General features: G+C 59.4%; 54 protein-coding genes (2 of these 54 running past the window's edge). 39 read left to right on the top strand and 15 right to left on the bottom strand.

The genetic code is table 11. The features are described from left to right. The 17 genes from D1222_RS11075 to D1222_RS11155 form a co-directional block, all read left to right on the top strand. Positions 1–110 carry the 3' end of a lipoprotein-releasing ABC transporter permease subunit gene (locus D1222_RS11075; RefSeq protein WP_119454322.1) on the top strand. The gene continues 1,159 nt to the left of window position 1, outside the view, so 110 of the gene's 1,269 nt are visible here — the last part of the coding sequence; its start codon lies beyond the left edge, outside the window; the stop codon is at positions 108–110. After that, on the top strand, positions 110–799 hold the full coding sequence (locus tag D1222_RS11080) for an ABC transporter ATP-binding protein (protein ID WP_119454323.1): 690 nt from the start codon (positions 110–112) through the stop codon (positions 797–799). Before D1222_RS11075 ends, D1222_RS11080 begins: the two co-directional genes overlap by 1 nt. Positions 800–854: 55 nt before the next feature. Further along, a complete protein-coding gene (gene dnaE, locus D1222_RS11085) occupies positions 855–4,274 on the top strand; it encodes a DNA polymerase III subunit alpha (RefSeq protein WP_119454324.1) in 3,420 nt (1,139 codons plus the stop codon). Between the two features lie 139 nt (positions 4,275–4,413). After that, positions 4,414–5,244 carry a 30S ribosomal protein S2 gene (gene rpsB / locus D1222_RS11090; RefSeq protein ID WP_119454325.1) on the top strand — a complete coding sequence of 277 codons (831 nt, stop codon included), beginning with the start codon at positions 4,414–4,416 and terminating at the stop codon, positions 5,242–5,244. Between the two features lie 32 nt (positions 5,245–5,276). After that, positions 5,277–6,191 carry a translation elongation factor Ts gene (gene tsf, locus D1222_RS11095; protein WP_119454326.1) on the top strand — a complete coding sequence of 305 codons (915 nt, stop codon included), beginning with the start codon at positions 5,277–5,279 and terminating at the stop codon, positions 6,189–6,191. 89 nt (positions 6,192–6,280) lie between these two features. Then, positions 6,281–7,018: a UMP kinase gene (gene pyrH / locus D1222_RS11100; RefSeq protein ID WP_119454327.1), complete on the top strand. Its 738-nt coding sequence runs from the start codon at positions 6,281–6,283 to the stop codon at positions 7,016–7,018. 18 nt (positions 7,019–7,036) lie between these two features. Further along, the gene (frr, locus tag D1222_RS11105; RefSeq protein WP_119454328.1) at positions 7,037–7,591 is read left to right on the top strand and encodes a ribosome recycling factor; all 555 of its coding nucleotides are present in this window, start codon (positions 7,037–7,039) and stop codon (positions 7,589–7,591) included. Then, positions 7,588–8,349, top strand: a complete 762-nt coding sequence (locus tag D1222_RS11110; protein ID WP_119454329.1) for an isoprenyl transferase — start codon at positions 7,588–7,590, stop codon at positions 8,347–8,349. The genes frr and D1222_RS11110 overlap by 4 nt, the downstream gene beginning before the upstream one ends. Further along, positions 8,350–9,177, top strand: a complete 828-nt coding sequence (locus D1222_RS11115) for a phosphatidate cytidylyltransferase (protein ID WP_119454330.1) — start codon at positions 8,350–8,352, stop codon at positions 9,175–9,177. Beyond that, a complete protein-coding gene (gene dxr, locus D1222_RS11120; RefSeq protein ID WP_119454331.1) occupies positions 9,177–10,376 on the top strand; it encodes a 1-deoxy-D-xylulose-5-phosphate reductoisomerase in 1,200 nt (399 codons plus the stop codon). Before D1222_RS11115 ends, dxr begins: the two co-directional genes overlap by 1 nt. Positions 10,377–10,378: 2 nt before the next feature. Then, positions 10,379–11,554 carry a M50 family metallopeptidase gene (locus tag D1222_RS11125; RefSeq protein WP_119454332.1) on the top strand — a complete coding sequence of 392 codons (1,176 nt, stop codon included), beginning with the start codon at positions 10,379–10,381 and terminating at the stop codon, positions 11,552–11,554. Between the two features lie 34 nt (positions 11,555–11,588). After that, on the top strand, positions 11,589–14,153 hold the full coding sequence (gene bamA / locus D1222_RS11130) for an outer membrane protein assembly factor BamA (RefSeq protein ID WP_119454333.1): 2,565 nt from the start codon (positions 11,589–11,591) through the stop codon (positions 14,151–14,153). A 19-nt stretch (positions 14,154–14,172) separates the two neighbouring features. Next, positions 14,173–14,799 (top strand): OmpH family outer membrane protein, encoded by a 627-nt coding sequence (locus D1222_RS11135; protein WP_119454334.1) that lies wholly within the window; start codon positions 14,173–14,175, stop codon positions 14,797–14,799. 9 nt (positions 14,800–14,808) lie between these two features. Further along, positions 14,809–15,825, top strand: a complete 1,017-nt coding sequence (gene lpxD / locus D1222_RS11140; protein ID WP_119454335.1) for a UDP-3-O-(3-hydroxymyristoyl)glucosamine N-acyltransferase — start codon at positions 14,809–14,811, stop codon at positions 15,823–15,825. Further along, positions 15,822–16,613, top strand: a complete 792-nt coding sequence (gene lpxA, locus D1222_RS11145) for an acyl-ACP--UDP-N-acetylglucosamine O-acyltransferase (protein ID WP_119454336.1) — start codon at positions 15,822–15,824, stop codon at positions 16,611–16,613. The genes lpxD and lpxA overlap by 4 nt, the downstream gene beginning before the upstream one ends. A gap of 10 nt (positions 16,614–16,623) precedes the next feature. After that, the gene (locus D1222_RS11150; RefSeq protein WP_119454337.1) at positions 16,624–17,463 is read left to right on the top strand and encodes an LpxI family protein; all 840 of its coding nucleotides are present in this window, start codon (positions 16,624–16,626) and stop codon (positions 17,461–17,463) included. Positions 17,464–17,469: 6 nt separating this feature from the next. Then, positions 17,470–18,615: a lipid-A-disaccharide synthase gene (locus D1222_RS11155; protein WP_119454338.1), complete on the top strand. Its 1,146-nt coding sequence runs from the start codon at positions 17,470–17,472 to the stop codon at positions 18,613–18,615. Here D1222_RS11155 and gltA read toward each other — a convergent pair. Further along, positions 18,612–19,919, bottom strand: coding sequence for a citrate synthase (gene gltA, locus D1222_RS11160; RefSeq protein WP_119454339.1), 1,308 nt, complete (start codon positions 19,917–19,919; stop codon positions 18,612–18,614). The genes D1222_RS11155 and gltA overlap by 4 nt on opposite strands. 24 nt (positions 19,920–19,943) lie before the next feature. Beyond that, a complete protein-coding gene (gltX, locus tag D1222_RS11165) occupies positions 19,944–21,428 on the bottom strand; it encodes a glutamate--tRNA ligase (RefSeq protein ID WP_119454340.1) in 1,485 nt (494 codons plus the stop codon). Here gltX and D1222_RS15665 point away from each other — a divergent pair. Continuing rightward, a complete protein-coding gene (locus D1222_RS15665; RefSeq protein ID WP_325049233.1) occupies positions 21,381–23,567 on the top strand; it encodes a ComEC/Rec2 family competence protein in 2,187 nt (728 codons plus the stop codon). The two genes, gltX and D1222_RS15665, sit on opposite strands and share 48 nt — an antisense overlap. On the opposite strand, the gene lexA is transcribed toward D1222_RS15665, so the two are convergent. The 7 genes from lexA to D1222_RS11205 all read right to left on the bottom strand — a co-directional run bounded on the left by lexA (position 23,564) and on the right by D1222_RS11205 (position 30,891). Then, entirely contained in the window at positions 23,564–24,247 is a 684-nt protein-coding gene (gene lexA, locus D1222_RS11175) for a transcriptional repressor LexA (RefSeq protein ID WP_119454341.1), read from the bottom strand. The genes D1222_RS15665 and lexA overlap by 4 nt on opposite strands. 64 nt (positions 24,248–24,311) lie before the next feature. Further along, the gene (gene trpC / locus D1222_RS11180; RefSeq protein ID WP_119454342.1) at positions 24,312–25,112 is read right to left on the bottom strand and encodes an indole-3-glycerol phosphate synthase TrpC; all 801 of its coding nucleotides are present in this window, start codon (positions 25,110–25,112) and stop codon (positions 24,312–24,314) included. Further along, positions 25,112–26,137 carry an anthranilate phosphoribosyltransferase gene (trpD, locus tag D1222_RS11185; RefSeq protein ID WP_119454343.1) on the bottom strand — a complete coding sequence of 342 codons (1,026 nt, stop codon included), beginning with the start codon at positions 26,135–26,137 and terminating at the stop codon, positions 25,112–25,114. The genes trpC and trpD overlap by 1 nt, the downstream gene beginning before the upstream one ends. A gap of 72 nt (positions 26,138–26,209) precedes the next feature. Continuing rightward, on the bottom strand, positions 26,210–26,971 hold the full coding sequence (locus D1222_RS11190) for an alpha/beta fold hydrolase (RefSeq protein ID WP_119454344.1): 762 nt from the start codon (positions 26,969–26,971) through the stop codon (positions 26,210–26,212). Positions 26,972–26,996: 25 nt separating this feature from the next. Next, positions 26,997–27,566 (bottom strand): anthranilate synthase component II, encoded by a 570-nt coding sequence (locus D1222_RS11195; protein WP_119454345.1) that lies wholly within the window; start codon positions 27,564–27,566, stop codon positions 26,997–26,999. Further along, entirely contained in the window at positions 27,563–28,993 is a 1,431-nt protein-coding gene (trpE, locus tag D1222_RS11200; RefSeq protein ID WP_119454346.1) for an anthranilate synthase component I, read from the bottom strand. Before trpE ends, D1222_RS11195 begins: the two co-directional genes overlap by 4 nt. After that, positions 28,990–30,891, bottom strand: a complete 1,902-nt coding sequence (locus D1222_RS11205) for a peptidylprolyl isomerase (RefSeq protein ID WP_119454347.1) — start codon at positions 30,889–30,891, stop codon at positions 28,990–28,992. Before D1222_RS11205 ends, trpE begins: the two co-directional genes overlap by 4 nt. A gap of 87 nt (positions 30,892–30,978) precedes the next feature. Here D1222_RS11205 and tpiA point away from each other — a divergent pair, with 87 nt between their 5' ends. The 15 genes from tpiA to D1222_RS11280 all read left to right on the top strand — a co-directional run bounded on the left by tpiA (position 30,979) and on the right by D1222_RS11280 (position 44,761). Beyond that, positions 30,979–31,734, top strand: a complete 756-nt coding sequence (tpiA, locus tag D1222_RS11210) for a triose-phosphate isomerase (protein ID WP_119454348.1) — start codon at positions 30,979–30,981, stop codon at positions 31,732–31,734. Between the two features lie 67 nt (positions 31,735–31,801). Continuing rightward, positions 31,802–32,305, top strand: coding sequence for a preprotein translocase subunit SecG (secG, locus tag D1222_RS11215; RefSeq protein ID WP_119454349.1), 504 nt, complete (start codon positions 31,802–31,804; stop codon positions 32,303–32,305). 59 nt (positions 32,306–32,364) lie between these two features. Beyond that, positions 32,365–33,999, top strand: coding sequence for a CTP synthase (locus tag D1222_RS11220; RefSeq protein ID WP_119454350.1), 1,635 nt, complete (start codon positions 32,365–32,367; stop codon positions 33,997–33,999). Positions 34,000–34,085: 86 nt separating this feature from the next. Further along, the gene (rpmF, locus tag D1222_RS11225; RefSeq protein ID WP_119454351.1) at positions 34,086–34,265 is read left to right on the top strand and encodes a 50S ribosomal protein L32; all 180 of its coding nucleotides are present in this window, start codon (positions 34,086–34,088) and stop codon (positions 34,263–34,265) included. 112 nt (positions 34,266–34,377) lie between these two features. Continuing rightward, positions 34,378–35,652, top strand: a complete 1,275-nt coding sequence (gene eno / locus D1222_RS11230) for a phosphopyruvate hydratase (RefSeq protein WP_119454352.1) — start codon at positions 34,378–34,380, stop codon at positions 35,650–35,652. A 79-nt stretch (positions 35,653–35,731) separates the two neighbouring features. After that, positions 35,732–36,031, top strand: coding sequence for an FtsB family cell division protein (locus tag D1222_RS11235; RefSeq protein ID WP_119454353.1), 300 nt, complete (start codon positions 35,732–35,734; stop codon positions 36,029–36,031). A 69-nt stretch (positions 36,032–36,100) separates the two neighbouring features. Further along, positions 36,101–37,120 carry a pyruvate dehydrogenase (acetyl-transferring) E1 component subunit alpha gene (pdhA, locus tag D1222_RS11240; protein WP_119454354.1) on the top strand — a complete coding sequence of 340 codons (1,020 nt, stop codon included), beginning with the start codon at positions 36,101–36,103 and terminating at the stop codon, positions 37,118–37,120. Beyond that, entirely contained in the window at positions 37,120–38,550 is a 1,431-nt protein-coding gene (locus tag D1222_RS11245) for a pyruvate dehydrogenase complex E1 component subunit beta (RefSeq protein WP_119454355.1), read from the top strand. Before pdhA ends, D1222_RS11245 begins: the two co-directional genes overlap by 1 nt. Next, positions 38,540–38,863 (top strand): DUF5076 domain-containing protein, encoded by a 324-nt coding sequence (locus D1222_RS11250; RefSeq protein ID WP_119454356.1) that lies wholly within the window; start codon positions 38,540–38,542, stop codon positions 38,861–38,863. The genes D1222_RS11245 and D1222_RS11250 overlap by 11 nt, the downstream gene beginning before the upstream one ends. After that, on the top strand, positions 38,863–40,308 hold the full coding sequence (locus tag D1222_RS11255) for a pyruvate dehydrogenase complex dihydrolipoamide acetyltransferase (protein WP_119454357.1): 1,446 nt from the start codon (positions 38,863–38,865) through the stop codon (positions 40,306–40,308). Before D1222_RS11250 ends, D1222_RS11255 begins: the two co-directional genes overlap by 1 nt. Before the next feature lie 15 nt (positions 40,309–40,323). Next, on the top strand, positions 40,324–41,733 hold the full coding sequence (lpdA, locus tag D1222_RS11260) for a dihydrolipoyl dehydrogenase (RefSeq protein ID WP_119454358.1): 1,410 nt from the start codon (positions 40,324–40,326) through the stop codon (positions 41,731–41,733). 59 nt (positions 41,734–41,792) lie between these two features. Beyond that, positions 41,793–42,539 (top strand): ligase-associated DNA damage response endonuclease PdeM, encoded by a 747-nt coding sequence (gene pdeM, locus D1222_RS11265; RefSeq protein WP_233348705.1) that lies wholly within the window; start codon positions 41,793–41,795, stop codon positions 42,537–42,539. 46 nt (positions 42,540–42,585) lie between these two features. Beyond that, positions 42,586–43,422, top strand: a complete 837-nt coding sequence (locus D1222_RS11270; RefSeq protein WP_119454359.1) for a mechanosensitive ion channel family protein — start codon at positions 42,586–42,588, stop codon at positions 43,420–43,422. A gap of 27 nt (positions 43,423–43,449) precedes the next feature. Next, positions 43,450–43,815, top strand: coding sequence for a hypothetical protein (locus tag D1222_RS11275; protein ID WP_119454360.1), 366 nt, complete (start codon positions 43,450–43,452; stop codon positions 43,813–43,815). Between the two features lie 43 nt (positions 43,816–43,858). Next, positions 43,859–44,761 carry an SDR family oxidoreductase gene (locus tag D1222_RS11280; protein WP_119454361.1) on the top strand — a complete coding sequence of 301 codons (903 nt, stop codon included), beginning with the start codon at positions 43,859–43,861 and terminating at the stop codon, positions 44,759–44,761. On the opposite strand, the gene D1222_RS11285 is transcribed toward D1222_RS11280, so the two are convergent. From D1222_RS11285 to D1222_RS11300, 4 genes are all read right to left on the bottom strand, one after another. Further along, the gene (locus D1222_RS11285) at positions 44,758–45,753 is read right to left on the bottom strand and encodes an alpha-L-glutamate ligase-like protein (protein WP_119454362.1); all 996 of its coding nucleotides are present in this window, start codon (positions 45,751–45,753) and stop codon (positions 44,758–44,760) included. The genes D1222_RS11280 and D1222_RS11285 overlap by 4 nt on opposite strands. Next, complete coding sequence (locus D1222_RS11290; RefSeq protein WP_119454363.1) at positions 45,750–47,321, bottom strand: UUP1 family membrane protein; 1,572 nt, start codon at positions 47,319–47,321, stop codon at positions 45,750–45,752. The genes D1222_RS11285 and D1222_RS11290 overlap by 4 nt, the downstream gene beginning before the upstream one ends. Before the next feature lie 39 nt (positions 47,322–47,360). Then, positions 47,361–47,873 carry an ATP-dependent zinc protease family protein gene (locus tag D1222_RS11295; protein WP_119454364.1) on the bottom strand — a complete coding sequence of 171 codons (513 nt, stop codon included), beginning with the start codon at positions 47,871–47,873 and terminating at the stop codon, positions 47,361–47,363. Positions 47,874–47,960: 87 nt separating this feature from the next. Then, a complete protein-coding gene (locus tag D1222_RS11300) occupies positions 47,961–49,547 on the bottom strand; it encodes an AMP-binding protein (protein ID WP_233348709.1) in 1,587 nt (528 codons plus the stop codon). A 131-nt stretch (positions 49,548–49,678) separates the two neighbouring features. On the opposite strand from D1222_RS11300, the gene lipA reads away from it, so the two are divergent. Both lipA and D1222_RS11310 read left to right on the top strand, forming a co-directional pair. Then, positions 49,679–50,626 (top strand): lipoyl synthase, encoded by a 948-nt coding sequence (gene lipA / locus D1222_RS11305; protein ID WP_119454365.1) that lies wholly within the window; start codon positions 49,679–49,681, stop codon positions 50,624–50,626. A gap of 9 nt (positions 50,627–50,635) precedes the next feature. After that, positions 50,636–51,094: a type II toxin-antitoxin system RatA family toxin gene (locus D1222_RS11310; RefSeq protein ID WP_119454366.1), complete on the top strand. Its 459-nt coding sequence runs from the start codon at positions 50,636–50,638 to the stop codon at positions 51,092–51,094. A 10-nt stretch (positions 51,095–51,104) separates the two neighbouring features. On the opposite strand, the gene D1222_RS11315 is transcribed toward D1222_RS11310, so the two are convergent. Both D1222_RS11315 and D1222_RS11320 read right to left on the bottom strand, forming a co-directional pair. Continuing rightward, a complete protein-coding gene (locus tag D1222_RS11315; protein WP_119454367.1) occupies positions 51,105–51,596 on the bottom strand; it encodes a CinA family protein in 492 nt (163 codons plus the stop codon). Positions 51,597–51,605: 9 nt separating this feature from the next. Further along, positions 51,606–52,751: a bifunctional 2-C-methyl-D-erythritol 4-phosphate cytidylyltransferase/2-C-methyl-D-erythritol 2,4-cyclodiphosphate synthase gene (locus D1222_RS11320; RefSeq protein ID WP_119454368.1), complete on the bottom strand. Its 1,146-nt coding sequence runs from the start codon at positions 52,749–52,751 to the stop codon at positions 51,606–51,608. A gap of 160 nt (positions 52,752–52,911) precedes the next feature. On the opposite strand from D1222_RS11320, the gene D1222_RS11325 reads away from it, so the two are divergent. The 4 genes from D1222_RS11325 to D1222_RS11340 all read left to right on the top strand — a co-directional run. Then, positions 52,912–53,862, top strand: coding sequence for a tRNA dihydrouridine synthase (locus D1222_RS11325; protein ID WP_233348711.1), 951 nt, complete (start codon positions 52,912–52,914; stop codon positions 53,860–53,862). Next, positions 53,859–54,911, top strand: coding sequence for a two-component system sensor histidine kinase NtrB (locus tag D1222_RS11330; RefSeq protein ID WP_119454370.1), 1,053 nt, complete (start codon positions 53,859–53,861; stop codon positions 54,909–54,911). Before D1222_RS11325 ends, D1222_RS11330 begins: the two co-directional genes overlap by 4 nt. Next, positions 54,908–56,275 (top strand): sigma 54-interacting transcriptional regulator, encoded by a 1,368-nt coding sequence (locus tag D1222_RS11335; RefSeq protein ID WP_119454371.1) that lies wholly within the window; start codon positions 54,908–54,910, stop codon positions 56,273–56,275. Before D1222_RS11330 ends, D1222_RS11335 begins: the two co-directional genes overlap by 4 nt. A gap of 119 nt (positions 56,276–56,394) precedes the next feature. After that, positions 56,395–57,671, top strand: the 5' portion of a protein-coding gene (locus tag D1222_RS11340; protein ID WP_119454372.1) for a sensor histidine kinase NtrY-like. Its footprint extends 874 nt past the window's final position; 1,277 of the gene's 2,151 nt are visible here — the first part of the coding sequence; the start codon lies at positions 56,395–56,397; its stop codon lies off the right edge, out of view.

Raw genomic sequence — 57,671 nt, forward strand, 5'->3', positions numbered from 1 at the left:
AGGCTGTATTCACGACGCTGTGGGCGATGAGCATGTCGATCCTTGTGGCGATCTGGCCGGCCTGGAGCGCGGCACGTCTCGATCCTGTTGATGCGTTGAGGTTCGAGTGATGAGCGCTGCACCTGTTCTTGAACTTCGCGGCATCGTTCGCGAATACCGCTCTGGCCCAACCGTCCTTCAGGTCCTGGATCATGCCGACCTGACGCTGAACCGCGGTGAGCTGGTCGGTCTTGTCGGTCCTTCGGGGTCTGGCAAGTCGACGCTGTTGCATACGGCTGGCCTTCTGGAGCGCGCCGAGGGCGGCGAAGTCCTGCTGGATGGTGAAGGTGTTCTGAACCTGTCGGACGCTGTTCGCACGCGCCTTCGCCGCGAGAAGCTCGGTTTCGTCTACCAGTTTCACCATTTGCTGCCGGAGTTCAACGCGCTCGATAATGTCGCGATGCCGCTCATGGTGAATGGCGTAAAGCGGAGCCTTGCGCGCGAAAAGGCCCGCGAGCTTCTGGCCGAGATGGGCCTCTCAGAGCGGGTTGATCACCAGCCAGGTGCGTTGTCAGGCGGTGAGCAGCAGCGCGTCGCGATTGCCCGCGCCCTGGTAAATGACCCCAAGCTGGTCATCGCCGATGAGCCGACCGGCAATCTCGACCCGGCAACGACCGAGCGTGTCTTTGCCAGCCTGATCAAGATTGCGCGTATGGAGGGGGCTGCGGTCCTCGTCGCCACCCACAATATGGCGCTCAACCAGCATATGGACCGGGTGCTGACGCTGAAGGCAGGAAAACTCACAGCCTTTGCAGGCTGAGCCCTTCGACTCACTGGCATTACGGGGCATAATCCTCGCCTGAGAGGAGCCCGCCTTGTCCGAGCCGCTTTTTATCCATCTTGCCGTGCGTACCAGCTTCTCGCTTCTCGAGAGCATGATTACGCCAAAGGATCTTAAAGCGTGGGCCGTTGGCAATGGGGTGCCGGCCGTTGCGGTGACCGACAGGAATAATCTGTTTGGCGCTCTGGAGATTTCCGAAACGCTATCTGGCGCTGGCGTTCAGCCGATCATGGCGTGCTGCTTCGATGTAACGGATGGCGGACATCAGGAATGGCTGACGCAGGTGTCTGTCTATGCCCAGAACGAGATTGGCTACAAACGTCTCATGGAGCTGTCATCCTATGCCTATCTTGAGGCGGCGGATGGTGTGCCGCGCCTCAAGAGAGAGCATCTGTTTGAGAAGACAGACGGCCTGATCCTTCTGTCCGGCGGGATGCGGGGCGAGGCCGCGCAGTACATCCTGAAGAACAAGCAAGCTGATGCCGAGGCGACCCTGTCCAGCTTTGCGCAGGCTTATCCGGGGCGCTGCTATGTCGAGCTGACGCGGCATGGCCTGCCGGAAGAGGCAGACAGTGAGCCGGGCTTGCTGGAAGCGGCCTACAAGCTCGGCCTGCCAGTGGTCGCCACCCATGATGCGCGGTTCCTGAATCCGAAGCATGCCCACGCCCATGACGCGATGATGTGTATCGCGAATGGCGAATATCTTGGTCAGGACGATCGCAAGCGGGTCTCGCCGGACCAGTACCTGAAAGCACCTGCCGACATGATTGAGCTTTTTGCCGATCTGCCGGAAGCGGTCGCCTCGACGGTGGAGATTGCGAAACGCTGCGCGGTGCGTGCGCGCACGCATGAGCCGATCCTGCCGAACTTTGGCGACGGCACACGCTCCGAGTTTGAAGAGTTGCGCGTTCAGGCAGAGGAGGGGCTGGAGCAGCGCCTTGCAGAAGCGCCGCAGCTCTACGCGCCGAAAGAGACCTATATCGAGCGGCTCAATTATGAGCTTGGCATCATCAAGAAGATGGGCTTTCCGGGCTACTTCCTGATCGTTGCCGACTTCATCAAATGGGCCAAGGAACAGGGGATCCCTGTCGGCCCGGGCCGTGGTTCTGGTGCGGGCTCCGTTGTGGCCTGGGTGCTGACGATTACGGATCTCGATCCGCTTCGCTTTGATCTTCTGTTCGAACGCTTCCTGAACCCGGAACGCGTGTCGATGCCTGACTTCGACGTCGACTTCTGTCAGGAGCGGCGCGGTGAGGTCATCCGTTATGTGCGTGATAAGTATGGCGCCGACAGTGTGGCCGCGATCATCACCTTCGGTACACTGCAGGCAAAGGCTGTCGTGCGGGATGTCGGCCGCGTCATGCAGATGCCCTACGGCCAGGTCGACAGGCTGGCAAAGCTCATTCCGTTCAATCCTGCCAATCCACCGAAGCTGCAGGATGCCATCGACGATGAGCCGAAATTCGATGACGAAGTCGCGCAGGATCCACGCGTCGGAGAGTTGCTGAAAACAGCGCTGGCGCTAGAGGGTCTGTATCGCAATGCCGGCACGCACGCTGCTGGCGTTGTTATCGGCGATCGTCCGCTTACGGAGCTTGTGCCGCTTTATAATGATCCGCGTTCTGATCTTCCGGCTACGCAGTTTAATATGAAGTGGGCTGAGGCGGGCGGCCTCGTCAAGTTCGACTTCCTTGGCCTGAAGACCCTGACGGTTATCGACCGCGCGCTGAAATTCATCCGGCGCGATGGCCGCGATGTCGGACCTGAATGGGATACGCTGGATGACAAGGACACTTACGAGCTGATGGCCAGCGGCCAGACGCTGGGCGTGTTCCAGCTTGAAGGCCAGGGCATGCGGGACACGCTGCGCAAGGTGCGCCCGCACAACCTTGAAGATGTTATCGCGATCATCTCGCTTTATCGTCCAGGTCCGATGGACAACATCCCGGTCTATGTGGCGGGCAAGGAAGACCCGAAGAACGTTCACTACCAGCACCCTGATCTCGAGCCGATCCTTGAAGCGACCTATGGCGTGCCTGTCTATCAGGAACAGGTCATGCGTATGGCGCAGGAGATTGCGGGCTACTCGCTTGGCGAAGCTGACCTTCTGCGCCGCGCCATGGGTAAGAAGAAGGTCGAGGAAATGGTGGCGCAGCGCGCGCGCTTCCTCGACGGTGCGCAAAAGCTCAAAGGTATCGAAGCGCCGCTCGCCAACGAAATCTTCGACACGATGGAGAAGTTCGCGGGCTACGGTTTCAACAAGTCGCACGCCGCTGCTTATGCGCTTATCGGTTACCAGACGGCCTATCTGAAGCGCCACTTCCCGGTCGAATTCCTTGCCGCCTCGATGAGCCTCGACCTGCAGAACACCGACAAGCTAGCCGCCTTCGTGCAGGAGTGCCGGCGGCTCGAGATCGAGATCATCCAGCCGGACGTGAACCGGTCAACGGCTGACTTTGACGTTGAGAATGGCGCGCTCGTCTATGCGCTGGGCGCGCTGAAAGGCGTTGGCCTTGAGGCCATGCGCCAGCTGGAAGCCGAGCGTGCGGTGCGCGGTCCCTTCCAGTCGCTGCATGACTTTGCAGAACGCGTTGATCCGAAATCCGTGAACAAGAAGTGCTTCGAGCAGCTGTCGCGTGCAGGTGGCTTCGACTCGATTGAGCCGAACCGGGCGACCTGTCTTGCATCGGCGCACCTGCTTTCCGCCATGGCGGTTTCAGCGGCTGAGGACCGGGCTGGCGGGCAGGGCGGCCTGTTCGGTGATGCAGAGCCTGCCGTGAAGGCGACTTTGCAGGAAGTGTCCTCCTGGAATGGCCAGCAGATCCTCGACGAGGAATTGGCCGCTGTCGGCTTTTATCTCAGCGGCCATCCGCTCGACGATGTGCTCGACAGTCTCGAGGAAGGACGCATCACGCTGTCCAACGAGATTGCCGATGTTGCCGTGGATGGGCGACCGCTTGAGCTGATTGGCGTCGTGCGCCGCCGGGTCGAAAAGCCGGCCCGTAATGGTGGCAAGTTCGCCTTCCTGACACTGTCTGACCCGACCGGTGAGGTCGAGCTGATGGTCATGCCGGAAGTGCTCGATAATTTCCGTGATCTCATGTCACCGGCCAGCAGCATTTGCGTCATGGTGAATGTTCGGCGGCAGGAGGAGGAAATCCGCCTCTCGGTGAAGCATGTGAAGCCGATTGAGAAAGCGCGGATCGGTAAGAAAGCAAAGGCGCTCGTCGTGCGCCTGTCGCGCGGGGCAAACTTTGATGAGCTGGCGGCCGTGGCCGAGCGGCTCATCAATGCGCCGGGCGCGGACCGGGGCGAAATCTTCCTTGAGCTACCGCTTGTTGATGGCCGGATCGTCTCCATGAAGCTTCCGGCCGTCTATGCGACGGGGCTTGAGGCGTTGCGCGCGCTCAAGATGGCGTCCGGCGTCTCACGCGTGGACACGCTCGCGGCCTGACAAAGCCCGGTTGCAATTGGGCCCGTTTTACGTATATGGCAGCGCTCTAAACCCCCGATGCGCGGATCATCCGGTGTCGAGCTCAGTGGTTTGAGCCCGATAGTGTCCGTGCCGGTCAACCGGAAGAGGAAGAAAGATCATGGCTCTGCCTGAATTCACGATGCGTCAGCTGCTCGAAGCTGGTGTTCACTTCGGCCACCAAACCCACCGCTGGAACCCAAAGATGAAGCCCTTCATCTATGGCGATCGCGCGGGTATCCACATCATGGACCTGTCCAAGACCGTGCCACTGCTTCACCAGGCGCTGGTCCAGGTTCGCGACACGGTTGCAAAGGGCGGCCGCGTTCTTTTCGTCGGCACCAAGCGCCAGGCTGCGCAGCCGATTGCAGAAGCTGCAGAGCGTTCTGCCCAGTACTTCATGAACCATCGTTGGCTCGGCGGCACGCTGACCAACTGGTCAACCGTTTCCAAGTCGATCAAGCGTCTTCGCGAACTCGACGAAGTTCTCTCTGATCGTGACGCCTCTGGCCTCACCAAGAAAGAGCTCCTCGTTGTTGAGCGTGAGCGCGACAAGCTGCAGCGCGCCCTTGGCGGTATTGCAAATATGGGCGGCCTGCCGAGCCTCATGTTCGTTATCGACACGAACAAGGAGCAGATCGCCATCAAGGAAGCCAAGAAGCTTGGCATCCCGGTTATCGCCGTGATCGATACCAATTGCGACCCGGACGATGTCGACTTCCCGTTCCCGGGCAATGACGACGCCGCCCGCTCGATCTCGCTCTACTGCAACCTGATTGCAGACGCGGTTCTCGATGGTCTGGCTGAATCGTCGGCTGGCCTCGGTATCGACCTTGGCGAGTCCGAAGACATCGACGCGATGGCCGAAAGCGACGTTGCCGCCGCTGATGCTGCTGCCAGCGAAGCTGCTGAAGCAGACGCAGGCGAAGAAGAAGCCAAGGCTGACAGCTAAAACCTGAAACTCAATCTGGAAGGATCATAGAGATGGCACAGATCACCGCCGCTCTGGTCAAGGACCTGCGTGACCGCACGGGCGCAGGCATGATGGATGCGAAAAAAGCGCTCGTCGAAAATGATGGTGACACGGAAGCCGCTGTTGACTGGCTGCGTGCGAAAGGCCTCTCCAAGGCCGCCAAGAAGGCTGGCCGCGCTGCGGCTGACGGCCTAGTTGCTGCGCTGCTGTCATCTGACGGCACGTCCGGCACGCTGGTCGAGCTGAACGCTGAGACCGACTTCGTTGCCCGCAACGAGAAGTTCCAGTCCGCGCTCGCAGGCATCGCCAAGACCGCGCTCGAAACCGACGGTTCGCTTGAAGCAGTCCAGAACGCACCAGCGCCAAAAGGCGATGGTACGGTCAATGACATGATCACCGGCCTCGTTGCGACGATCGGTGAAAACATGACGCTTCGCCGCGTTGCGAAAATGACCGCTGAGGGCGGCCAGGTCGCTGCTTACGTTCACAGCCCGGAAGCTGAGAACATGGGCAAGATCGGCGTGCTCGTGGCTGTCGAAGGTAGCGACAATGCGAAGCTGGCTGAAGCTGCCCGCAAGGTTGCGATGCACGTTGCTGCAACGAACCCGGCATCGGCGACGACGGCTGACCTCGACCCTGAGCTGGTTGAGCGTGAGCGTCAGATCCTGACCGATCAGGCCCGCGAAAGCGGCAAGCCTGACAATGTCATCGAGAAGATGATCGAAGGCCGCCTCAACAAGTTCTACAAGGAAGTTGTCCTTGTCGAGCAGCCATTCGTGATGAACCCGGACCAGACGGTCGCCGCGTTTCTTGAAGAGCAGGGCGCAACGCTGAAGGGCTTTGTGCGCTTCGGTCTGGGCGAAGGTGTCGAGAAGGAAGAAGACGATTTCGCTGCTGAAGTCGCTTCCATGACCTCCGGCTCCTAAGACCTGCAAAACTCATCTTAAAGTCTCCCGGCTGCCCATGACAGGCAGCCGGGAATCCTTTACGAGCTAAGCGGCCTTGGGAGACAGTCATGACAACAGAGACCGACCATAGCAGCGAGCTCGTCTATAAGCGTGTTCTCCTGAAGCTTTCGGGAGAGGCCCTGATGGGGCCATCGGAATTCGGCATCCATATGCCGACCTGCCTACAATTCGCCGAAGAAATCTCTGGTGCGATCCGCCAGACGAATGTCGAGCTGTGCCTGGTTATCGGTGGCGGTAATATCTTCCGCGGCCTTGCCGGTGCTGCCAATGGCATGGATCGCTCTCAAGCTGATTCGATGGGCATGCTTGCCACGGTGATGAACGCGCTGGCGATGCAGAGCGCGCTTGAGCAGATCGGCACGCCGACCCGGGTTCAGTCCGCGATCCCGATGGACACAGTCTGTGAGCCCTATATCCGCCGCCGCGCTATCCGCCACATGGAGAAGAAGCGCGTTGTTATCTTCGCCGCGGGCACGGGCAATCCATACTTCACCACCGACACGGGTGCGGCCCTTCGAGCTGCCGAGATGAATTGCGAAGCCATGTTCAAGGGCACGCAGGTCGACGGTGTCTATTCGGCCGACCCGAAAAAGCATGCTGACGCCGAGCGCTATGAGAAGCTCGGCTATCAGGAAGTCCTCGCGCGTGATCTTCGCGTCATGGACGCTTCCGCCGTCAGCCTGATGCGCGATACAAGCATTCCAATCGTCGTGTTTTCACTCCACAAGAAGGGCGCGTTGCTAGACGTTCTGCGTGGGGTCGGAACATCGACGCTCATCTCTTAATGTGCGAGAACAAGTGCCATGAGTATAAACAAAAAAGATCTTGAGCGCCGCATGGAAGGCGCCGTCGCTTCGCTCCAGTCGGACCTTGCTGGTCTTCGTACGGGGCGCGCATCGCCGAACCTGCTCGATACGGTGAACGTGCCAGCTTATGGCTCGACTGTTCCTCTGAACCAGGTTGGCTCTGTCTCTGTGCTCGATGCACGTACGCTTTCGGTCAACATCTGGGACAAGTCCGTGGTTGGCGCCGCTGACAAGGCGATCCGCGAATCAGGTCTTGGCCTGAACCCGGTGACCGATGGCACGACGCTTCGTATCCCGATCCCTGTCCTCAACGAGGAACGCCGCGCTGAGCTGTCCAAGATTGCCGGCAAATATGCTGAGCAGGCTCGTGTTGCGGTGCGCAATGTGCGCCGCGATGGCATGGACCAGCTGAAAAAGGGCGAGAAGGACAATGAGATCAGCAAGGACGAGGCTCACGGCCTCTCCGATGACGTCCAGAAGCTCACCGACACTTACATTGCCCGCATCGATGAGATCGTGAAGGCAAAAGAAGCGGAGATCATGCAGGTTTGAGTGCGCAGCCGGCTTCTAACGGGGTTCCCGAATTTGCCGATCCATCCAGTCTGCCCTCCCATGTCGGAATTATCATGGACGGGAACGGTCGATGGGCGACCCGGAATGGCCTGCCGCGTTCAATCGGACATGAGCGCGGCGTCGATGCGCTGCGCGAAACGGTCAGGGCAGCCCAGAAGCTCGGCCTGTCCTATCTGACGGTCTATTCCTTCTCGACCGAGAACTGGCGCCGGCCCGTTGCTGAAGTCACGGCTCTGTTTGCGCTTCTACGTCACTTCATCAAGAAGGACCTGAAGCGCCTGAAGAGCGAGAACGTGAAGATAAGCGTTTTCGGAACGCGGGCCGGGCTTCCTGAGGATATCTGTTCGTTGCTGGATATGGCTGTCGAGGAGACGGCAGGGAATACGCGCTTCAATCTTGGCATCGCTTTCAACTATGGCGGCCGTGAAGAGATTGCGCGCGCAGCAAAGCAGGTCGCAGAGAAAGTCGCGGCTGGCGAGCTGAGCATTGAAGCGTTCACGGAAGACGCTATTTCCCAGCATCTCGACACAAAGGCGTTTCCCGACCCGGACATGATCATCCGGACGGGCGAAGAGCATCGTCTGAGCAATTTCCTTACCTGGCAGGGCGCCTATGCAGAGCTTGTCTTCATGGATGTCCTTTGGCCTGAATTTGGCGAAGCCCAGCTAAGAGAAGCACTCGAAAAGTTCGGCGCGCGAGAGCGCCGGTTTGGTGGTCTGGGCAAGGAGGCGCGCTAGATGGTTGCGTCGAGGCCGGGTAGCCACAAGTCAAAAGAGCTGGCGCTACGACTGCTGTCTGCGCTCGTCCTCATACCATTCGCACTCTTTGTTGTTGCCACGGGCGGGCTGGTGCTTGCGATTGCCTGCGCGATCTTTGCCGCCATAATGGGGTACGAATGGGCGCGGATGACAGCGTCGCCAATCATGCCAGCCACCGCTGTCCTCGCAGCCGCCTGTGTGTTCGCCGCTTACTTCGGAGACTGGAGCGTTTCGTTCATCGCGCTTCTGGTCTCTGCAGGTCTGATTTTCCTTATTCACCCGTCACGCATAAACGACCGCGCAGTGGCCGCCTTCGGTGTGTTCTATAGCGCCGGCCTACCGCTCGGGCTGTTCTTTCTGCGTGAGGGGACCTGGTATGGGCAGGCAGCTGCGCTGATCCTCATGGGGACAGTTTGGGCGTCGGATACTGGTGCTTATTTTGCGGGCCGCGGCTTTGGGGGCCCGCCGCTGGCGCCAAAGGACTCCCCATCGAAAACCTGGAGCGGCGCCATCGGGGCCATGATCTGCAGCGGCCTTTGCGGCCTTATTGCCGCGGGGCTTCTGGATGCGTCGCGCGTTTCCTGGCTGTTTGCAGGTTTCGCGATCTCGATCGTTGCTCAATGGGGCGACCTGTTCGAATCGTCGCTGAAGCGGCGCTATGGCGTCAAGGATACGAGTGGCTTCCTGCCTGGCCATGGCGGCGTCATGGACCGGGTGGATGGCCTGGGCATGGCCGCTGTTTTCTGCGCTGGGACGATGGCGCTCGTTGCCCCGCTACATGGATTGCTTGGATTGCAGGCCAGCTGATGGCCAGAAAGCTCAGCATACTCGGATCTACGGGTTCCATCGGGCAATCGACCTTGTCGGTCGTTGCCCACGCGAATGCAGTTGGTGACGAGCCTGCTTTTGAGATCGAAACGCTGACCGCTCACACAAATGTTGAGCTGCTTGCGGCGCAGGCCGTTAAGTTTGGCGCGCGTACTGTTGTTATCGGCGAAGAGCGTTTTCATGGCGCCCTGAAGTCGCGTCTGGCTGGAAGCGGGATTGAGGTTCTGGCAGGCGCATCGGCCATCGAGGACGCCGCGCGTACCCCTGTGGACCGGGTCGTCGCTTCCATCGTTGGTATCGCGGGTCTCGCCTCCACCCATGCCGCGCTTGAGGCAGGCAACGATATCGCGCTGGCAAACAAGGAAAGCATGGTCTGTGCGGGGCCGCTTCTGAAGAAGGTCGCAGCGAAGACAGGGGCGCTCATCGTTCCGACTGATTCTGAGCACAATGCGATGTTCCAGGTCATGGAGCGCGCCGAGGATGTCGAGCGCCTTATCCTGACGGCGTCGGGTGGGCCGTTCCTGCGCACGCCGCTTGAGCAGCTCGCGAAGGTAACGCCTGAGGAAGCATGTGCCCACCCGCGGTGGTCGATGGGGCGGAAGATCTCTGTCGACAGCGCGAGTTTCATGAACAAGGCGCTGGAGCTGATCGAGGCAAGCTATCTGTTCGACGTGCCTGAATCGCGCATCGATGTGCTCGTCCATCCACAATCGATCATCCATTCGCTCGTCAGCTATATCGATGGCTCATTCCTTGCACAGCTGGGTTCACCAGACATGCAGACGCCAATCGCCCACGCTCTATCATGGCCAGAAGGCCGTGTGCCGACCGCTGTAGAGCGGCTGGATCTCGCGTCTATTGCCCGCCTTGAATTTGAGAATGTCGACGACAGGCGTTTTCCTTCAATCAGGCTCGCGCGCGCAGCTCTCAACGAATCAGATGCGGCTGTGATCGTGCTCAACGCGTCCAATGAGGAGGCCGTGGAGGCCTTTCTGACCGGACGGTGCAAGTTTACGGATATCAACCGGGTTAATGAGGAAGCGGTAACGCAGCTGAGCCGTCGTTTCACTCATAATGACGACTGTCTAAGCCTTGAGGAAATCGGTTATATAGATGCCGAAGCGCGAACGCTGGCGCAAGAACTCGTCATGTCGAGCATGGCCCGCGCGAAGGATTGATTATGTTTGATGGATTTCTAAGCCAGGGCCCGATCTTCATTGTCTGCCTCGTCTTCATGCTGGGCATTGTGGTCGTTATTCATGAGCTCGGCCACTATCTCGCGGGTCGTTACTTTGGCGCTGGCGTTGAGTCTTTTTCGGTCGGTTTCGGAAAGCCAATTTTTGAGAAGAGTGACAAACGCGGCACGAGATGGCGTGTGAACTGGATCCCGCTCGGCGGCTTTGTGAAATTCGTAGGCGAGAGCCAGCTTCCGGGCGATGTTGGCAAGATAGAGCAGGGGCCTGTGGGCAAGCCATTCCATGAGATTGGTGTGTGGCCGCGCACGGCGATTGCTGCTGCAGGGCCGGCGGCAAACTTTGTTCTCGCCGCGCTGATCTTCGCCGTGTTCTTCTATTTCAACGGTGCCTATCAGGCCCGCGTTGGGGTCACGAGCGTTCTGGAAGATGGCGCCGCAGCCGAGGCCGGTATTGAGACGGGAGATATCTTTGTTTCGATGGGAGGCGAGGCTGTCGACAATGCCGGCGACCTGCAGACGATCGTCTCCATGTCGAGCAACAAGGAGTTACTCACTATCGTTGAGCGCGATGGTGAAGAAATCGAGCTGACTGTTACGCCGCAGCGTCAGATGCGTGAGAATGCGGTCGGACAGGTTCAGGCGCTGGGCACCATTGGGATCACGCTTCAGGAGCTGCGCGATACTGCGGAGCGCATCGACTATAACCCGGTGGAGGCGCTGGCCATGGGCGGCGTTCAGACCTGGGATACGGTTGCCAAGACTACGGACATGATTGGCCGGATGATCACTGGCAAGGAAGCGTTGAGCTCTCTCAGCGGTCCCGTCGCCATCGGTGATATCAGCCGCCGCGTCGTAAACCGGACCATGGCGAACAATGAAATCCCGCTTGCGACCCGTATCAACGCTCTATTCTGGAGCATGATGACCATCTGCGCGGCGGTGTCTGTAGGAATTGGATTCTTTAATTTACTTCCTCTTCCTGTGCTTGACGGTGGCCACATCGTGTTCAATTGCTATGAAGCGTTTGCGGGCAAGCCATTGCCAGCAAGGATACAGGAGGGGGCCCTGATGGCCGGTATGTTCCTGCTTCTGGGGATGTTTGTTTTCATCACCTGGGGCGATGTACTGGAAACAGGGCTGTTCAACAGCGCTCGGGGCTGATAGCCGAATTGCGTTGTAAATTGAGAGAGACGCCATGCGATCAGTCTTCGTTGCTTCCATGTTTAGCGTTGCCGCGATGCTCGGCACGTCGACAGCCGTCGGTGCCCTGCTATCTGCGAAGGCCCAGTCGCCCCAGACGGCAGAGCGCATCCGCACCATTCAGGTGGAAGGCAATGAGCGTATCGAAGACCGTACGATCCAGTCCTACCTGCTCGTCGAGCCGGGCGACCCATTCGATGCCGAGCGTATCGATCTCTCTCTGAAAACGCTGTTCGCGACGGGTCTTTTTGCTGACGCCTCGTTCGAGAAGTCGGGTGCTGATCTGATCGTTCGCGTGGTCGAGAACCCGATCATCAATCGCGTGATCTTTGAGGGCAACAGCTCCATCGATGATGAGAAGATGCGTGAAGAGATCCAGGTCGCGCCGCGCGGTATCTTCACCGCAGCGCGCGTGCAGGCAGACGTTCAGCGTATTCTTGAGCTTTACCGCCAGTCCGGTCGCTTTGCTGCAACCGTCGAGCCGCAATACAAGCCGCTTGAGCAGAACCGCGTGGATCTCGTCTTCGTAGTGAATGAAGGCCCTGTTACGGGCGTTCGCTCCATCAACTTCATCGGCAACGAAGAGTATGCGGACCGGCGTCTTCGCAGCGAGATCGCTACGCGCCAGTCGCGCTGGTGGCGTTTCTTCAGCTCGAACGACAATTACGACCCGGGCCGCCTTGAGTATGACCGCGAGCTCCTGCGTCAGTTCTATCAGAACAATGGTTATTACGACTTCCGCGTCGTTTCGGCCGTGGCTGACCTGACGCCTGACCAGGAAGACTTCTACATCACCTATACGGTCGATGAGGGCGTTCAGTACAACTTCGGCACGGTCAATGTGTCGACCCAGCTCGACAAGCTGAATAGCGACGCGCTGCGCAATGCGCTCTCGATTCAGGAAGGCGATCTCTTCCGCGGCAACCGGATCGAGGACGCGATCGACACGCTGACCTATGCGGCTGGTATCGCTGGCTACGCATTCGTCGACATTACGCCAGACCTTCGCCCGAACCCGGAGACGAACACGGTCGATGTCACCTTTGCGATTGATGAGGGCCCGCGCGTCTATATCGAGCGGATCAACATTGTCGGGAATACCCGTACGCTTGACCGGGTTGTTCGCCGTGAGCTGCGCGTCTCCGAAGGCGACGCCTTCAACCGCGTCCTGCTCGACCGCTCGCGTAACCGCGTGCGCGCACTCGGCTACTTCAAGGAAGTGACGATCACGGAAAATCCGGGGTCTGAGCCAGACCGTACGGTTGTCGATGTCACGGTGGAAGAACAGCCAACGGGTGAGCTTTCCTTCGCCGCTGGTTACTCTTCTGTCGACGCCTTCCTCTTCGATGTGAGTGTCTCGGAGCGCAACCTTCGTGGCCGCGGCCAGACCGCTGTCGCCCGTATTTCGGCGTCGCAGCGCCAGCAATATGTCGACCTCCGCTTCCGGGAGCCTCGCTTCCTTGACCGCAATCTCGCGGCCGGTATCGACATCTTCTCGTCGCGTTCCGACTTCTCGAATATCGGCTTTGGTGGCTTCACCTCGGACACGATTGGTGCAGGTGTGAACCTTGGCTTCCCGCTGACAGAGAACACCAATCTTGGCCTGCGCTATCGCCTCCAGCAGGATGAACTCGATATCAATCTCGGCAACGTCGTGATTGATGGGAATGGCGACCTGGTCATCATCACCGACACGTTTGATGGCGGCACGCCAGACGATCCAAGCGACGATACGGTTTTCGACCGTCCGGCGAACCCGAATGACGACCTGCCGGCCAATGCGCTCGTGGTCGATGCGTGTTCGCCGCTCTACAATAATCGCAGCTTCTCGAACTGCCGTAATGAGCGCGCCGAGCTGTCTTCGATCATCGGCTATACCTTCAACTGGGACCGCCGGAACGATCCAATCCAGCCAACGGGCGGCTTTGACTTCTCGTTCAGCCAGGATCTCGCAGGCGTTGGCGGCGACGTTCAGTACATCCGGACCGAATCCTCTGCAGCTGCCTATCAGGGCATCTTCAAGGGCGTTCGTGCCAGTGTCCGTCTCTCTGGTGGCTTCATTGGCTCATGGGGCGGGGACGAAGGTATCCGGATCAATAACCGCTTCTTCCGCGGCGGTAGTACATTCCGCGGCTTCGACGTGGCTGGCCTCGGCCCGCGTCGTATCGTTCGTGAAGTGGACGCCGAAGGGAATACGCAACGTATTCGCAAGGGCCGTGCGCTCGGTGGTAAGGCCTATTACCAGGCAACGGCTGAGCTGACCTTCCCGAACTTCCTGCCTGAAGAGTACGGCATTGATACCGCGCTCTTCCTCGAGGCTGGTTCTGTTGGTGAACTCGATGAGATCGATACGGAACCACGGAACATCACGCAGATCGGGCCAGACCTGTTTGCGATCGAAGAGTCACAGACCTCCATGCCTCTACGGGCATCGGCGGGTCTTTCGGTGGGCTGGGACTCGCCGTTCGGACCAATCCGGTTCGATTTCTCTCAAATCCTCAAGAAAGAAGAGTACGACCGGACCGAGACGTTCAGGTTCAGTACCTCAACACGCTTCTAGAAGTTCTCAGGAGGAACTCATGAAACTCATTAAAACCGCAGCGGCGTCAGTCGCTGTCATGATGTCGTCTGCAATCATTGCCGCTCCGGTGGCGCAGGCGCAGAATTCCGAAGTTGTCGTCATCAACCAGCAGCGCGTCATGGCTGAAAGCACAGCTGGCCAGGACATTGCGCAAAAGCTCGAACAGATCGGTACCTCGATCCAGAACGAGCTCACGCCAGAAGCAAACGCGCTTCAGCAGCAGGGTGAGTCGCTCGAAGCGCGCACGGCAAACATGTCGATGGATGCGATCGCTGCTGATCAGGCGCTCCGCACCGAGGTCGAAGCGTACGCCCAGCGTGCACAGCAATTCAGCCTGGATCGTCAGTTCGCGGCGGCGGAGCTTCAAGCAACAGAACGCGCAGCATGGCAGCGTTTCTATCAGGCGCTCCAGCCTGTGCTGGAACAGGTCATCACCGAAACGGGTGCGAACGTGATGCTTGATACGTCACAGACCGTGTGGTCATCCGAAGCTGTCGACGTCACCGGGTCTGTCCTCATGAAGATGAACGCGGCGCTTCCAACGGTTGAAGTCACCCGTCAGCGCCTCTCGGCAGAAGCTCGTCAGCGCCTGATCCAGCAGCAGCAACAACAACAGCAGCAGTAGCATTCCGCCGTGCCAGCAGACTCAAGGTTCTTCCGTTTTCTCGGGCCCCTAAGCCTTGGGGAGCTGGCCACTGCGACGGGTGCTGAGCTTCGCGGCGATGCAGACGCCGTTGCGACCAATGTCGCAGCTGCTGCTCGCGCGCGCGGCGGTGAAGTCTGCTACTATGAAGGTAAAAAGCGGCCGGCGGCTGATGCAATAAGTGCAGAGGCTGCCGCCTGTTTTGTGCGTGAAGAGTTTGCCGACGCCATGCCTGATGGTGTGGCCGCGCTCGTGACCCCGCTGCCTCGCTACGCTCATGCTGTTGCGGCACGTCGACTGATCCAGTTTCGCGATTGGGGTGATGTAGTAGAGCCGCACGAGGCGACGAACATCCATCCGAGCGCACGAATTGCTCCGACAGCGCATATTGGCGAGGGCGCTGCCATCGGCGACCGTTCGATCATCGCACCTAATGCGGTCATCGGCCCGGGTGTGCAGATTGGTCGTGATTGCGTCATCGGGGCGAATGTCAGCATCCAGTGCGCGCTTATTGGAAACAATGTGAAAATCTATTCCGGCGCGCGAATCGGCGAGGCGGGCTTCGGTGTCATGCCAGGGCCGGGCGGTGCAGAAGATGCGCCGCAGTTCGGCCGCGTCATCATGCAGGATGGGGTCACCATTGGTGCGAATAGCTGCGTTGATCGCGGTGCCTTCGATGACACCATCATAGGTGAGAACACCAAGATCGATAATCTCTGCCAGATCGCTCATAATGTCGTCCTTGGCCGCAATGTGCTCATGGCGTCGTTTGGCGGTATCTCCGGCACGGTGACCGTAGGTGACGGCGTTCAGCTTGGCGGCCGCGTCGGCATTGCCGATCATGTCGTCGTCGGTGAGGGGGCTCAGATTGCGGCGTCTGCCGGTGTGTTCCGCGAAATTCCGGCTGGTGAGACGTGGGGCGGAACGCCTGCACGACCTGTCCGTGACTGGATGCGCGAAATCGCCTGGGTGCAGAAGCAGACTTCGAGGGAAAGGCGAAAATCTTGACCACTACAATCCACCCGACAGCGATTGTCGAAGAAGGTGCGAGCCTTGGTGAGGGCGTCAGCGTCGGCGCATTTGCCTATATTGGCGCGGAAGTCACGCTGGGCGATGGCTGCCGTATTCACCAGCGCGCAACTGTCACCGGTCGCACGGAGCTCGGCGCGAACGTCGAGGTTTTTCCGGGCGCGGTGATCGGTACTGCGCCTCAGATCCTGAATTTCAAGGATGATGGGACGTCTCGCCTGATCATTGGCTCCTCAACGGTCATCCGCGAACATGTGACCATTCATGGTGGCTCGCCGGCGCATGGTGGTCTCACCAAGGTTGGTGAAAACTGTCTGTTCATGGTCGGGGTTCACATCGCCCATGATTGTATCGTCGGCGACAAGTGCGTTTTCGCGAACAATGTTGCGCTTGGCGGCCATATCGTGGTTGCTGATCAGGTCTGGATGGGCGGTCTTGCTGCTGTTCACCAGTTTTGCCGCATCGGCCAGCATGCCTTCGTTGGTGGTGGGGCCATCGTCGTCGCTGACGTCATTCCCTATGGTTCCGTGATCGGTAACCATGCCCACCTCGCCGGTCTCAACATCGTGGGCATGAAGCGGCGCGGGTTCAGTCGTCAGTCCATCCATGATCTTCGTGCGGCCTACCGGATGCTGTTTGCCAAGGAAGGCACGTTCAGCGAGCGCGTGAAAGACGCCGAGGAGACCTACAGTGATTGCGCGGAATTGATGGAGATCATCAACTTCATTCGCGCGAGCAAGAACCGGTCGCTTTGCCTGCCTGAATAGGCCAGTCAGCATGAAGAAACTCGCCATCATCGCCGGACTGGGAGACCTTCCGGTCTCGATCGCGTCGGCAGCCCAGGAGCGGGGACAAGGCGTCCACGTCTTCCGCCTGTCCGGTTTCGAGGAGGAACGACTTGAACGCTTCGACCATGAGACGGTCGGGATCGGTCAGATCGGGCACCTGATCAAGCGGCTCAAGAAGGTCGGCTGCGAGCAGGTCGTTCTGGCTGGCATCGTCAAGCGGCCGAACTTCTCCAACATCAAGCTCGACATGCGCGGCGCCAAGCTTCTGCCGCGCGTCCTCAAGGCCGCCCGCAATGGTGACGATGCGCTATTACGTGTCATTGTGGGCGAGCTTGAAGCTGAAGGTTTTGAGGTGATCGCAGCCGAGGCTGCAGCGCAGGACCTGACTGTCGGTGAAGGAATTATCTTCGGCCGGGAGCCATCAGAAAGTGAGCTTGCGGACCTTCGGAAGGCTGCGGCGATCGCGGGCGAAACCGGGCGATTGGATATCGGGCAGGGGTGCGTCGTCTGTGATGGGCTTGTCTTGGCCGTCGAGGCGCAGGAAGGCACTGACCGTATGCTCGCCCGGATCACCGATCTGGAGGATGAGATCAGGGGCACGTCGATCTCGCGGCGCGGCGTGCTTGTAAAGCGCCCCAAGCCCATTCAGGAGCGCCGCATCGATCTGCCGACGATTGGGCCAGCCACGATTGAGAAAGCTGCTGAGGCAGGGCTGGTCGGCGTCGGTGTTGAGGCTGAAGGCGCGCTTCTTCTCAATCGGGACGAGATTGGCAGGCGATGCGCCGAGACAGGTGTGTTCCTGTTCGCTTTCCCCAAGGATTGGACCTGAGCATCTATGGCATCCAGCATCTACCTCGTTGCCGCTGAAGCCTCCGGTGACCTCCTGGCTGCAGAGATTGTCGACGAACTGCGACGACTGGAGCCAGATGTCACCCTTAATGCCATTGGTAGCGACCAGTTGGCCGCGCGTGGTCTTCCTTCGCCAATAGATGTGTCGGTGCTGTCCGTGGTTGGCTTGCTTGAGGGCGTGAAGATCTACCGTGAGGTCGTCGCGCTCGCGGATGCGGCAGCAGACGCTATTATTGACGCGGCGCCGGATACTGTCGCCTTGGTGGACTCCTGGGGGTTTACGCTGCGCGTCGCCCAGCGCGTGCGCGCACGCGCCCCGCATATCAGACTGGTCAAGGTCGTCGGGCCGCAAGTCTGGGCGACCCGACCTGGCCGGGCGAAAACGCTGGCTGAGACAGTCGATCACCTCGTGTGCATTCATGGAATGGAAGCGCCATTCTATGAGCCTTTCGGGCTCCCTGTAACCGTTATGGGCAATCCGGCGCTATCACGTGGTCATAAGGGTGATCCGCAAGCCGGGAGGCTCGCGATGGGCGTCGGTGAAGCGCCAGTACTTCTCGTACTTCCGGGTAGCCGGCGCAGCGAGATAGATAGCGTTGCGCCTGCATTGCTCGAAGCGGCCCAGCAGGTACAAGAGACACGCGAGGATGTACGTGTCATCCTTCATCCGGCCTCGAATATTCGTCCATATTTCATTGAAAAATATGGCAACCGGTTCGATTGGGTCGAGCTCAGCCCAGAGGGTGCCGACCGTTTTGATGTCATGTCAGCCGCAACTTATGCGCTGGCCTGTTCGGGGACCGTTACGAGCGAACTCGCCTTTCAAGACACGCCATTCCTCGTTGGGTACCAGACCGGTTGGGTCACCTGGTCGCTTGCCCGCTTCTTCCTGTTCAAGCCGACGCATATCACGCTGCTGAACATTGCGGCGGATGATACGGAAGTCGTGCCGGAGTTCGTTCAGACCAAGTTCAAGGCCGGAAGGATGGCAGACGAAGCGCTGCGCATGCTAGGCGATGAAGAGGCACGGCAAGCTCAAATCGCCGCACAGAAAAACGCCCTCGCACGTATGGGCGAGGGCGATCTTCGATCTGCTGAGATTGCAGCAAAGGTGCTGCTTAAGCGGGACTAGCCGCGCTCTGACACCGGCTTGAAGTCTCGCAGCGGTGCGCCGGTATAGATCTGGCGCGGACGACCGATGCGCTGGGTCGGGTCGTCGATCATCTCGTTGAGTTGAGACACCCAGCCGACGGTGCGGGCGAGCGCGAAGAGAACCGTGAACATCTCGGTCGGGAAGCCCATCGCATCGAGAATGATGCCGGAGTAGAAGTCGACGTTTGGATAGAGCTTCTTCTCAACGAAGTACTCGTCTTCGAGCGCAATCTTCTCAAGCTCCATCGCGACCTTGAGGATTGGCGTGTCCTTGATGCCAAGCTCGTTTAGAACTTCGTGCGCGGTTTCCTGCATCACCTTGGCGCGCGGATCGTAGTTCTTGTAGACGCGGTGACCAAAGCCCATGAGGCGGAACGGGTCTTCCTTGTCTTTGGCGCGGGCGATGAACTCCGGAATGCGGTCAACCGAGCCGATCTCGTGCAGCATGTTGAGGCAAGCCTCATTCGCGCCGCCATGCGACGGGCCCCAGAGACAGGCGACGCCTGCCGCAACGGCTGCATATGGGTGCGCACCAGACGAGCCCGCGAGACGGACCGTCGATGTCGACGCGTTCTGCTCATGGTCGGCATGCAGGATGAAGAAGCGGTCCATCGCTTTGGCGAGGGTCGGGCTGATCTTGTAGTCTTCAGCCGGGACCGAGAAACACATGCGCAGGAAGTTCTCTGCGTAGGACAGATCATTGCGCGGATTCACGAAGGGCTGGCCGATCGAATATTTGTACACGCGCGCGGCGAGGGTCGGCATCTTCGCGATGAGGCGGATCGATGCGAGGCGGCGTTCTTCCGGGTCAGCGCTGTCCATTGAGCTTGGATAGAAGGCGGACATGGCGCCGACCGTGCCGGTCAGCATCGCCATCGGGTGGCTGTCACGGCGGAAACCGTCAAAAAAGCGGTCCATCTGCGTGTGAAGCAGGGTGTGCTGCGTGATTTCGCGTGCAAAATTCTTGAACTGCGAACCGGTTGGCAGCTCACCGTTCAGAAGGAGGTAGCAGACCTCCAGATAGCCGGACTGTTCTGCCAGCTGATCGATTGGGTAGCCGCGGTGAAGGAGAACGCCTTCTTCGCCATCAATGAACGTGATCTGCGACTCACAGCTCGCGGTCGACGTGAAGCCAGGATCAAGCGTGAAAACGCCAGCATCGCCGTAAAGTTTTTTCACGTCCACGACGTTTGGACCGAGTGTCCCGCTCAGGACTGGCAGATCGTGGGTCTTGCCATCAATTTCAATTTTCGCCGTCCCGGCAGGTTTCGTCTTGTTGATCATGTCTGCTCTCTCATCCGTGTCGGTCTATTCACTCTGCATGTCAGTGCGAGCGAGGTGAAAATCAATGCGTGACAGGGTCTCATTGCGGCCGAGCCATTCCATTACCGGCGCGAGGTCCGGTGCAGGAAGTCCTCCGGTCAGGGCCGCACGAACGGGCGGACCAACCTGGCCAAAGGACAATTCGTTTTCAGCGCAGTAAGACTGTAACGCCTGTTGCAGTGCGGTATCGCGCCATTCCTCTACATTGGCAATGGCTTGCCGCAAATCAGACAGGCGTTCGAGGTTGTCACCGGACAGGGCCTTGCGGGCCTTCTTGTTGAGATTGTCGGTATTGGCGCTCCAGAGGAAGCTGAACGCTTCGGCCAGTTCTGGCAGGGTCGCACCACGATCCTTCATGGAAGGAAGGGCGGCGGTGATCCGCTCCATGATGGTATCGTCCATAGGCTCGCCCTTGGCTTCTTCGAGCCATGGCTTCAGAAGCGTCAGAAGGCGCGCATCGTCGCAGGCGCGAATGAAATGCGCATTGACGTCGTTCAGCTTGGCAAGGTCCAGCCGGGCAGGCGAACGATTGATCGCCTCGATCGAGAAGACTTTCGCCGCCGATTCGAGCGTGAAGATTTCTTCGTCGCCATGGCTCCAGCCAAGACGAAGGAGATAGGAATTCAGCGCTTCGGGCAGATAGCCCATATCGCGGTAGGCGGTCGTGCTGAGTGCGCCATGACGCTTTGACAGCTTGGCGCCATCATCGCCGTGGATCATCGGCACATGGGAGAAGTGCGGAACGTCCCAGTCCATCGCCTGATAGATGGGGATCTGGCGGAATGTGTTGCGCAGGTGATCGTCGCCGCGAATGACATGGGTGACGCCCATATCGTGGTCGTCGACGACGACGGCCAGCATGTAGGTGGGCGAGCCATCAGCGCGCAGCAGTATGAGGTCGTCGATCTCGCGCGCGGCGACCTTTACCTCGCCCTGGACGCCGTCCTGTACGATGATCTGACCATCATCAGGCGCGCGTAGGCGGATGGTGTATGGTGCATCAGGCGCTGGCGCTTCGCCGCCATCGCGCCAAGGCGAGCGGAATGGGGCGAGCAGTTCTTCAGCTTTGCGCAGCAGCGACTGGCGGTCGGCTTCGCTGACGCCGTCTTGTTTCGCAGCAGCGCGGGCGGCTTCGCCCTCGTCGCGGCGGGCCTGCAGCTCTTCCGGGGTCGCATAGCAACGAAAGGCACGGCCATTCGCGACCATTGCTTCGGCGCATTCGACATGGCGTCCGGCCTGCGCGCTCTGGAAGACCGGTGCCTCGTCGGCATCGAGGCCAAGCCAGCTCATGCCATCGAGAATCGCATCGACGGCTTCCTGGGTGGAACGCGCCTTGTCGGTATCCTCGATCCGCAGCAGGAATTTTCCCTGGTTGCGGCGTGCAAACAAGTAGTTGAAAAGAGCTGTGCGTGCGCCGCCAATGTGGAGCATGCCAGTCGGGGAGGGGGCAAATCGCGTTATCGTCGTCATCAGTCTGACAAACTGTCCGGTTCTGCTTCTGATCAGGTATCTGGGCGCCATGAACACTCTGAAAGGGCATCAGGCAAGAGGCGCGCTGATTTCCCTCGCGGAGGCTCGGCAGAGAGCCGTGTTTTACACCTCGTTCTGAACGGCCCGCTCTATTTCGCACTCGGACTTTGTCTCGGTGCGATTGTCTATTTTACCGTCCCTTTCGAGCCGCCGCTGCTCGTACTTCTAGTGCTGACGGCGGCAACCAGCGGCGCTGTATTTTTTGGCCTTCGACATGCAGACGGCTTTGGGCTCCGTCTCACGCTAATCCTCATCATGGGGGCTGTTTCCGGCTCGATGGTGTCCAAGATCCATACGATGGTCCGGCCAGCGCCGCCTGTGCAGCAGATGATCGGTCCGACCATGATTGAAGGCTGGGTGAGCGCTGTGGAGCCCGGTGAGAAGGGCGTGCGGTTGCGCCTCGACGTCCACGCAATCGGCGGCATCAATCCTGAACGGCTGCCGAAACGTATCCGGCTTACGCACTCGCTATCTCTGAATGTCGCACCAGGTCGATTCGTGCGTTGCTGGGCTGTTCTCAGGCCGCCGCCGCAGCCCGGCATGCCCGGGGACTATGCCTTCAACCGGCAGGCCTTCTTTGATGGGCTGGACGGGGTCGGATATGTTCAGGGGCGGTGCCGAGGCGGGACGCTGGGGGAGCAGCGGGGCTTCATGGAGAGGCTGAGCAGCACGGTAAGCGTCACGCGCCGGTCGCTCGCGATACATGTAAGGGACGCGGCTGGTGAACGCGCTGGCGGGTTTGCTGCAGCGCTGGCGTCTGGCGACCGCAGCTTCATGGAGCAGGCGGATGTCGAAGCGCTTCGCCGCGCAGGACTTGCGCACTTGCTCGCGATCTCAGGTTTGCACCTCGGGATCGTTGGCGGCCTCGTCTATGTCAGCGTGCGGCGCGTGCTGTCGCTCTGGGAATGGTTTGCGTTGCGCGTCCCCGTGCAGAAGCCGGCAGCTGCCGTCGCGCTTACTATGACGGTGCTCTATCTTGTGCTTTCGGGCGCAAGCATTTCGACCCAGCGAGCCTTCATCATGGCCGCAGTCTTCTTCGGGGCCATTCTTCTGGATCGATCACCTCTCAGCTTTCGCTCTTTCGCCGTCGCGATGGCGGCCGTCATCCTGATCCAGCCGCACAGCGTGATGACACCCGGTTTCCAGATGTCGTTCGCCGCCACGGGAGCGCTTATTGCTACCTATCTGGTCTGGCGGGAGAAACGTCAGGCCCAATCCGACAGGAGGCCGGGCAACGGTTTTGTATTCACGCTGCAGTCTCTCGTGGTGACGTCGATTGTCGGCGCGGCGGCCACTGCGCCATTCGCGCTCTATCATTTCGACCGCGTGGCACCGGGCGGTCTTTGGGCGAATCTTCTTGCCATGCCCATCATCACATTCGTTAGCGCGCCTTTGGCTGGGCTGGCACTCGCAACGGCGCCCATCGGGCTGGACGAGCCATTTCTTCGCCTGTTTGGCTGGTCGCTCGAACAGGTGCTGGCGATCGCACACTGGGTCTCAAACCAGCCGGGCAGTGACTTCATGATTAGGGATCCGATGCCCGCCGGTGTTCTGCTCGTATTGAGTGTCGGGCTAATCGCAATCTGTGTGGTGCGAGGCCTGCTATACCGCGTGATCGCGACTGCCGGGACCGTTCTGACTGCCGCAATCGTATGGATGAGCATGTCGTCTATCATCCTTCACTGGTCGGCATCTGGTGAGGTGCTGGTGCACGACGAAGGGATGGGATGGCATAAACTCTCCGTCGCCAATGGCGAGGGCCTCCCGCCACTTACGCTTGGCGATCTTGAAGCCGGCGATGAGTGCCGCGGAACGACCTGCAGATTCGACACCGCTGCTGGCCTCATCGCAATCGTCGATGGCGAGGCGTCCTGTATACGAGAGGCCGCCTATGTACTGCTCGCTGAGGATCGCCAGACGCTCTGCACAGCGGAGGAAAGCGTCATCACATGGAGTGACGTAGAGGAGGCAGGTGGCCTCAGCCTGGCCCGGAGCTGGAGAGGTCGGACGCACATTCGCGCCATGCCTTGCGGCAGGCGCAAATGGCAGCCTTGTTCTGGAAACGCTTTTACCGACTAGTCGTACCGACGTACGAGCGCGACGAGACGGCCCTGGATGCGCACCCGGTCCGGCCCGAAGATGCGGGTCTCATAAGCCGGGTTCGCCGCTTCAAGCGCGATCGACGCGCCCTTCTTGCGAAGACGTTTGAGCGTCGCTTCTTCCTCATCAATCAGCGCCACGACGATGTCCCCGCTATGGGCATCTTCGGTTCGCTTCAGGATGACGAGGTCACCATCGTGGATGCCTGCATCGATCATGGAGTCACCCTTCACCTCGAGCGCGAAATGTTCGTCGCCTTCAGGAAGGTCGGCAGGTGGGTGAATGCGATTGGTTTCGTGCTGGATCGCCTCGATAGGAACACCGGCAGCAATGCGGCCAAGCACAGGGATTGTCTTGCCGGACATTGTCGGCGCCGGCATCGCATTCCCGACAACACTCGGGCGAAACACCTGACGTCCGCGCGGTGGCGCAGCAGGAGCTGCCGAATCCGGTAGCTTCAGGACTTCGAGAGCACGTGCCCGGTTCGCAAGCCGTTTGATGAAGCCGCGTTCTTCGAGCGCCGTGATCAGGCGGTGAATACCCGACTTGGAAGCGAGGTTAAGCGCTTCCTTCATTTCGTCGAAAGAAGGTGAGACCCCATCGCGTTTGATTCGCTCATGGATGAAGAGCAGCAGCTCTTTCTGTTTATTGGTCAGCACGTTCTGGCCTCCGGATCAAAAACCTGTTTGTTCACATGTGTTCTACATGCGTTCCCGTTTCAGGTCAATCGTCAAGAGACTTTCTCAGATTTTCGCAGATGCCAGCGCGGTTTTGCGCTTTCATGAGGCTTTCACCAATCAGGAAGCGCCGTGCCCCGCTTTTCGCTAGGCGCTGGATGTGTTCGGGTTTGGAAATACCGCTCTCTGAAATGAGGGTCTTCCCTTCGCCGAGCAGTGGGGCGAGCCTTTCGGTCGTCGACAGGTCGGTCACCATGCGCTTCAGGTCTCGATTGTTGACACCTACCAGAGTGCACGCCAACGCATTGGCGCGCGCGAGCTCGTCTTCATCGTGCACTTCCACGATCGCATCCATGCCAAGCTCAGAAGTTGCGGCCAGCAACTCAGTGGCCAGCGCATCATCGACAGCGGAGAGGATGACCAGAATTGCATCGGCGCCCGCGGCGCGCGCTTCTGCCACCTGGATGGGGTCGATCATGAATTCCTTGCGCAGCAGCGGAATGCTGACCGCGTTACGGATGGCGCGAAGGTCATCGAGCGACCCGCCGAAGCTCGGATAGTCCGTCAGTATTGAAAGACAGGCCGCCCCGGCGCTCTCGTACTCCTGTGCGATAGCGACTGGGTCGGCCCCGGGCAGGATATCGCCAGCGGAAGGGGATTTGCGTTTGAGTTCGCAGATCAAGGCGGCGTCCCCGGTGGAGGCAACCTCGGCAAGGCGGCGCTCAAAACCCCGCGGTGCGGGCGCCGACTTTGAAGCTTTCAATAGCTCGTCCATCGTCGTCTGACGTTTGAGTTCAGCGACTTCGCCTCGCTTGTATTCAATGATGCTATCGAGCGCGGTTGCCATCAGGAGGCCTTCCCTGAGCTGATATCTGCCAGAAGAGAAAGAGTGTGCAGTGCACGGCCGCTATCGATTGCGTCGGAAGCGAGCGTGACGCCGTGGCGGAGATCTTCCGCGATGCCAAGTAGCGTCAGGCCTGCCGAGGCGTTGAGCAGGACCACGTCGCGAAACGGGCCGGGCCGGCCTTCAAGCAGGTCGCGGATAGCCCCTGCATTGTCGTCCGGCGCGCCGCCTTCGAGAGCGGATAGGGGACTGGTGTCCAGCCCTGCATCGGCCGGTGTTATCGTGAGCGAGGTGATCTGGCCGCCAGCAACTTCGCGGACCTTGGTCTCACCCGAAATCGAGATCTCGTCGATGCCATCGACGCCGTGAACGACCCATGCCTTTTCGATGCCGAGCTTTAGAAGCGTTTCAGCCATCGGGTCGAGCCAACGCTCATCATAGACACCGAGGATCTGGTGCGTCGCATTGGCGGGGTTCGACAGGGGCCCGAGAAGATTGAAAATGGTGCGGATGCCGAGGCTTGCACGGATCGGCGCGACATGGCGCATCGCTGAATGGTGACTGCGGGCGAACAGGAAGCCGACGCCAGCTTTTTCAAGACAGTGTTCGAATGTCTGCGCCGTGATGTCGAGTTCGACACCCAGCGCTTCGAGCACATCAGCTGAACCGGTCTTTGGTGGCACCGAGCGATTGCCGTGCTTTGCCACGCGTCCACCACAGGCAGCGATAACGAGCGCACTTGCGGTCGACGTGTTGAGCGATTTCCAGGGGAGCCCGCCCGTGCCGCACGTATCGAGGAGGGGGCCGGCTGCGTCCACCGTGCGTGCATGGCGGCGCATGGCCTTAGCGCCCGCAAAGAGCTCATTCGACGTTTCACCCCGAACGGCCAGCCCCATCAGGAAGGCGCCGACCTGTTCGGGGGCGCCTTCACCAGACAGGAGAGTGTCGAATGAGGCTTCGAGGACCTCAACGGCCAGTTCTTCCGACCGGGCAAGCGCCTTGATTGCGATGTCGAGCGATTGGGTCATACGTCAGTTTTCCAGCACTTCGTGTTGAGCGCGATAGAGGCGATAGGAACGCTGATCAAGCTAGCCTGGCTTCTAGTAGCCCAGAAATGCTGTAATGTGCGACAGGATGGCCGGATCAAGCGCGAGATCGCGGTGGCTGAGACCGTCCACGATCAGGGTTTCCGCATTTTCCAGAGACGCCCCCAGCGCTTCAATTGGTGGGGCAGGGCAGCTCTCATCGGCATGAGAGCCGATGAGCAGGATGCGGCCTTTGAAATCGGCGAGAAGCGCGGACAGGTCTGGAGGACTGAGATCCTCGCCCTGTCGCTCCGTTAGGAGTTCAGCTGCACGCGCGATGACGTCATCGGGTACGCCCTTGCGGCGTTGGCGGTCACTCCATTGCTCAATTGGCGGCGCGATCATCACGAGGTAGTCGGCTTGCGCGCCTTTCGAAATGGCGTCCGCTGCCGCAAGCGACCCGAATGAATGAGTGATAATTGCGTCTATGGGCTGCTGATCGGCACAGAGGCCCAGGACGGACCGACCAGCGAGCTGCCAGTTGCAGGTCTCGGCGGTCGAGGCCCCATGCGCTGGCAGGTCCGTGAGCAGGGCTGGACGGCCATTCTGGATGAAGTCCATAGCAAAGCGGCGCCAGATGCGGTGAGTGTCGTCCCAGCCATGCACGAAGAGTGTCGGGGCGCCGTCACCGGCCCGCCAGGCCGGCGTCGAGAGCGACTCGCCCGGCACGTCGAAGCGGGTTTGCGGCGGCAGAAGATTTTGACCGGGCGCGGCACTGGGGGAACGCGGCTTCAGCTCATCGAGGAGGGCTTCCGCATCCTTCGTCAGCTGGTCCATGTCGTCCTCCGGGTTCGAGCGTCGCCTATTTCGTAAGCGCTACGAAATTCTCGATCAATTCATGGCCGTATTCGGTGCGGATCGATTCGGGGTGGAATTGAACGCCGTAGACCGGCTTGTCGCGGTGGTGGACGGCCATGATTTCACCGTCGTCTGTCCATGCGTCGGCGATGAGTGCGTCCGGAATGCGGTCCTTCGGAATGGCGAGGGAATGGTAGCGCACGACCTCATACCTCTCAGGAAGCCCCTTGAAGAGGCCGGTCTGTGTCGTGCGGATCGCGGAGACCTTGCCGTGCAGGATGGCGCCGGCCTGAACGACCGGCTCGCCATAGGCATCACCGATCGACTGGTGGCCAAGACAGACACCGAGGATGGGGAGATCATCAGGGGCCTGCTTGATGAAATTGACGCAGATGCCCGCCTCACGCGGCGTGCAGGGGCCCGGCGACAGGATCACGCCCGACGGCTTTATCGCCAGCGCTTCATCGACGGTCAGCTCATCATTGCGCACCACACGGGTGCGGGCGCCTGCCTGCTCGACATAGTGGACCAGATTCCAGGTGAAGCTGTCATAATTGTCGATGACGAGGATCATTGGTCGAACTCATAAATGGCCGCGAGATCGGCGGCACGCTTGAGGGCGCCCGCCTTGTGAACGGTTTCCTCAAACTCGTATTGTGGATCACTGTCGAGGACGACGCCGCCGCCTGCCTGGATGTGCAGCTGTCCGTCCTTGAGCACAGCTGTTCGCAGGGCGATGCAGGTGTCCATATCGCCATTCCAGCCGAAATAGCCAACGGCGCCGCCATATATGCCGCGTCGGGACGTCTCGAGTTGGTCAATGATCTGCATAGCGCGGATCTTCGGTGCGCCGGACACGGTGCCAGCAGGCAGGCCCGCCAGAAGCGCATCGACAGCATCCAGGCCTTCGCGAAGGTTGCCTTCCACATGGCTGACGATGTGCATCACATGGCTGTAGCGCTCGACGATGAACTGCTCGCTCACCTCGACGCTTCCATAGGCGGCGACCCGGCCGACATCATTTCGCCCGAGATCGAGCAGCATGAGGTGTTCGGAACACTCTTTCTCGTCGGCGAGAAGGTCTGCAGCGCGGCGGGCATCCTCAACAGGGTCGCCTGATCGTGGTCGCGTGCCTGCGATCGGGCGGATCGCGACCCGGCCGTCGCGCAGGCGCACGAGGATTTCAGGGCTGGAGCCGACGAGGCGGACATCGCCCATATTCATATGGAACATGAAGGCCGACGGATTCAGCCTGCGAAGCCCCCGGTAAAGGCTGATCGACTGGCGCTTGAATGGCGCCGAGAAGCGCTGGCTGGGGACGATCTGAAACGTGTCGCCCGCACGGGAATACTCCACGGCCTCGCGCACCATCTCGAAGTAGCGTTCCTTGCTGGTGTTCGATGTGAACTCCAGCGCATCGGCTGACTGGTCCCGCGAAGAAATGGGCGTTGCCTTCTGCAGCTGCTGCTCGACACGGTCGAGAAGCGCGTTTGCGGCCGCCTCATTGCCCGGCGCATGGCGCCCGATAAGAACCAGTTCCTGATAGAGGTGGTCGAAAACGATCACGACGCCAGGGATGACCAGGACGCATTCGGCAACCTTGAGATCGTCGCGCGCGGTGATCTCAACCGGTTCGACATACTGGATCATGTCATAGCCGATATAGCCGAATGCGCCCGAGGCCATTGGCGGCAGGCCCGGCTCGTCGGTTTCGGCTTTTGCCAGCTCAACGAAGTGGCGCAGCGCCTCAATCGGCTCCATGTCGAGGGTTTCAGGAGCGCTGAAATCGGCATCCGAGGAAAGCTCTGCCTTCCCATTCAGGATGCGGAACCATTTCAGGGGTTCGACACCTACGAAAGAGTAGCGGCCAAGGCGTTCGCCGCCATGGATTGATTCAAACAGGAATGAACCAGCCTGGTCGGCGCCAAGCTTGAGCATGGCCGACACCGGCGTTTCGATATCGCCGATCCGCCGTCTTACAAGCAGCCTGTCCCGGCTCATGTGTCTGGATTGACCCGCGCCTTGTAGGAGGCAAGAGCGTTCTGGTTCACCTGCAGCTCTACATCATCCTGAATGCCGGCGATGAAGGCGCTGAAGAGGTCGTTGCCGATTGAATCGGTCAGCTCCTGCGAAGCGGTCATGGCAGCTTCATCGGAAGCAAGATCAACGCGGTCGATCTCTACCAGCTGGATCAATGCGACGGTGTCGCCTGTGCTGAGCGGCGCATTCACGATATTGCCTTCCTCGCGCAGCGAGAAGACGGCACCGGCGAGTGCTGGTGGAATACCACTTTCGGGCGCTGGGTCGCGGGTGAAGAGAATGTCCGGCGCTGAAAGCTCTGCGCCGTATTCTGCTGCGGCCTCAGCAAAGGTGAGTTCGCCGTCCTCAACACGCTTCTTGATGTCATCGGCCGCCTCGCTAAGCGCAGTGGTACGGCGCTGGGCTTCGAGACCTGTGCGGAGGTCATCACGAATCTCATCAAGATCAGGCGTGAATGGCTCGATAATCTCGTCGACACGCACGATGAAGGCGCTCTCATCCTGCCCAAAGCGGGAGGTCTTGCCGCCCTCGGTAAGTTCAAACGCACGCTGGAGAATGGCCGGGTCTTGCTGCAGAGCGCTGAGTTGGCGACCGACGCGCGTTGCGCCGTTCCGCTCAACCGGAGCAAAGCTGAGAACAGGCGTTCCCATATCCCGGCCGATTTCTTCAAGGCTCGCACCCGTGCCGATCAAATTATCGAGACGTGTGATCGAGTCGTAGTAGAGACCGACCGCCTGCTCACGCGATAGCGTATCGACGATTTCCTGACGCACGTCTTCAAAGGGCTCAACCTCGCCGGGCGTAATCTCCTGAAGACGCGCCACCGTATAGAAGCGACCAGACTCGAACGGGCCGAAAATACCGCCAATCGACGCCGTTGGCGCGAAGAGCCGGTCCGCGAGAGACTGATTCGAAACCGAACTCTGAAGACCAGAACGCTCGCTAGATGAAACCAGGTTGGTGATCGTCGAAGGATCTGCGCCGCCTGCGATACGCCCGAGCTGGGCGCGCGCATCTTCTTCGCTAGCAAACACGAATTCGGTCCAGGTGCGGGTGTCCGGGCCGGCATATTCGCGGCTCTTCACGGACTCGTAATAGGCAACGAGCTCGTCTTCGGTAAATTCAGACTGGTTCAGGAAGTCGTCCACGCTGAGCTGCAGCAGACTGATGCGGCGACGCTGAGGGTTTTCCAGCTCATCGCGGCGCTCAGTGTAGAAGGCGGTCAGTTCCTCATCAGTGATCGGCTCTGGTTCTGGCAGATCATTAAAGGTCAGGAAGAACCACTGCGCCTGGCGTTCTTCATTGGCATAGCCCGATTGAAGGCGAACAATCGCGTCAGGCGACTGCAGCGCCGCGCCAACAGAACGGCGAATCCGGCTGATCGAGAGGTCGCGGCGAAGGAAGTTCTCAAAGCTGGCGGGGGTGAAGCCGCTCTGGTTCAGAAGACCGCGATAGAGTGCGGGATCAAAGGACCCGGTATCTGTCTGAAAGGCCTCGTCACTCCGGATGGTCTCAAGGACGGCTTCATTTGTGGCGCGGGCGCCAATGCGGTCAGCATAGGCGACGAGTGTTGTCTGAAAGAGCTCGCGCTGGAAAATCTGGTCGATAATGCCGCGCTCGGTCGCCTGCGCTTTGCTGATGGCGCGGCCGCGATCGTCGGTAGCCGTGCGCAGCTGGCGTTCAACTTCCTGGTCGAACTGGGCTTCTGTCAGCTCGACGTCGCCCGCTGATGCGAGGTTGTTGCCGATGCCGCCCGAAAAGACGTCCGTCACGCCCCATGCGCCCATTGCGACGATGATGAGAATGAAGAGAAGCCCCGCCAGTTTGGTGCGGAGCATGTTGCGGATCATGGACAGCATATGCCGATAGCCTCGCCTATTACCTTGTAAGCTGCTGAAGTGCTTGCTAGGCGAGCGCGCTGGGAGTTGCAAGAGATGGAGAGCGGCATGGTCAGGCCCTTGATTGCGGGTAACTGGAAAATGAATGGCCTGTCTGGTGACAGGGAGATCATTTCGCAGATTGCGAAGGGACTGGAAGCGCTGGAAGACGTGGCTGATTGCCTTATCTGCCCTCCGGCAACGCTGATCTCGAAATCCGCTGATGCGGCATCTGGCACGCGCCTCAAGGTCGGCGCGCAGGATTGCCATACAGCCGTGTCTGGTGCGCACACCGGCGACATCTCTGCAGAAATGATCGCCGATCTCGGTGCGACCCACATCATCGTAGGGCATTCGGAACGCCGGGCTGATCATGGCGAAAGCAATGAAATTGTCGCTGCAAAGGCCGAAGCGGTGTTTCGCGCAGGGCTCGTACCGATCATCTGTATTGGCGAAACGCTGGGCGAGCGCGAAGCGGGAAAGACAATTGAAGTCGTCTCGTCGCAACTGGCCGGGTCGATACCGGCAAGTGCTTTCGGGAAAACGTTCGTTGTCGCCTATGAGCCTGTCTGGGCCATCGGCACCGGCAAGGTCGCTTCGGTCGAGCAGGTCGAAGAAGTGCACAACAAGATTCGCGAAATCCTTGGCGAGCGTTTCCCGGGGCAGGCCGATGAGACGCCAATCCTCTATGGTGGCTCCATGAAACCGGGCAATGCGGGTGAACTTCTGGCCGTTGGCAACGTCGATGGTGGCCTCATTGGTGGCGCAAGCTTGAAAGCGGATGACTTTCTGGCCATCTACGCCGCTTGTATCAGCGCAAAGTGATCTTCAGGGCTTGGCCTTGGTGACTGAAAAGCCTATCCCGCGCGATTGAGATATTCAGGGACGATCCATGACCGTTATTCTCGTCATTCACATCCTCGCCAGCCTTGTTCTGGTTGGCGTGGTTCTCATGCAGAAATCTGAGGGCGGTGCTCTTGGCGTTGGCGGCGGCGGTGGCGGCGGCGGGCTCATGTCCGGTCGCGGTGCAGCTGGCGCGCTGGTGAGAACGACGATTATCTTCGGTGCGATCTTCTTCATCACCAGCCTCGTGCTGACCACGATCACGACGCGGCACCTTGGTGACGACCGCACTGACGTTGAGCGCGCACTGGATGAAGAGTTTGGCGGCTCTGGAGCCGGTGGCTTCGATCTAGAAGACACGAGCTCCCCGCTTCTGGATGACGACCCGGTATCCCTGCCTTCGCAGCAGGACACAGGTCCGGTCCTTACAGAGCCGGAGCAGGATACGAGCGATCCACTTGCGGCTGATGTGCCTGCCGACACGACGGGTGACACGAGCGGCGAGGAAACAGAACAGGGCGATGATACGGCAGACGCGCCGACGCAGCCCTAACTCATAGCAACGGCATTGCGCGTGTGCGCAATGCCGCGAATCGGGCAAACTGACTTCCCATGATCCGCTACATTTTCATCACAGGCGGCGTGGTCTCCTCGCTGGGTAAAGGTATTGCTTCTGCGGCCATGGGTTCGCTGCTGCAGGCGCGTGGCTACAAGGTGAGGCTGCGCAAGCTCGACCCCTATCTGAACGTTGATCCCGGCACGATGTCGCCGCGCCAGCACGGCGAAGTCTTTGTGACCGATGATGGCGCCGAAACTGATCTCGACCTTGGGCACTATGAGCGCTTCACGGGCGTGTCGGCGCGCCAGTCAGACAACATCACCACTGGCCGCATCTATCAGTCGATCATCGAGAAGGAGCGCCGCGGCGATTTTCTCGGTGCGACGATCCAGGTCATTCCGCACGTCACGGACGCCATCAAGGATTTCATCCTGTCTGATCCGGGCGACGACGTGGATTTCGTGCTCTGTGAAATTGGCGGCACGGTCGGCGACATTGAGGGCCTGCCCTTCTTCGAGGCGATCCGCCAGGTCGGCCAGGAGCTTGGGCCTGAGCGCACCTGCTTTATCCATCTGACACTGCTGCCATACATTCCGGCCGCGGGTGAGATGAAGACCAAGCCGACGCAACACTCCGTCAAGGAGCTTCGCTCCATCGGTATCCAGCCGCAGATCCTGCTGTGCCGCTGTGACCGGCCGATCCCTGAGAATGAGAAGGGCAAGATTGCGAGCTTCTGTAATGTGCGCCCATCAAGCGTCATCGAAGCCCGCGACGTTGGCCATATCTATGATGTGCCGGCGGCGTATCATGCTGAAGGCCTCGATACCGAAGTTCTCTGGCACTTCCGAATCAATGACGCGCCGCTGCCTGACCTGACCCGTTGGAACGGCATCGCTGATACGATCCACAATCCAGACGGCGAAGTCTGCATTGGTCTGGTCGGCAAATACACCGATGTGCCTGACGCCTATAAGTCAGTCTCCGAAGCGCTGGTCCATGGCGGCCTGGCCAACAAGGTTCGCGTTCAGGTCCGGATGATCGATTCCGAACAGTTCGATGATGAGCATCATCCGCTCGATATTCTCGACGGTGTGCACGGCGTCCTCCTGCCGGGCGGGTTCGGCGAGCGCGGCGCGCACGGCAAGATGAGAGCCGCGCAGTTCGCCCGCGAGAAGAACATTCCATGCTTTGGTATCTGCTACGGGATGCAGCTTTCCGTCGTCGAGGCGGCTCGCAACCTCGCCGACATCAAGAATGCCTCGACCACGGAGTTTGGTCCGACCGATGAACCGGTGGTGGGCCTCATCGAAGAGTGGACCAAGGGCAACCAGAAGATCACGCGGGACGAAAGCACAGACAAGGGCGGCACGATGCGTCTTGGCGCCTATCCCGCGCTTCTCGAGCCGGGCTCCAAGGTTGCGGAAATCTATGGCACGACCGAGATTTCAGAGCGCCACCGTCACCGTTATGAAGTCAACCGGTCCTATATCGAGCGCATGAAGGGGACAGGCGTGCGGTTCTCCGGCATGTCGCCGGACGGTCTCCTCCCGGAGATTATCGAGCTGGACGATCATCCGTGGTTTATCGGCGTGCAGTTCCACCCCGAGCTGAAGTCCCGGCCATTCGAACCACACCCGCTTTTTGCGAGTTTCATTGAAGCAGCCAAAGTGCAGTCACGTCTCGTCTGACGGGTTGCAATTGGCGAGTCGCGCGGATATACGCGCGGTTTGATTTTCACGTAGTGTTCCCACTACACACAAACTGGAACGACAACATGGCAGTCCCTAAGCGAAAAACGACGCCGTCCAAGCGCAACATGCGCCGCGCCCACGACCGTCTGTCCACCCCGACCTTCATCGAAGACGCGGATTCCGGCGAGCTTCGCCGTCCGCACCACATCGATCTGAAGACCGGTGTGTATCGTGGTCGCCAGATCCTTGAGCCTAAGGACTAACGCCACGCGCAGTCTTGCGCTGCGAGGTGACACAAAGTAACCGACATGACGCCCCTGGGAGACCGGGGGCGTTGTCATATCTGCTGAAGACGAAAAAAGAGAGTGCGCCCCAATGAGCGAAATCGTCGATATCTATGCCCGCCAGATCCTCGATAGCCGCGGCAACCCGACAGTCGAAGTCGATGTGACGTTGGACGACGGCTCTACGGGCCGCGCCGCTGTGCCATCCGGTGCCTCCACCGGTGCCTATGAAGCCCATGAGCTGCGCGATGGCGGCAAGGAATATGGCGGCAAGGGCGTCAATCAGGCTGTCGACGCCGTCAATGGCGAGATCAATGATGAGCTGGTTGGCCTCGACGCGACCGAGCAGCGCCTGATCGACGGGCTGATGATCGAGCTCGATGGCACCGACAACAAGAAGCGCCTCGGCGCGAACGCAATCCTCGGTGTCTCCATGGCGGTCGCCAAGGCGGCTGCCGAGAGCTGCGGCCTGCCGCTCTATCGCTATATTGGGGGATCGAACGCGCGCATCCTTCCAACCCCGATGATGAACATCATCAACGGCGGTGAGCACGCAAATAATCCGATCGACATCCAGGAATTCATGATCATGCCGGTCGCGGCAGACAGCATCGCCCATGCCGTCCAGGTCGGGTCAGAGGTGTTCCAGTCGCTGAAGAAGCTGCTCCACGCTGACGGCTTCAACACAGCTGTGGGTGATGAGGGCGGTTTTGCGCCGGACATCTCCTCGACCGAAGCGGCGATCGACTACATCATGAAGGCCATCGAGAAAGCTGGCTATACGCCGGGCGATGAAGTCGCGCTCGCGCTCGATGCCGCTTCGACAGAGTTCTACAAGGACGGCAAATACATCCTGAAGGGCGAGAACAAGACGCTCGATGCGGCCGGCATGGCACGCTATCTTGAGGACCTTGTTGACCGCTATCCGATCATCTCGATCGAAGACGGCATGGCAGAAGATGACTGGGACGGCTGGGGCATCCTGACCGAGACGGTCGGCGACAAGTGCCAGCTCGTCGGCGACGACCTGTTTGTCACCAATCCGGAGCGCCTTGCCCAGGGCCTGGAGCGCGGCGCCGCAAATTCCATCCTCGTGAAGGTCAACCAGATCGGCACGCTGTCTGAAACCCTCGACGCTGTCGAGCTGGCGCATCGCCATGCCTATACGGCCGTCATGTCCCACCGCTCTGGTGAGACAGAGGATTACACGATCGCGGACCTCGCCGTTGCGGTAAACTGTGGACAGATCAAGACCGGCTCACTTTCGCGTTCGGACCGTCTGGCGAAGTACAATCAGCTGATCCGCATTGAAGAAGAGCTCGGTGCGGCCGCGCTCTATGCAGGGCGTACGCTGATCAACGCCTAGGGTCGCCGCGCGGCCATTAAGAGTAAATTTACCCAAATGGATTCCTCTGCCGATTCGCTTGTCGGCAGAGGTTTCTTTTATGACCCCCAAATATGCAGCAGCAGCCCTTTCCGCGCTGATCGCATACTTCGCCTATCACGCCTTTGCGGGTGAGCAGGGGCTTGGCCGCTGGACCGATCTGCAACAGGAACTGTCAGAAAAGCAGGCCGAGCTTGATGCCATCACGGCAGCGAATGACGTGCTGCGCCGGGATATTGCACGCCTGACGCCCGGCCGGGTGGATCCCGACCTCGTTGAAATCATGGCCCGTGAAGACCTGAATCTCGTCTATGCTGATGAGATTATTATCATAAATGACAGCTCCGGGGCTGCATTTTGACATAGGTGCTAAAACTGGACGAAGGCCCGTTTCGGGGTACATAAGGGGGTCTTGATAAAGGGAGGCCTCATGGCCAAAACGCCGTCCAGAAGCAAGACTTCCAAATCTCCACCCAAGCTCCAGCGCGACGAAGCGCTGAAATACTATCGTGACATGCTATTGATCCGCCGGTTCGAGGAACGGGCGGGCCAGCTTTATGGCATGGGCAAGATTGCAGGGTTCTGCCACCTCTATATCGGCCAGGAAGCTGTCGTCACCGGCATGCAGGCCTGTCTGAAAGAGGGTGACCAGATCGTCACCGGCTACCGCGACCACGGTCATATGCTCGCCTGCGACATGGATGCCAAAGGCGTCATGGCAGAGCTGACCGGCCGCAAGGACGGATATTCGAAGGGCAAGGGCGGCTCGATGCACATGTTCTCGCGGGAGAAGAACTTCTTCGGCGGTCACGGCATTGTTGGCGCGCAGGTGCCGATTGGCACGGGCCTTGGCTTCTCGAACAAGTATCGCGGCACCGACAATATCTGCGTGACCTATTTCGGCGATGGCGCTGCGAACCAAGGCCAAGTCTATGAGAGCTTCAACATGGCGTCCCTCTGGGACTTGCCTGTCGTCTATGTGATCGAGAACAACCAGTACGCCATGGGCACGAGCGTCGCGCGCGCCTCGGCAGAGACCGAGCTGTTCAAGCGCGGTATCTCCTTCGAGATCGAGGGCGAAGAAGTCGACGGCATGGACGTCTATGCCGTGAAAGCGGCCGGCGAGAAGGCCGTGAAGTACGCCCGCTCCGGAAAGGGGCCGTACATTCTCGAGATGAAAACCTATCGCTATCGCGGCCACTCCATGTCGGACCCGGCAAAGTACCGCAAGCGTGAAGAAGTTGACGATATCCGCACTCATCACGACCCGATTGACGGCCTCAAGGGGCGCATCCTGGAGCAGGAAATTGCGACCGAGGAGGAGCTCAAGGATCTCGACAAGGAGATCAAGGAACTGGTGAAAGAAGCTGCGGATTTCTCCCTGGATAGTCCTGAGCCAGACCCGGAAGAGCTCTGGACTGATGTGTTGCGTGAAGTGGAGTCTGCCTGATGGCCATCGATGTTCTGATGCCGGCCCTGTCGCCGACAATGGAAGAGGGCACGCTTGCGCGCTGGCTCAAGAAGGAAGGCGACACGATTTCGTCTGGTGACGTCATCGCAGAGATTGAGACCGACAAGGCGACGATGGAAGTCGAAGCCGTCGATGAAGGCACGCTCGCCAAGATCCTCGTGCCTGAAGGCACCGAAAATGTGAAGGTGAATGCGGTCATCGCACGCCTCGCAGAGGAAGGCGAAAGCGCCGAAGATATCGATGATGCGCCCGCATCTGATGATAGCGAGAATACGTCAAAAGCGCAGACTGAAGCCAAGAACGCGCCTGAGACTGAAGGCGATGGCGATGACAGCGACGAAGCTTCAGCAGAGGAGGGAGCGTCTGCGCCGCCAAAGCCTGATGAAGACTCGCTGACCGACCCGGACGTCCCTGAGGGCACGAACTTCGTCGACACGAGCGTCCGTGATGCACTGCGCGATGCAATGGCAGAAGAAATGCGCCGCGACGAGACCGTCTTCGTCATGGGCGAGGAGGTCGCAGAGTATCAGGGCGCCTACAAGGTCACCCGGGAGTTGCTGCAGGAGTTTGGCGACAAGCGCGTCGTCGATACGCCAATCACAGAGCATGGCTTTGCTGGCCTCGGTGTCGGCGCGGCCTTTGGCGGCCTCAAGCCTGTCGTTGAGTTCATGACGTTCAACTTCGCGATGCAGGCGATCGACCAGATCATCAACTCGGCAGCCAAGACGCTCTACATGTCCGGCGGCCAGATGGGTTGCCCGATTGTGTTCCGCGGACCGAATGGCGCGGCTTCCCGCGTCGCCGCCCAGCACAGCCAGGATTACTCCTCCTGGTATGCGCATGTCCCGGGCCTCAAAGTCGTTGCGCCCTATGATGCGGCTGATGCGAAAGGCCTCCTCAAGGCGGCGATCCGCGACCCGAATCCGGTCGTCTTTCTTGAGCATGAGCTGCTCTATGGCGAGAGCTTCCCGGTTCCCGACATTGAGGACTATGTCCTGCCGATTGGTAAGGCGCGTGTTCGTCGTCCAGGCGCGGATGTGACTCTGGTTGCGCACTCCCGTATGGTCGGCTTCGCGCTTCAGGCGGCTGAAAAGCTTGCAGAAGATGGCATTGAAGCAGAGGTCATCGACCTGCGCTCGCTGCGTCCGCTGGACACGGCGACCGTCATTGAAAGCGTCAAGAAAACCAACCGCATTGTGACGTGTGAGGAAGGCTGGCGCTTCATGGGCGTGGGTGCCGAAATCTGCGCAACGGTGGTGAACGAAGCGTTCGATTATCTTGATGCGCCTCCAACCCGCGTGCATCAGAAAGATGTGCCGCTTCCATACGCTGCAAACCTCGAAGCCATGAGCCTTCCGGGCACCGCAGACATCATCAAGGCGGCCAAGCAGGTGTGTTATGTCAAGTGATCACAAAGAACTCTCCAAGCCCGGCACGATCCAGCAGGACGCCTTTGCGCAGGAAATGATCCGGTTCTGGATCTCGAACAATCAGGACCATGTGAGCCTGAAAGTCGGCGCTTCGGGTGACCCGGAAAAAGAGCCGCCCATGTGGGGTTTCATGCTGGCCGACATCGCCAAACATGTGACACGCGTGCTGCGCGAAGAAAATCCTGACGGTCCGTCCGCGCAGGAGATCATGGAGCAGATCCTTGGCGGCATCGGCGAACGACTTCGCCATGCGCCAGACCTCTCGGGCACCACGATCAAGGGCAAGAGCTAATGGCCATCAATATTACCATGCCCGCACTTTCTCCGACCATGGAGGAGGGCACGCTCGCCCGTTGGATGGTGAAGCCTGGCGATACGATCTCTTCGGGCGATGTCATTGCGGAGATTGAGACCGACAAGGCGACGATGGAAGTCGAAGCCGTCGATGAAGGCACAATCGCCAAGATCGTTGTGGAAGCCGGCACGGAAGGCGTGAAGGTCAATTCGGTGATCGCCGTGCTCGCTGAAGAGGGCGAAGACCCGGACAATGTGGAAGCGCCGGAAGCGGCAACAGCTGGCGGTAGCGAGAAGAGCGACGACTCTTCCAATGATGACGAGGAGGCTGAAAAGCCTGCCAAGTCTGAAGAGAAAAAGGCGCCCGACGATAAGCCCAAAAAGAGCGATGCCGAGCGCACAACCTCCACGGGTGACAGCGCCCAGAAGCCGCGCGAGGCCGAAGGCAAGGACGTGCGCAAGGAGTTGGAAGGCACATCGCCAAAGCTCGCTGATGTCGGCAGTGGCAAGGACCGCATCAAGGCAAGCCCGCTGGCGCGCCGTATCGCGGCGCTGCGTGATATTGATCTCTCCACGCTTGAGGGCTCTGGCCCGCGTGGACGGATCGTGAAAGCAGATGTCGAGGCCGCAGAGCCCCGCAAGAAGCAGGCAGCTTCTGAGAAGAAGGCGGCAGACGCCCCAGCCGATACGGCGAAGGCTGCGCCTGATGGCCTGATCCTGCCGCAGGTGCTCGATGATCGCGTCTATGATCCAGAGAGCTATGAGCTGAAGCCGCTCGACGGCATGCGCAAGACTGTGGCGAAACGCCTGACCCAGAGCTTCATGCAGGTCCCGCACTTCCCACTCAACGTGGATATCAAGCTCGACAAGCTTCTGGCTTCCCGCGCCGATATCAACGAAGCCGCACCTGAAGGCGTGAAAATCTCGGTCAACGACATGCTGATCAAGGCATCAGCCCTGGCGCTGATGTCTGAGCCGGATTGCAATGCAAGCTTCACTGATAAGGGCATCGCCTACCACAAATCGGCGCACATCTCGGTCGCTGTTGCGATCGATGGCGGGTTGATTACGCCGGTGATCCGCGATGCGCAGACCAAGGGTCTTGCCACCATCTCGCGTGAGATGAGGGACCTTGCGACCCGCGCACGTGAGAGGAAGCTCAAGCCGCAGGAATATTCGGGCGGCACGTTCTCGATTTCCAATCTCGGCATGTTCGGCATCAAATCTTTCGGCTCGATCATCAACCAGCCGGAAGGCATGATCCTGTCGGTCGGGGCAGGCGAGAAGCGTCCTGTCGTTGATGACGCCGGTGAAATCGTGCCGGCGACCGTCATGACGGTCACGCTGTCCTGCGACCACCGTGTCATTGGCGGGGCTGAGGGCGCAAAATGGCTGGCCGCATTCAAGCGTTACGTCGAACATCCGCAAAGCATGCTGCTCTAAAACTGGAGGCCAAGAATGGCTGACTATGATCTCATCGTCATCGGCTCCGGCCCTGGCGGCTATGTCGCCGCGATCCGCGCAAGCCAACTCGGCATGAAGACGGCGATCGTCGAACGCGAGAGTCTTGGCGGCATCTGTCTCAATTGGGGCTGTATCCCGACCAAGGCGTTGCTGCGGTCTGCCGAAGTGCTGCACTATGCGAACAACGCCAAGGATTTTGGTCTGAAGATCGACAAGGCTGACTTCGATCTCGAAGCCGTCGTGAAGCGGTCGCGCGGCGTCGCAAAGCAGCTGTCATCCGGTGTCAGCCACTTGATGAAGAAGAACAAGATCGACGTGATCATGGGCGAAGCAAGCCTTAAGAAGGGCAAGCCAGCGCCGACCGTTTCTGTGAAAGAAAAGGACGGAAAGTCAAAAGAATACAAGGCGAAGAACGTCATTCTTGCGACGGGGGCTCGGGCACGGGCCATTCCTCAGGCTGGGCTTGAGCCGGACGGTGATCTGATCTGGACCTATCGCGAAGCCATGGTGCCGAAAGAGACGCCAAAGAAGCTTCTCGTCATCGGTTCAGGTGCAATCGGGATTGAGTTCGCCAGCTTCTACAATGAGCTTGGAAGCGACGTGACTGTCGTTGAGGCCGTAGACCGGATTCTGCCTGTTGAGGATGAGGAAATCTCTGGCCTCGCGCGTAAGCAGTTCGAGAAGCAGGGCATCAAGTTCCACACGGGCGCGCAGGTCAAGTCGCTGAAGAAGTCGAACGGCAAGGTCACGGCCGACATCTCTTCAGGCGACAAGACCGAGAAGCTGGAAGTCGACCGGGTGATCCTCGCAATCGGCATTGTCGGCAATGTTGAAGGCCTCGGCCTCGAAGAGCTCGGCGTTAAGGTCGAGAAGACCCACGTTCTCGTCGACGGTTTCGGCCGCACAGGCGTGGACGGCCTCTATGCCATCGGTGATCTCACTGGCGCTCCCTGGCTGGCCCACAAGGCGAGCCATGAAGGCGTCATGTGCGTTGAAGGGATCGCAGGCGCCGAGGATGCACACGCATTCGACGCCTGGAATGTGCCCGGCTGCACCTATTCGCACCCGCAGATCGCCAGCGTTGGGCTCACTGAAGCCAAGGCGAAAGAGGCCGGCCACAAGATCAAGGTGGGTAAGTTTCCCTTCATCGGCAATGGCAAGGCAATTGCGCTTGGCGCTGCTGAAGGTCTCGTGAAGACGGTCTTCGACGCTGAGACAGGCGAGCTTCTCGGCGCGCACATGATTGGCGCCGAAGTCACTGAGCTCATTCAGGGCTATGTCATTGCGCGTGAAGGTGAGCTCACCGAAGAGACGTTGATGCACACGGTCTTCCCGCACCCGACCCTGTCAGAGATGATGCATGAGAGCGTGCTCGCCTCACAGGGGCGTGTCCTTCACATGTAGCGGTCGCCGCCTGCAGTCTGGCGGCGTCTCGCAAATTGACCTTGAGGGCGGCGCCCGGCATGTTTCGGTATATGTCGGCGCCCCTCAAAAACACCGCCTATGCACTCCAGCTGCACCATCGCGGTGAGTTGATGACGCCCCTCGCACAGGGCGCGCTCTGGTGGGCTGCGCGCCGGACGCTCATCGTTTCTGACCTGCATTTTGAGAAGGGATCGAGTTTCGCAAGGCGCGGTCAGCTCCTGCCACCATATGATACCAGCATGACGCTGAAAGTGGTCGAGACGCTGGTCGATGAATTTGCGCCAGACTGCGTTGTTTCCCTCGGTGACAGCTTCCACGATCCGGCCGCAGAAGCCCGGCTTTCGCCCGCTGAACGCCTCCGCATCCGCGCCCTCACAGCGCGGACGGACTGGGTCTGGGTGGAAGGAAACCATGACCCGGATCCGCCGGCCCATCTTGGTGGGCGCGGCGCGAAGACATTCCGGATGGGCGACTGTGTCTTCCGCCACGAACCCACCGGGGAAATCGGCGAAATTTCCGGACACCTCCATCCGGTCGCCCGCGTAACAGGACGGGGCAGGGCAGTCCGCCGCAAATGCTTCATCAGCGACGGACACCGTCTGATAATGCCATCCATGGGCGCCTACACAGGTGGATTGAACATTCTCGACGATGCCGTCACGCGGCACTTTGCAGGTGGATGGATCGCATTTGCTGCGGGGGAGAAGCAGGTCCACATTGTAGATCGCAAACTGCTCGCGCAAGATCACACCGCAGCACGCAAGGATCAGCTCTGGCGTTTGTAATTGCTGGAAATTGTCCTAGCTGATGCACTGGTAAAAAGAGGTCTACATGGAACAGCTAGAGAATATCGATTTCGCCGCGCTCGCCGCCGAATACTGGCCAGTCTTGCTGAGCGGCGCGCTGAAAGTTTTTGGCGCACTGGTCGTCCTGGTCATTGGCCTGCGGATAGCCGGCTGGCTCTCATCAATGGTGCGCAAGCAGACATCGAAGCGCGCCGGTGTGGACGAAACGCTCGGCGCATTCTTTGGCTCTCTCGTCCGCTGGTTTGTAACGGCTGCCGTTATCATCGCGTCGCTGCAAGTATTTGGCGTGCAGGCGACAAGCTTCGTTGCGGTTCTCGGTGCCCTGACGCTGGCGATCGGTCTGTCGCTGCAAGGTGCACTGGGAAACATCGCGTCCGGCGTGATGATCATGCTGTTCCGCCCTTACAAGAACGGCGATTTCGTCGAGATCGCTGACCAGGTCGGCACGGTCAAAGAGATCAACCTGTTCCAGACCATTCTGGCGACGCTGGATAATGTGAAGATCATCATCCCGAACACCGAAGCGATCGACGGGGTCATCAAGAACTATTCAGGCTATGATACGCGCCGCTGCGATATCGTTTTCGGCATCGATTATGACGACGACATGGATAAGGCGCTGGGCATCATCCAGACGCTGGTGGACGCCGATGAGCGCGTCTTCCGCGACCCGGAACCGTTTGTGAAGGTGACCAATCTCGGCGACAGCTCCGTCGATATTACGTGTCGCCTCTGGTGCAACGCGACCGACCTCTGGAACCTGAAATTCGACCTCACCAAGAAGGTGAAGGAAGAGTTCGACGCACAAGGTATCTCCATTCCTTATCCGCATCGCACGCTGGTCCAGAAAGTGGCGAGCTAGCCGCGCAATCAGGAGAGTATCGAGGCAATGGCAGACACAGGTCCGGTGGAAGCGCCGGTCGTCACCAAGATCGGGGAGCCCGGCGGCGAAAGCCCCAAGGCTTCCCGGCCTCAACGCTCGCTGCAAAGGCGCCTGTTTTCGGTTGGTCTGTTACAGGTCGCCGGACTGGTCGCGGCGAGCGTCCTGCTCGGCTTGTTCCTGCTTTCGCTGGATCTTGACCCCAACAGCGACAGTCTGAATTTCAGGGGCGCTGTCTGGGGCGTCATCCAAGCCGTGTTCAATTCCATTCTCTGGCTGATCAGCACGCTCTGGAAGCCGTTCCTTGCCGGTGCGGCAATCGTCGTTCCAGCGTTTCTTTTATGGCGTCTGGCCAGTTTGCCCTTTCGAAAATAGGCGCGCGAACTAAGCTCTTCCCAAACATAAAGGGAGACTATTCGTGGATATAAACAAGCTGATGTTCAAGCCGGGCCTCATGGAAGGCGAGCGGGTTCTCGTCACTGGTGGTGGCACCGGTCTCGGCAAGGAAATGGCCGAAGGCTTTCTCAAGCTCGGCGCCGAAGTGCACATTTGTGGCCGGCGCGGGAAGGTTTGTGAGGACACTGCAGAAGAGCTGATGTCCAACCATGGCGGCAAGGTCGTGCCTCACGCCTGCGACATTCGCGTTGCCGAAGCCATCACGGATATGAACGACGCGATTTGGTCAAAGCATGGCGCGCTGACCGGCCTCGTGAACAACGCTGCTGGCAACTTCATCTCGCGGACCGAAGACCTTTCAATTCGCGGCTTTGACGCGATTTCGAACATCGTCTTCCGCGGAAGCTTCTACATGACCCACGATATCGGCAAGCGCTGGATTGCCGAGAAGTCGCGCGGCAACGTCATCTCGATCCTGACGACCTGGGTCTGGAACGGTGGTCCGTTTGTGGTGCCATCCGCCATGTCCAAAGCGGCGGTGAACACGATGACGCAAAGCCTCGCAGTAGAGTGGGGCCGTTATGGCCTCCGCTTCAATGCGATCGCGCCAGGACCGTTCCCGACCGAAGGCATGTCGAATCGCCTCTCACCTGAAACCGAAGGCACCGAGCGCCGCGATTCTGGCGCAGCGAACCCGATGGGCCGCGTCGGCGAGATGCACGAGTTGGTGAACCTGGCGGTCTTCCTGATGGGGCCGGGCGCCGAATATGTGAACGGCCAGACCATCGCCATTGATGGGGCGATGTATAACGCGTCCGGCGGCAACTTCGCCCAGCTTACCCAATGGGGTGACAGTGAGTGGAAGGCCGCGCGAGAAGCGATTGAGGTTCAGAACGCCAAGGACAAGGCGGCACGCACCGTCTAGTGGCGGCGCATCTCTTCCCCTGGGGCGAGAAATCGCTCCAGGGATTCGCCATTCCAGTTGGCGTGTGCAATCTCGATGCGCTCATGCACATCTTCAGAAACTGATGGCAGCTTGTGTATCGGAACGAGCAGTGGCCGCAGCCCCCGAAGATTTGCTGTTTGGATAGCGATACCGGGCCGGGCATTGAGCTCGAGCAGCGTGGGGCCCTTATGCTCGCAGATCACGATATCTACGCCGACATAGCCAAGACCGATATGGTGACCGAGGCGACTAGCGAGTTCCAGAATTTCGTCCCATGAGGGCACCTGAAAGTCGCGTACGGGCGTTTCGAAGTCAGGATGCACATCGACTGAATCGTTGTGTTGGACGCCCCGCGTCGTGACACCGGTCACGAGATCGATCCCAGCGCCGATGCCGCCCTGATGAAGGTTCGCCTTGCCATCTGACTCGGCGGTGGGAAGACGCAGCATGGCCATGACCGGGATGCCGCGAAAAACGATCACGCGGACGTCCGGTACGCCGCCAAAAGCCAACTTCGAAAAGGCTGAATGGGGCACCAGCCGCTCTTCGATCATGACCTGATCAGACCCGTCACCCATCGAGAACATGCCGCTCAGCATGTTGTTGAGGTGATAGCGGATATCTGACCACAGCATGATCTGACCGTTCATGCGGCGCAGCCCTGTCTTCGCGACACCGTTAAACACCATAATGCCGCCGCCGCCCGACCCGTTGGCAGGCTTGACCACGAAAGAGCGGTGCTTCTCTGCGATCTTTTCAAGCAGGTGCATCTCGCCGCCATAGCGAATGACGCCGTACAGCTCTGGCACGGTGACCCCCGCCTCAATGGCGAGTTTCTTCGTGATAACCTTGTCATCGACGAGCGGATAGAAGCGCCGTGGATTATAGGCCGCGATGAAGTCCAGGTTGCGGCTGTTCATCCCGAGCACGCCGGACTTGGCCAATTTAGATATTGGACCGAAACCGATCATGAGGTTTTGTCGCTCGCATTCGCTAGAACCTTGAAGCGGAAATACTCGGTGACCTTGTAGCCTGTGTAACGGCCAAGCATCAGAACCGCCGCGAGAACTATGAGCAGCAACTCCGGAAATACGATGGCGAAGTGCTCAATGTATTCGCTGGTCAAGATGTAATAGGCCGGAATGGCGCCCGCGAGCGAGCCCAGCGCCTTCTTCAAGGCTTCCTTGGCCCCGTCTTCTTCCCAGGTGAGCGACATGCGCTCAATGGTCATCGTGATAATGACAAGTGGGAAGAGCGAGATGGAAAGCCCGGTCTGAATTCCCATCGCTTCGCCAGCGAGCGCGATGAACATCATCACGAATGTCACGATGATCAGCACCGCCGCGAGACGGGGGACGAGCAACAATTGAAGCTGATTGAAGTAAGCGCGCAGTAGCAGGCCAACAGCAACGATGCCCGTGAAGAGCATGATACCGGTAAACAGCTGCGTTTCACGGAACGCCAGCGCGATAAGGACAGGCATGAACGTGCCGAAGGCCGGCATGCCGATGACCTGCTTGAGGATCACAATGATTAGCGCACCCAGTGGGATCAGCAGAAGCACGCGGAAGACGAGCTGAAGGTCAATTGGCAGGCTGAGCAAGGAGGTGGCGTTCACCCAGGGTGCAAACTCGGAGCCGCGCTCCATGGCCCGGGACAGCTGGCTTTCAAAGTTTCGTGCGACCGACCATGAGACACCAACGCGGTTAAAGCCGTCACCATCCACGATGGGCTGGCGGTCGTAGACAATTGGAAGCGTGCGCGCATCGTTCAGCGGCTCAGCGGTCGTCCCGTTTGCGCTGACCCATGTCTCGCCAAGCCAGTACTCAACCCACGTCGTCAGCGGTGCCTGACGCGTGTCCGTATCGAGGATAATGCCCTGTACATGCCGGGCAGGCGTCCCCGCCGCATTAAGCAGAAAAACGAGCCTGTCCGATGCGTTCGAAATCTCAGGTGGCCCGCCTTCGATGATCGTGGAAATACGGTCGTCGCTTTCGTCGGCGCTTAGGCGTGCGAGCTGCGTGATGAAGCTGCGCTCACCTGCGGATTTCTCCAACGCTTCCGTCAGGATCGAATCGAGCGCGACGAGAAGAGGCGTCGCATTCTCCTGAATTGCGCGGCGACGTTCAGATCGACGGTAATCCGATATGGCCTCAGGAGTCGGTCTGGCATCATTGGAGTAGCGCTGATCGACGGCGATCAGCTTTGCACTATAGAAAAGGACGGCACTGCCATCCTGCGCGCGGCGCTCAAAGACGGCCTGACGTCCGGTTTCTGTTGTGTCGGTTTCTACGCCAAAGCCCGATGCCACAAAGGTTTCGTCAACGACAGTGAACTGGCCTTCGGAGTTGGGGAGGGCGAGGCGGAGAGTGACTGGATCACCGCGCCCCCGGAATGAGACTTTCGCCTCAATCGTCCAGGTGTCGGAATCGAGGTTCGGCACGACTGGAAAGCCGAGGCGCGTGACCTTGTACGAAAAGATGCCGAGCGCGGCCGCGATGAGTGCGCCCACGATGATCAGCAATTGAGTACGTTTCAAAAATCAGCTCCGAGTCGCCCTTAAACCCCAACGGCCCGACTACTTAGAACACCGTGCCCGCTTCGTATAGATTTCACTTGCGTCAACGACGATGTCTGCCTTCTCGAGCATGTTCCGGCCGATCAGGGTTTCATAGTTGAAGTTGCCTCGATCGGCGAGTGTGACCTCATCTTCAATAAGAAGACCGCCAAGGCAGAATTCGAGCTCTACGACCGGGCGGTGAATTAGACCGCCGCGCTTTGTCTTGATTGCGGCCCAGCGTACGATTTCTGTCTCGATCGTGCGTTCGTCGCCGTCTTCATTTACAACCTTGAACACGATGTCGCGTGTTTCGTCTTCATCGTCCCAATCCTTGCGGGAGGGCGCATCAAGGATCACGGCGTGGATCGAAGACGTTTTGGCGCCGGTGTCGAGTTTTGCATCGAGCTCAATGTCGAGATCTGCAATTCGCACATGCTCCAGCCAGCCAAGAACGTTCTTGTCTGTGTCTGCAGCGGCGCTGAGGGCCGTGCCAGCGATAATGGACGACGCGATGAGAAGTTTACGCAACATGGATTCTTGCCTGCCTTTGTTTATTGGGCGCTTCAAACAGCAAGAATGTGATTTTCGCGTGGCGAAACTCGTATCTAACTTTGACGCTCAAGCATCGCTGAGTTCACGAACCAGCTGGTTGACGGCACCATAGTCAATCTTGCCGGTCCCAAGCACCGGTATGTCATCGACATGATAGACCTTTCGGGGGACGGAAAGTTCCGAAACGCCGTGCGATTGGGACCAGGCCAGGATCTCGCTCCGGTTTGCTTCTGCAGATGTCGTCAGAAGCACGATCTGCTCGCCCTTGCGCGGATCAGGGATGGCGCCAGCCGCATGCATGTCATCAGGCCAGATAGCGCTGGCGCAGTTCTCGACAACCGCCAGCGAAACCATCTCGCCGCCAATCTTGGCAAAGCGCTTCACCCGGCCTTGAATGCGGATGCAGCGATCCTTGTCGATGGCGACGATATCACCTGTGTCATGCCAACCTTCATTGAGTGGCTCCAGCACACCCGGATTGTCCGCGCGCATATAGCCCTGCATGACATTCGGGCCGCGAATGCGAAGTCTGCCGCCATCCTCGATGCCTTCGACCGGAACTAGTTCGTATTCCATATCGGCCATGAGGCGGCCGACGGTGCCGGGTTTGTTCAATTCGACACTGTTTGCTGCGACCACAGGGGAAGCTTCGGTCGCACCATAACCTTCGAGGATCTCGATCTGGAATTTGCGGCGGACGAGCTGGCGTGTTTCGTCTCGCACGCGTTCCGCGCCGCAGACAGCAAGCCGGACACTGCTCATGTCGCCTTCTTCACCGGCGCGGGCATATTGAGAGATGAAAGTGTCGGTCGCGAGAAGGATGGTGGAACCTGTCTGGCGGATACGTTTGGCGATCTCGCGCGGCTGGAGAGGCGTCGGGTGGAAGACCGCTTTGACGCCAGCCATCAGCGGAAGGAGGGCGCCGACCGTCAGGCCGAAGCAGTGAAAAGTTGGCAGCGGATTGAAAACCGAGTCAGTCTCCGGCGAGAGACCGATATGGGCGCGCACCTGCTCGACATTGGCGACGATGTTCTGGTGGCTGAGCACGACGCCCTTCGGCTCACCTTCGGTGCCGGACGTAAACAGGATGACGCCGGTCTTCTTGTGATCCGGTCCTTGAAAGACCAGCGACGGGAATAGGGGACCGACGGCCCCCTTCACCTTGTCAGCAAGGGACAGGTTCTCTCGCACGTCCTCAAGATAGATGAACTCCGCGTCTTCGCTCAGGCTCTCGACCAGCGGCTCCAGACTGCCGAGTTCGATGAACTTGTTTGCCGTGATGATCTTGGACACTTCGGCGGCGCGCATGGCCGCGCGGAGGTTTGCCGACCCCGCTGTGAAGTTCAGCATTGCCGGGATGCGGCCAGCAGCCAGTACGGCCAGGAAGGCGATGACGGCGCCCGCACCGGTTGGCAACATGATGCCCAGGACTTCATTGCGCGCGGTCTTGGCGCGAATCGCAGATCCCAGCGCAAAGGCGGCACGCGCAATCTCCGTATAGGTCAGCTCGCGTTCGTCGCCGTCCACGATGGCCACAGTGGCACCGCCAAACTCTTTGCGCGCCCGCATGAAGGCGGAGAAGATGTCGGTCCGCGTTCGTTTCAGGTTGAATGAGATCGGTTCTGGAACAGAGGTCATGGAAAGCTTCGGCATTGTGATTTCTAAACTTAGTGTCACAAAATGTCACAGAGAGTGATAAAGGCAACTCGCGCAGGGCAGCCGGTCAATGCCGCCTTGCGATATTGCAGCTTGATGATGGGGGCGTGGCAGTCCATCTATGCCGCATGGTTACACTCATCGAGAGCAAGCAGAAATTCCGGCATCCGGAGAAGCGCAACAGGCCCGATACGCCCGTCTTGCGCAAGCCGGACTGGATCCGTGTGAAAGCCCCGACGAGCCAGGGTTTTCGGGATACGCAGGAAATCGTCCGCTCCAAAGGTCTCGTGACGGTTTGTCAGGAAGCTGGCTGTCCGAACATCGGCGAATGCTGGGACAAGAAGCACGCTACGATGATGATCCTCGGTGAGGTGTGCACCCGGGCCTGCTCATTCTGCAACGTCTCCACCGGCAAACCGTCGCCTGTCGATGAGGATGAGCCGCGCCGTGTCGCTGAAGCCGTTCAGGAAATGGGCCTCCAGCACGTTGTGATCACGTCTGTCGACCGCGACGACCTTGAGGATGGCGGCGCGCGTCACTTCGTGAATGTGATCGGCGCGATCCGCGAGGCATCGCCCGGCACGACAATCGAGATCCTGACGCCAGACTTCCTGCGCAAGGATGGTTGGGAAAACGCAGTCATTGATGCGCGCGCTGACGTCTTCAATCATAACCTTGAAACCGTCCCGCGCCTTTATTTCTCTATCCGCCCGGGCGCCCGCTACTATCATTCCCTGCGCCTTCTTGAGCGCGTGAAGATGCGTGACCCGAACCAGTTCACCAAGTCAGGCCTCATGGTCGGCCTTGGTGAGACCAAGGAAGAGGTCATGCAGGTCATGGATGACATGCGCTCTGCTGGCATCGATTTCCTGACCATCGGCCAATACCTGCAGCCGACGCGTAAACACGCAGCTGTCGATCGCTTCGTCCACCCGGATGAGTTCAGCTCCTATGAAGAGATCGCGCGTTCCAAGGGCTTCCTCATGGTGTCCGCTTCACCGCTCACCCGGTCGAGCTATCATGCCGATGAGGACTTTGCGAAAATGAAGGCGGCACGACTGGCCGCTAACCAGTAGGAGCAGCCTTTGCCGCGCCTCTCAAAGCAGCTGGTGATCGAGCATCGCGCCGATGAGGTGTTTGATCTGGTCGCCGACATCAAGCGCTATCCCGAATTCATCAAGTGGATCCGTACCATGAAGGTGAGCGGAGAGCGCGAAGAAGACGGCGTGCGCAAGTATCGCGGCGAGGTCGATGTCGGCTTCAAGGGCTTCTCCGAGCGATTTGCGACCGACATTGCCGCCGATGATGAGAACCGCACCGTTGAGGTCTCTCTGGCGCGTGGCCCATTCAAGAAGCTTCAGAACCGGTGGAAGATGTCGCCTGACGGGGAACTCGGCACAGTCGTCGATTTCTTTATCGACTATGAGTTCCGCAATCCCGTCCTGTCGCTTCTCGCAAAGGCGAACACGACCCTTGCCGTCAACAAGATCATGAAGTCGTTCATTGACGAAGCTGACCGCCGGTATGGTGAGCGGCGCACCTAATCTTTTCTGGTTACGGGATCTGCTGCCGGATCATGTTCAGCGCAGCCTCAATCGTCGCCATTCGAACCTCATGGCGTCCGATATCTCCGAAATAGCAGGCTTCGTGCAGGACAGCCTTATTCTCGCGGGCGCAGGCGATGTGAACCGTGCCAACCGGCTTCATCGGCGTGCCACCGCCGGGACCCGCAATCCCTGTAACCGCAATCGCAAGGTTCGCGCGGCTTGAATTAAGGGCGCCCTCTGCCATGAGGCGGGCGACGGCTTCTGAGACCGCGCCATAGTCGGCAATCAGGTCGCCCGGCACGCCGAGCACCTCTTCCTTTGAGCGGTTCGAGTAGGTCACGAAGCCTCGCTCAAAAACGTCTGATGAGCCGGAAAACTCCGTGAAGAGCGCGGCGATGAGCCCTCCCGTGCAGGATTCGGCTGAAGCGATTTTCACACGCCGCTCTCGCGCTTCATCCATGGTCAGCAGGCAGAGATTACGAAGACGGTCTGGAAACATGCGGTCCTCCTAGATGATCTTGCGAAGCGTTGCAGCGGCCTGGGCGGCGATGCCTTCGCGGCGACCGGTGAAGCCCAATCCCTCGGTTGTCGTTGCCTTGATGCTCACGGCGTCAAGCTGCAGCCCGGAGAGCTCTGCGGTCCGCTTCCGCATGGCTTCACGGTGCGGTTTGATCTTTGGCGTCTCACATATGAGCGTGATGTCGCAATGGGTGAGTTGCCAGCCGGCTTCACGCGCGAGTTTGATCGCGTGGCTCAGAAACACGCCGGAATCGGCATCCTTCCAGCGATCGTCAGATGGTGGAAAGTGATCGCCAATATCCCCAAGGGCCACAGCGCCGAGGATCGCATCCGTCAGCGCGTGCCAGCCTGCGTCGGCGTCCGAATGACCTTTTAGGCGGGATCCATGTTCAATGAAGATGCCGCAAAGTGTGACCCCGGGGCCGGGCTCAAAAGCGTGAACATCAAAGCCGGTGCCGAATCTGAATTCAGCCTGTTTCCCCGTCATCATGGCCTCCATTTTCTCAAAGTCATCCGCAAAGGTAATCTTGGAGAGCCGCTCGTCCCCATCGACCAATGCCGCTTTTGCGCCAAGTGCTTCGACCGCTTCAAGGTCATCGACGAAACTGGCGGCTTTGTCAGCCAGCGCAGATGCTAGAATACCAGCCTTGAAAGCCTGGGGTGTCTGCACGCGGTAGAGGCCTGAGCGATCTACTGTCTGCAGCGTTTCGTCAGTCTGTCGCTTCAGCGCGTCTATGACCGGCAGGGCAGGGGCTGCGGCGTCATGGGTTTTCATCACCTCGAGCAAATAAGTGATCGTCTGGGTTTTGAGGCCGGGGCGCGCAGCATCGTGAACGAGAATGATATCATCGGCATCGGGTGAGAGCGCCTCTACCGCGTTGCGCACGGATGCTGTCCGGTCGTTGCCGCCTGCGACGAGTACGACACGCTCGTCGCCTGAAATCTCGGTGGCAAGTCTTTCGATATGATTAGAGGGCAGGACCAGCCCGATGCGGTCCACTCGAGAGTCCGAAAGAAAAGTGTCCAGAGACCAGCGATAGACCGGCTTGCCCGCCAGCATCTCGAACTGTTTGGGCAGTTTTCGACCAGTCCTGCTGCCAGACCCGGCCGCAACAATGATTGCATGAACTCTCATAAGAGCAGGGGCTTACCCGCGCTGATGCAGAATGGCCACATGAATTATTGCTGCGGCACCGCCCCTCATGCGCAACTATTGTGCAAAGCAAAAAATTGTTCAAACTAAATGTATGTACACGATGCACCAATCTTTGGCAGAGCGCGTTTGGCTTGCTCCGATGTCGGGCTCGACCGATGCGGCATTTCGCAGGCAAGCGGTACGTTTCGGCGCTGAAGCTGTCGTATCGGAGATGGTCGCAGGCGAAACACTGGCTGCGGCGCGCCCGGACGTCGTCCGCCGCACATGCAGGCATGAGGGACGCGGACGCTGGATTGTCCAGCTGGCCGCGCGGCGCCCTGAAGACATGCAGCGTGGCGCTGAGTTGCTGGCCGAAGCTGGCGTGGACCAAATCGATATCAATATGGGCTGCCCTTCGCGGCAGGTGACCGGCGGTCAGTCTGGCTCGGCCCTGATGAAAGAACCCGATCTGGCGAAATCGATCATCGATGCTGCGCTGCAAGGTGCGGGCGGTTTGCCGGTCTCGCTCAAGATGCGTCTCGGCTGGGATGATCACATGCTCAATGCGCCAGACCTCGCACGATACGCACAGTCAGTCGGGCTGTGTATGGTCACTGTTCATGGTCGGACACGCTGCCAGTTCTACAAAGGGACGGCCGATTGGGCGCGGGTTCATGACACCGTCGAAGCCATCGATCTTCCAGTCGTCGTCAATGGCGACATTGAAAACTGCGCAACGGCTGATGCCGCGCTCACAGCATCTGGCGCTCATGGCGTCATGATCGGCCGCGCTGCGATGGGGCGGCCCTGGCTGCTCGGACAGGTTTCTGCCCATCTTGCCGGGCGTCGTGACTGGCGCGCGCCAGATGCGGCTGAACAGCTCGATAGTCTCATCGAACAGGTAGAGGACAGCATGGTCCTTTATGGAAAGGCGCTCGGCCTGCGCATCGTGCGCAAGCACATCTCCGCCGCGGTCGATCATCTTGATGCCGACTGGAGCGATGCGGAACGCAAGGAGCTGCGTGCGCGCGCCTGCGGTTTTGAAGATGCCCAGCCACTCTTCGCGTTTCTCAATCAACTCTTTGAAGACAGACTGCAGGTTGCGGCATGACGGACAAGACGAACCTATCGGACCTGATGCCGGTTGCCGTTCTGCAGATCGACAATCGCCGGAACATCATGTCAGCGAATACAGAAGCGCAGATGATCCTCGGTCATTCGCTGGCCAGCCTGCAGGCGCACAATCTCAGTGAGTTCGTTTATCACGACTCGCCGCTGTTCGAACTTCTCGACCGGGTCGCGAGCGAAGAGGGCGACATTTCCTCGCATGGCCTGACGATTGCCGGGCCATCCGCCGTTCGCGGGAAGCTCTATGATATCCGGCTTCGCCCTGGGCCGGACGGTTCAATCATTCTGGCGATCGCAGAGTCGTTGGTACGAGACCCCTCAGACAGCGCTGCCGGCATTTCCGGCTTTGGGCGCATTCTCGGTCACGAAGTGAAGAACCCGCTCGCCGGCATCTCCGGAGCCGCGCAGCTCCTGCTGCGCAACGCCAGTGAAGACGAAGTGCCGCTGCTCGAGATCATCAAGAGCGAAGCGAGCCGTATCGAACGCCTCGTCAGCCGCCTCTCCGCCTTTGAGCTCTTCTCGGCGCCGCGGCGTGACCGGTTCAATATTCACCAATTGCTGGACAAGATCCTGATTGCTGAAGAAGCGGCGCATGGCGGTAAGATCGCCCTGAAACGCGCCTATGACCCGTCGCTGCCTGAAATACTTGGGGACGAGGATCACCTGCACGAAGCCTTCCAGAACATCGTACGCAATGCAGCAGAGGCAGCGAGTGAAACCGGCGGGCAGGGACAGGTGACGCTCCAGACCGCCTTTGAGACCGGCTTTGCATTCTCCAGCAAGCGCAATGCGCGGCGACTTCAGCGCGCCATCCGCATCACTGTTGAGGACAATGGCCGGGGCATAAGCTCTGAGACACGTGACCAAATGTTCGACATGTTCAGCTCCACCAAGGCAGGTGGCCGCGGCCTCGGCCTCAGCGTCGTCTCCGAAGTCGTCGCGGCCCATGAGGGCCGGATCAAGGTCGAGAGCAAACCCGGCCAGACCAAGTTCTCTGTCTTCCTGCCCATGAAACGGGATATCGTTCAATGACACAAAAAACCGTCCTGCTCGCCGAAGACGATGCAAGCATCCGGCTTGTCGTAAACCAGACGCTTGTGAGTGCAGGGTATCAGGTACGGGCAACGAGCTCTGTCGATGCGCTTGAGCGCTGGGTGCGCAATGGTGAAGGCGACGTCGTGGTCACCGATGTCTATCTCGGCGATACCGCCATCTTCGAAGTCCTACCTTCGATAAGGCTCGCCCGACCAGACCTTCCTGTTATCGTCATGAGCGGGCAGAACACCATCCTGACAGCAGCATCTGCAGCGCGCCACGGCGTCTATGACTATCTGCCCAAGCCTTTCGACATCGATCAGCTGACCGGTCTGGTCGGCCGCGCGCTGAAAGCGCCGCTGCGCAAGGATGCCGCCGCAACAGAAGCGCTCAAGACAAGCGGAGAGCAAAGCCTGCCGCTGATCGGCCGATCAGAGCCAATGCAGGAAGTCTATCGCATCATCTCGCGGGTGATGAACACCGACCTTACCGTGCTGATCGAAGGCGAGTCCGGTACCGGCAAGGAGCTGGCCGCGCAGGCGATCCATGAGCTCCAGAGCGACAAGAAGGGCCCCTTCAAGGCGCTGGACCTTGCCGCCATGCCAACTGACCGGATCAGCCAGGACCTTTTTGGCACGCCGGACAATCCAGGTATCGCCTTTGATCCGGGTGCCACACTCTATCTCGATGAAATCGGCGATCTACCGGCCGAAGCGCAGACCCAGCTTGTAAAGCTTATGCGGGAAGCGGGCGGCGCGCGGATCATCGCCTCAACCCGCAAGCCGCTCAGCACGCTGGTCGAAGAGGGTCGCTTCCGCGAAGACCTGTTCTACCGGATCAATGTCGTGCGTGTATTCATGCCGCCGCTCAGGCAACGCAAGGAAGACATTCCGGAGCTCGTCAGGGCCTTCCTGATCCGCGCGCAACGAAAGGGTCTGCCGAGCAAGCAGGTAGAACCTGCGGCGATGGATCTGATCATGGCCTATGACTGGCCGGGCAATGTGCGTGAGCTAGAGAACCTCATCATGCGCCTTGCTGCGCTCAGCCCCGATTCCATTATCTCCCAGCGCGACGTTGAGCGTGAACTTCGGTCCGAAGCGCTCAAGGACATCTCTTCGTCTAGCAACTTCGAGAAAGAGGTCGAGACGCTGCTGCACAAATACGTGATGGCAGACCTGTTGCAGGCCGACCCGGACGATAGTGATATTCACCGCAAGATCATGGAGCAGGTTGAACGTCCGCTCATAAAGCTCGCCTTGTCAGTGACTTCCGGAAACAAGCTCAGAACGGCGGCGCTTCTTGGGGTGAACCGGAACACGCTACGCTCGCGCATCAACCAGCTTGGTCTCGCAGACGACTAATTGACCATGGCATAAGTGTTGCTTTATGGCCTCAGTGTTGCGGTTTGAACACAACTGCACGAGTGAGGTATAGTTTGGTCGACACCACTGCACCAGGAAAGCCGCGATCAGGCTGGGCATTGTTCCAGTGGCTTTTCCTTGTGGCTGCCTTCCTTGCTGCGGCTGTCACCTTCGTCGCGGTGTCGGGGATGGACCCGATCGATCCGGTGAGCCGCGACGTTCAGGCGATGATCATCGCCAACACGCTAATTATCATTACGCTCGGCATAATCGTCGTTCAGCGTTACCGCGCCTCCCGAACGCTAGAGAAGGGCGCTGAAGGCAATCGGCTTGCGCGGCGCTTCCTGCTGTTGTTCAGCCTCTCCGCAGTCATTCCGGCGCTTGTCGTGTCGGTGTTCCTTTGGGCAGCGATCTCGCGCGGCTTCGATACCTGGTTCGGCGAACGTGTTTTTACGTTGGTTGAACAGACTGCCACCGTCGCGCGCGAAAATGTGGATGAATATAGCGACGCGCTTGAGGAGAATACCCGCCTCGCCGCGTCCGATATCAATAATGCGCTCGAGGGTCTGACAGAGGAACCGGAGGCCTTCTCCTCATATCTCGGCATGCAGGCGCTCATCCGAAATATGCGCGTTGGGTATGTGATCGACCGTCAGGGCCGGCCGCTTGCAGTGGGTGAGAATGCGACGAATGACAGTATGTACCGTCGGCCAACACCTGAAATGTTCGACGAGGCGGATGCGGGCGAAGTCTATCTCTCGCTCTTTGAAGCTGAGGGTTTCACGACATCACTAATCAAGCTGGGCGGCATGGAGGACGCATATCTCTATCTCGCGAAACCGCTGGACCGGGATGCTTTCGCGCGTCTTCGCCGCGCAGAACAGGCGCTGGAAGAATATCGTACCGCAGGCGAGTTGAGCACACGTTCACAAGCGCTCTTTTTCGTGGCTTACGGTCAGATCGTTGCGCTTGTGCTGCTGATGGCGATCAGATTGGCGCTTGAGGCAGCCAGCCGGATCACCGGCCCGATCGGGCGCCTTGCAAACGCAGCGCAGTCCGTGCGCGATGGCGATCTCGATATCCGCGTACCACTCCCACAGGGAGAAGATGAAGTGCGTGCGCTGACCCGGTCCTTCAATGTCATGACTGAGCAGCTCGGTGCACAGCGCTCAGCATTGATCTATGCGAGGGAAGAGGCTGAGGATCGGCGCCTATTTCTTGAGACACTGCTCGAAGAAGTGAGCGCCGGCGTCATCCGCATCGATGAGAATTTCGTCGTTACGCTGGCTAACCCTTCAGCCCAGAAGCTCCTGGAAGCAGAGCCACCTGTAGAAGGCTGCAATCTTTCAGAGATTGCGCCAGCCTTCATGCCGCATGTCGAGGAAGCTATGGCAAC

This window comes from Henriciella algicola (genome assembly GCF_003576245.1).
Taxonomy (GTDB): Bacteria; Pseudomonadota; Alphaproteobacteria; order Caulobacterales; family Hyphomonadaceae; genus Henriciella; species Henriciella algicola.

Coding starts and splice junctions, on each gene's coding strand:
- rpsB (WP_119454325.1), top strand. CDS start 4,414: ATGGCTCTGCCTGAATTCACGATGCGTCAGCTGCTCGAAGCTGGTGTT.
- D1222_RS11325 (WP_233348711.1), top strand. CDS start 52,912: ATGTCGGGCTCGACCGATGCGGCATTTCGCAGGCAAGCGGTACGTTTC.
- D1222_RS11295 (WP_119454364.1), bottom strand. CDS start 47,873: ATGTTGCGTAAACTTCTCATCGCGTCGTCCATTATCGCTGGCACGGCC.
- trpE (WP_119454346.1), bottom strand. CDS start 28,993: ATGAGCCGGGACAGGCTGCTTGTAAGACGGCGGATCGGCGATATCGAA.
- frr (WP_119454328.1), top strand. CDS start 7,037: ATGAGTATAAACAAAAAAGATCTTGAGCGCCGCATGGAAGGCGCCGTC.
- D1222_RS11320 (WP_119454368.1), bottom strand. CDS start 52,751: ATGAGAGTTCATGCAATCATTGTTGCGGCCGGGTCTGGCAGCAGGACT.
- D1222_RS11275 (WP_119454360.1), top strand. CDS start 43,450: ATGGCAGACACAGGTCCGGTGGAAGCGCCGGTCGTCACCAAGATCGGG.
- D1222_RS11245 (WP_119454355.1), top strand. CDS start 37,120: ATGGCCATCGATGTTCTGATGCCGGCCCTGTCGCCGACAATGGAAGAG.
- D1222_RS11270 (WP_119454359.1), top strand. CDS start 42,586: ATGGAACAGCTAGAGAATATCGATTTCGCCGCGCTCGCCGCCGAATAC.
- pyrH (WP_119454327.1), top strand. CDS start 6,281: ATGACAACAGAGACCGACCATAGCAGCGAGCTCGTCTATAAGCGTGTT.
- D1222_RS11235 (WP_119454353.1), top strand. CDS start 35,732: ATGACCCCCAAATATGCAGCAGCAGCCCTTTCCGCGCTGATCGCATAC.
- D1222_RS11220 (WP_119454350.1), top strand. CDS start 32,365: ATGATCCGCTACATTTTCATCACAGGCGGCGTGGTCTCCTCGCTGGGT.
- D1222_RS11195 (WP_119454345.1), bottom strand. CDS start 27,566: ATGATCCTCGTCATCGACAATTATGACAGCTTCACCTGGAATCTGGTC.
- D1222_RS11315 (WP_119454367.1), bottom strand. CDS start 51,596: ATGTTTCCAGACCGTCTTCGTAATCTCTGCCTGCTGACCATGGATGAA.
- D1222_RS11255 (WP_119454357.1), top strand. CDS start 38,863: ATGGCCATCAATATTACCATGCCCGCACTTTCTCCGACCATGGAGGAG.
- D1222_RS11285 (WP_119454362.1), bottom strand. CDS start 45,753: ATGATCGGTTTCGGTCCAATATCTAAATTGGCCAAGTCCGGCGTGCTC.
- D1222_RS11155 (WP_119454338.1), top strand. CDS start 17,470: ATGGCATCCAGCATCTACCTCGTTGCCGCTGAAGCCTCCGGTGACCTC.
- D1222_RS11190 (WP_119454344.1), bottom strand. CDS start 26,971: ATGGACCAGCTGACGAAGGATGCGGAAGCCCTCCTCGATGAGCTGAAG.
- dxr (WP_119454331.1), top strand. CDS start 9,177: ATGGCCAGAAAGCTCAGCATACTCGGATCTACGGGTTCCATCGGGCAA.
- eno (WP_119454352.1), top strand. CDS start 34,378: ATGAGCGAAATCGTCGATATCTATGCCCGCCAGATCCTCGATAGCCGC.
- D1222_RS11115 (WP_119454330.1), top strand. CDS start 8,350: ATGGTTGCGTCGAGGCCGGGTAGCCACAAGTCAAAAGAGCTGGCGCTA.
- D1222_RS11125 (WP_119454332.1), top strand. CDS start 10,379: ATGTTTGATGGATTTCTAAGCCAGGGCCCGATCTTCATTGTCTGCCTC.
- trpC (WP_119454342.1), bottom strand. CDS start 25,112: ATGGCAACCGCGCTCGATAGCATCATTGAATACAAGCGAGGCGAAGTC.
- lipA (WP_119454365.1), top strand. CDS start 49,679: ATGGTTACACTCATCGAGAGCAAGCAGAAATTCCGGCATCCGGAGAAG.
- D1222_RS11300 (WP_233348709.1), bottom strand. CDS start 49,547: ATGCCGAAGCTTTCCATGACCTCTGTTCCAGAACCGATCTCATTCAAC.
- secG (WP_119454349.1), top strand. CDS start 31,802: ATGACCGTTATTCTCGTCATTCACATCCTCGCCAGCCTTGTTCTGGTT.
- gltX (WP_119454340.1), bottom strand. CDS start 21,428: ATGACGACGATAACGCGATTTGCCCCCTCCCCGACTGGCATGCTCCAC.
- D1222_RS11150 (WP_119454337.1), top strand. CDS start 16,624: ATGAAGAAACTCGCCATCATCGCCGGACTGGGAGACCTTCCGGTCTCG.
- D1222_RS11135 (WP_119454334.1), top strand. CDS start 14,173: ATGAAACTCATTAAAACCGCAGCGGCGTCAGTCGCTGTCATGATGTCG.
- D1222_RS11205 (WP_119454347.1), bottom strand. CDS start 30,891: ATGCTGTCCATGATCCGCAACATGCTCCGCACCAAACTGGCGGGGCTT.
- D1222_RS11330 (WP_119454370.1), top strand. CDS start 53,859: ATGACGGACAAGACGAACCTATCGGACCTGATGCCGGTTGCCGTTCTG.
- D1222_RS11335 (WP_119454371.1), top strand. CDS start 54,908: ATGACACAAAAAACCGTCCTGCTCGCCGAAGACGATGCAAGCATCCGG.
- lpdA (WP_119454358.1), top strand. CDS start 40,324: ATGGCTGACTATGATCTCATCGTCATCGGCTCCGGCCCTGGCGGCTAT.
- tpiA (WP_119454348.1), top strand. CDS start 30,979: ATGGTCAGGCCCTTGATTGCGGGTAACTGGAAAATGAATGGCCTGTCT.
- pdhA (WP_119454354.1), top strand. CDS start 36,101: ATGGCCAAAACGCCGTCCAGAAGCAAGACTTCCAAATCTCCACCCAAG.
- bamA (WP_119454333.1), top strand. CDS start 11,589: ATGCGATCAGTCTTCGTTGCTTCCATGTTTAGCGTTGCCGCGATGCTC.
- tsf (WP_119454326.1), top strand. CDS start 5,277: ATGGCACAGATCACCGCCGCTCTGGTCAAGGACCTGCGTGACCGCACG.
- gltA (WP_119454339.1), bottom strand. CDS start 19,919: ATGATCAACAAGACGAAACCTGCCGGGACGGCGAAAATTGAAATTGAT.
- rpmF (WP_119454351.1), top strand. CDS start 34,086: ATGGCAGTCCCTAAGCGAAAAACGACGCCGTCCAAGCGCAACATGCGC.
- trpD (WP_119454343.1), bottom strand. CDS start 26,137: ATGACCCAATCGCTCGACATCGCAATCAAGGCGCTTGCCCGGTCGGAA.
- pdeM (WP_233348705.1), top strand. CDS start 41,793: ATGTTTCGGTATATGTCGGCGCCCCTCAAAAACACCGCCTATGCACTC.
- D1222_RS11250 (WP_119454356.1), top strand. CDS start 38,540: ATGTCAAGTGATCACAAAGAACTCTCCAAGCCCGGCACGATCCAGCAG.
- D1222_RS11080 (WP_119454323.1), top strand. CDS start 110: ATGAGCGCTGCACCTGTTCTTGAACTTCGCGGCATCGTTCGCGAATAC.